This window comes from Trichocoleus desertorum AS-A10, from assembly GCF_039962155.1.
Lineage (GTDB): Bacteria > Cyanobacteriota > Cyanobacteriia > FACHB-46 > FACHB-46 > Trichocoleus.
Map to the genome: position 1 here is coordinate 1 of NZ_JAMPKN010000015.1, position 57,671 is coordinate 57,671.

The window sequence follows — 57,671 nt, forward strand, 5'->3', positions numbered from 1 at the left end:
ATGCACCCCTCTACAATCCTACTTCTGGAGGGGGTCTGGGGGACGCAGCCGTCCCTCAGCGGGGGTTTGGGGGCAGGTGCCCCCAAAGGTTCGGCATCTAACTCAAAAAAGGATTACCAGAGACCCGGAACACCAGCGCTACCGTCATCAGTTGTCCCACCTGTAGTAGGGCTAGACTGCTCAGCATCTTGAGTGACACCAGGAGAAGTTTGGCTTGGCTGAGTAGTAGTAGAGCGCTGAATTTGAGTTTCGCTCTCGGTAGTACGCCGAATCGTGGTGCCAGACTCGCCTGTGGTCTCTGCACCGGAACCACTAGGAGATTGCATTTGCTCCATTGTGGAACCACCTGTAGGCTCATCGGTGGGAGTTGCTTCCTGGGTATTCACCGAACCGCCAGTTGAGTTATTAGATTCACCTGTGGTCTCTGTACTAGAACCACCAGGAGATTGCATTTGCTCCATTGTGGAGCCACCTGTAGGCTCATCAGTGGGAGTTGCTTCCTGGGTATTCACCGAGCCGCCAGTTGAACCACCAGTAGATTGACCCACAGAAGGAGCGCTGCGATTGTAGGGAGCCTCGTTAAAAATACTAGGGCTAGGGTTAACTTGGGCAGCAGCAGGGAAACCCACTAAAGCAGTCGCACCAACCACACCTGTCAGAATTGCGAGAGTTTTGCTCAAATACTTGTGTCCGTTCATCTGTATCTCCTCTACCTTTGTACTAAAAAGTGAATTAGGACTTAATTGCTTTTGAATGGATGTTTTGGTTTTCTGGTGCCAATGCAGCTCATGGCGACCCCAATATTTACGAAGTGTAAATAGCTTGTGACGACTGTTTGTCTCCCTTCAGACTGATGTTGCTCTATCTCAAGGTTGAGCTTGTTGACAAGAGGTCGAAAACCCGTTAGCTTTTGGCAGAAAATCAAGAAAACTTGACCTAAGCTTCCTACCGCTTTAGGGCGTAACTTTGACAGGCGTACCTAGGCTTACTTTTTGAAAAATTTCCTCGACATCTTGGTTGTACATGCGTACACAACCATGCGAAGCCGCCTGACCGACTGATTTTGGATTAGGGGTACCGTGGAAACCAATCCAATTCTTACCGTTTGTCCAAAAGCCAATCCAGTGCCGACCTAAAGGGTTCTCCGGATCTCCTCCCTTCACTGCTTCACCCGTAAAAGGATGAATCCAAATCGGATTTCGCAGCTTTTGCTGTACTCGCCAGGTTCCAAGGGGAGTTTCCCAACCAGGCTTTCCGACCGCGATCGCATAACTTTTAACGGCAACATCTCCTTGGTAGAGTGTCACTCGTCGTTTACTGCGGCTGATTTCTAAACGGATGGGTTGCTCAACCGAGGGATTGGTTGGAATAGGGCTTGGTGTTAAGGCTGGTGTTGATGGTGAGGTTGGGCTTAAGGCTGGTGTTGGCGTTGATGTTTTTGGTATTGGGGCTGGTTTTAGGTTTGAGGCTGGTAGAGGGGAAGTTATGACATCAGCAGCTTGAGATATTTGAGGGATAGAGATAGGGGCGAGTAAGCTCAACAGCAACGACAAGCTACCTGGACGGGTTAAGTACTTCAACATTGTGCAAAACAAAAGTGGCAGAGAGTTTCCAGCGATTTTTCTGTAATATTTTTCTATAAGTAATGAGATCAGCGATCGCAACCTTTCTGACTGAATCTCTGAGGTACGGTTAAGTACTGCTGTAGATAGAAGCAGGCTGGAAAGTAAATCCGCATCCCTCACAAGCAAGAAATCCCCAGCCTTGCCTCCTGCTTGACTGGGGATTTCTTTTGATTTAAAAGATTTAGAAATTAGCCGCGCGATCGCTCTATCATAATCACTGAAATCTCTTTTCTCTCTTTTTTATGCCTAGGATGGCAACACAATTTTTGGTGATTATTCAGGATTGAGCGATACTTCCAACAAGTGGAAGGGAGGATGGTCAGGATTGGCTTTCTTCAAGAGAGGGAGAGAGACGTTGTAGACCGGAATATTGCTACTGGTGTGCCCCTGCAAATGACCGTTGTGGGCGTGACCATGAAAAGCCGCTGTGACTGAGTAACGAGTTAGAGGCTCCTCCAAACGACTAGAACCTAAGAAGGGAAAGATTTCCGGTGGTTCTCCCTCGACAGTCTCTTGAATCGGGGCGTAGTGCAGAATGGCAACTCGGTGGGGCGTTTCTAAGCGAGCTAAGGCAGCTTCCAGCTTCAATGCTTCATCCACTGCTTCATGCACAAACCGCTTGATACTTGCTTCTCCCCAAGCTCCTAAGGCTTTAGAGCCAAAGCCGCCACCAAACCCTTTTACCCCAGCAAAACCAACTCCTTCAATCTCGCAGGCTTCCCCATCTAGGACTTTAACGCCAGCCTGTTCCAAGATCTCCCTGACTTCATCTTGCTGGCCTGACTCATAGTCATGATTGCCAAATACGGCGATCGCGGGGATTCTAGCTCCGGTCAATTCCTTAACCAAAACGTGAGCTTCCTCAGGCAGGCCGTAATCCGTCAAGTCACCACATAGCAATAGGATGTCTGCCTGCTCACTGGCTTGGGCAAATAGTGGGTACAACTCTCCCTGAGAGGTTTTGGTGCAGTGAATATCTCCTACGGCGGCTATCCGCACAGTCTGTTTTGCGACAGTATTTTCTGCGATCGCCATCCGTTCCTCTCACTTCAAATCTCTACAGCTTCTGCCCCCGATTATGTCGTGGGTCAGCCAGAGTTACCTATTTCTTCAGGCGCATTTTTCGAGTTGCCAGGAGTGATATCACAGGATTCCGTAGGAGATCATTTCGCTCTCCGGATTGAGGTCATTATTTCGTACTTACGTCAGGGTAGAAAATACTACTGAAATCGCCTAGAGTTTTACCTTATTTATGTTTAGGTATGTAGGTGGTAGCTATTTATAATTTCTATTTCTAGAGAACCACAATGCCGTCCCACGCCCTGCACCTAGCTGACCTCGATCCGCATGTCCGCGACTTTTACTGTCGTTCGCTCCGAGTCTTGCAACAAGCTCAAGTGCCCTTTTTAATTGGCGGCGCTTATGCTTTTGAGCGCTATACAGGCATCGCGCGACCGACGAAAGATTTAGATTTGTTTGTGCATCCGCGAGATGTGCAGCGAACTTTTGAGGTGTTTGGAGCGGCGGGATACGAAACAGAACTGTCAGTACGTCATTGGTTAGGCAAAGCCTTCTGTGGTGATAACTTCGTGGACCTGATCTTCAGCTCCGCCAATGGCTGTGCGCCAGTCGATGACGCTTGGTTTGAGCATGCCATCACCGAAGAAGTGTTGGGAATGACGGTACAAATTTGTCCCATTGAGGAAACGATCTGGTCTAAGGCTTATGTAATGGCCCGCGATCGCTTTGATGATGCGGATATTGCCCATCTATTGCTAGCTTGTGGCGATGAAATCAACTGGTCACGCTTGTTGTCTCGGTTTGGTGACCATTGGCGAGTGCTGTTTAGTCACTTAGTTCTATTCGGGTTTATTTATCCCGGAGAGCGATCGCGAGTGCCAGAGGGAGTGATGAATCAGCTCACCCAGCAGTTGCAGCAAGAAACGAACGCCGCACCAATCTCGACTAAGCTATGTCAGGGAACACTATTAGCCCCGTTGCAATATCGACCTGATGTTGAAGAATGGGGCTATAAAGATGCTCGGCTTCATCCTCCCAGCAATCTCTCTCAAGCTGATGTTGAGCAATGGACAGAGCATTTAATTCAAGAGAAAGAAGCTTAGCTTGCTTAATGCAGCCTAATGCAGCAGTTGTGCCTGGATCTGGGCGACAGCAGCCTCAGTTAACTCAATACATTGCTGATCCCGACTGTGAGCTTCAGACCGGAAAAAGACTAGGACAACTTGCAACTGCTCGATGAGCACAGGCAAACCTAAGCCTGCCTTGGCACCGAAAGCTTTGGCAATTTGATGCCGCAAAAAGTAGGATTCCGACTCGGCAGAAACATCTACCATCCACTCTGGAGTTTGCGAAGCCCAAACTCGTCCGGGTAAGCCTTCTGCAGCATGCAAGACAAACTTTTGGCTACAGGCGTGAAAAGACTCCCAATCCAGTTTGCGATCGCGGCTCAACCGAGTCTGAGTTTGCCATGTTGAACTGATCTGGAGCACTTTGTCATCGATCGCTATCCAAGCCTCGCCATACTCCCAGTTCATCGTTTCACAAGCCGTTTCGAGCATTGCCGCCAGAACAGAATCAAACTCTGATGAATTAGCCCTTGGAGAAGTAGCCAATAGGGGTGGACAAGCTTCGAGAACGGGTTTTGGCTCGGTCATGGATTAAGGTTTCGCCTCAAGGGTTGAATCAGGACTGCCGACCTAGGGACTGAATTCTAATGAGACATCTGTGCTGCCTTATTGTCAGAAATTAACTCAAGATTTTCGGTAGCGAGGCCGACTGTTTGAGAGCAGGTTAGATTAGCGATAGTATTGCTTGCGTGGCTGCGATGCTTAAATCTAGGGTTTTGAAATCATTCTGGCCTGGTAATCTCTAGGACACTGGGCCTGATTTTGATTAACCTTGAGAAAATAAGCGATCGCCCACCCCGACTCACAGACAAGGACGAGACCAATGAAGCGCCAAAATCAAGACATTTTTGCCCTGGTACCGCGTGGCGGTATTGCCCTCTCTATCCTCCTACTGTCTGTTGGTGTCGCCAATGCTCAACCCACACGCTCCAAAACGTTACTTCCCCTGGGCTCCAGCGTAATTGCTCAGCAGTTGGGTATCCCACAGTCGGGCGAACTCATGGCGCAGGTGCCGTCCAACGAAGTCGTCGCAGAGCAGGTGCAGGCGGAAGTCAACCGCACTTTGGGACGTGCCCTGACCTTATTTAATGTCTTGTTGACTGTGCTGATTGTGCTGCTAGGAACCGCGATCGCCACACTCTGGTTTCTGCGCCGCGCTGTGATTAACGAAATTGCTATCCGTGCCAAGGAGCAGATCGAAGAACTGGGCACGCTGGAAGTCCAAGTCACCAAAGCCACGGAAGATGCTAGAGATGTCTTAGATGCGGCAGAAGCGATCGCTGAGCGAGTCGAGCATGAAACTAAGAATTTGCAAAAGCGCATGGCTCAAGAGAAAGGGAATCTTGCCGATCTCGCCACCGATTTGACTGAAACTAAATCGCAACTACTAAACGAGCTACAAGCTCAACTGCAAACCGCGAAGCAACGATTAGCTGAATTTGAGTCAGACTTTACGACGCATATTGCCGAGCTGCAATCGGGCAGTCAAGAACGCCAAGCTCGCACTCTAGAGACTTTTGCCACCGCAGAACGCGATTTTGCGGGCCAACTCACCCAACTGCAAGCGATCGCCCAACAGCACAAAGACGCGATAGTGGCTGATTTAGAAGCCGTCAAAGCCGAATTTACACCCCAAGTCACCGAGCTGCATACGGTAGCCCAGCACCAGCAAGCAGAAGTGCTAGAAAAATTGCACCAATCTGAGCAACACTTCGTTGGGCAACAAGCAGAGGTGCTAGAAAAATTGCATCAGTCGGAGCAGCAGTTCAGTGGGCAATTGGCACAGTTTGTCGCCACCGCTCAACAACGCCGAGATCTGACGCTGCAAGACCTGGAAACAGTCAAAACCGAACTTACTCCGCAACTCACCGAGCTACACGCCATTGCTCAACGGCAACAAGAACAAGTTTTGCAGGACTTGCAGCGATCGGCCCAAGGCTTTACGGCTCAGCTCACCGACTTGAAAAACACAGTCCACCAGCAAAAAGAGCAAGGCTTGGGCAATCTAGAAACCGTCCGAGCTGACTTTGCCTCCCACTTGGCACAATTGCAGACGGCGGCGCAGCAACAGCAAGAGCAAGTGCTACAAAAACTCCAACAGTGGCAGCAAGACTTTGCCATGCAGCTCACCGATTTACAGGTCAGCTTGCAGCAGCAGCGTGACCAAGGCGTAGGCGACTTAGAAACCGTCCGGGCTGACTTTGCGGCGCAATTGGCACAGTTGCAAACTGGGGCACAGCAACACAAAGACACGATTCTGCAAGACCTGGAGCAGCTCAAATCTGGATTTGGACCTCACTTGGCGGAACTCGAAGCCGCCACCCGCCACGAGCAGGAACAAGTGTTGCAACAATTGCAGCGATCGCAACAGGACTTTGCCGCGCAATTGGCAGCACTCCAAGCCGCAGTGCAACAACAAAAAGATCAAGGCTTAGGTGACTTAGACCGTGTCCGCTCGGACTTTGCGGCTGATTTAGCCCAACTGCAAGCCAGTGCCCAGCAGCACAAAGAAACGGTATTCCAAAGTCTGGAGCAACAGAAAACCGATTTTGCCCCGCGTCTGGAACTGCTCTACACCAATGCCCAACGGCAGCAGGAGCAACTGCTACAACAACTTCAAAAGTCGCAGCAGGACTTCGCCAATCAACTGGCAGGGCTGCAAACTGCGGTGCAACAACAGAAAGATCAAGGCTTAGGCAATCTAGAGCAAGTGCGGGCCGACTTTGCTGCGCGGTTGGCTCAGTTACAGCAAGACGCTCAGACCCAAGCCCAACAAAAGAGTGTCCAAATTTTGGGCAACTTGGACCGAGCCGAAACCGAATTTGCCACCCAGTTAGCACGGCTCCAGACTGATACAGGCAGTCATAAAGAGGCTACCGTCCAGAATCTAGAGCAGTTAAAGTCAGAATTTGCCGCCCGCCTAACCGAATTACAAACCGGGGCGCAGGCTCAGAAAAACCAAATCTTGCAGCAACTCGCAGAGATCTCGCCGCAACAGATCGCGGAAGGTTTCATGTCAGATATGCAGCAAAAACTGCAAAGCCTGAGCGAACAGATCGCCACTGTGACAGCCGCGCAATCGCAACTCCAAACCCTGCGTGACCAAATTACCGCTTTAGAATCTGCGACTCAGCCGCAATTACAGGCTTTCCGCGAGCAAATTACAACCCAAATTACGACGGTACAATCCGAAATCCAACCCCAGTTACAAACTCTAGCTGAGCAACTCAGCACACTCCAGACCAACCGTCCAGAGCTATTCTTGCGGCCTGATGAATTTGTCGAGCAAGGCAATCGCGCCTTTGAAGCTGAGCGGTATGAAGAAGCGATCGCTGCCTTTGATAAAGTCTTGGAACTCAATCCTAACCATACAGGTGCAATTTACCAGCGCGGTCTAGCTCTGAAGGAATTGCAGCAGTACGATGCCGCCTTTGCCGCCTTTGAGAAAGTGGTGCAAACGGAACCCAACAACTACAAAGCCTGGTTGAGCCGTGGCCTAACCCTGGGCCGCTTGAAGCGCTACGAAAATGCGATCGCCTCCTTTGACCATGCCTTGGAGCTAAAGCCTGACTATCACGAAGCTTGGGTCAACCGGGGTGTGGCGCTGGGCACCTTGCAGCAACCCAAAGAAGCATTCAAGTCCTTCGACAAAGCGGTGCAGTACCAACCAGATGATGCCGTGGCCTGGATGAACCGGGGCTTGGCGCTGTTGGAAGTGCAACAGTACGAGGAAGCGATCGCCTCGTTCGATAAGGTGATTGAGCTGAAACCAGAGTCCCCCAAAGCTTGGGATAAGCGCGGTTATGCCCTAGTGCAGCTCGGTCGTGACCCCGAAGCTCTAGAAAGCCTAGACAAAGCTCTGAACCTGCAACCCGACTATGCCAGTGCGGTCTACAACAAAGCCAACTGCTACGCGCTGCAAGGGGAGGTAGACCCAGCCCTCAAACATTTGCAACGCGCGATCGAGCTTGATCCGAAGTACCGGGAAGAAGCCAAGACCGATATCGCCTTCGATCGCCTCTGGGAAGATGAATGGTTCCGCCAGTTGATTGAGGCTTAGATATGACTCAGCAATTACAAAGCCTCAACACAAGTGCCACCACCACAGAAATCGGCGGCACTGTGCAGCAGTACCTGTGGAATTATCAAGGTCAAGAATTTGCGATCGCCTACGAAACCCTAGGGCAAGGCGCTCCTGTTTTACTACTGCCTGCATTCAGCACCGTCTCCACGCGGGCAGAAATGGCGGGATTAGCCAAACGCTTAGCTTCCGAGTTTCGAGTTACGGCGATCGATTGGCTGGGGTTTGGGGAATCGGCTCGTCCGCCAATTAACTATGAACCTGCTGTTTATCACCAGTTGCTTCAAGATTTTGTTGGGGCAGTATTTCAGCAACCTGTTGCAGTTGTAGCCGCAGGACATACCGCAGGCTACGCGATGAAGTTAGCCCAGCAGGCGGGGGTCTTGTCTCGTGTAGCCCTAGTCGCCCCTACTTGGCGTGGTCCGCTCCCGACGATGGGCGTGCAGCCCAAAGGCGCAGGTGTGGTGAGAGGAACAGTGCGATCGCCCCTCTTGGGTCAAGCCTTGTACAAGCTCAACACCATCCCGTCTTTTTTGGCGTTGATGTATCGCCGTCACGTCTATGCTGACCCCGCCAACGTCACCCCAGATTTGGTCGATCGCCGTTGGCACAGCACTCAGCAACCCGGAGCCCGTTTCGCCCCTGCCGCCTTTGTCACCGGAGCCTTAGACCCCGTCCGCGATCGCGCTGACTTCTTGGCTTGGTGTCAACCTCTGCCCATACCGTTGATGGTGGTAATTGGGGAGCAAGCGCCGCCTAAATCCAAAGCAGAAATGGAAGCGATCGCCGCCCTACCTGGAGTCCAAACCCAAAAACTAACAGGCTCGCTGGGTTTGCATGAGGAATATCCTGCTCCACTTGCCGAAGCAATTTTGCCGTTTTTGCGATCGCCTGATTGATACCAAAAGCAATCGTTATTTGGACGAAAAGCCTCCAGCAATGGATGGGCTTGGCGACTATAATCAGATTTTGTTCTTGACCTGTTGAGCTAGCTGTGGCGAACAGGTGCACCTAACCCATCGTTAGCTTGGCCGTTACTGATTAACCTATGTCTTCTGAGCAGTCCCGACCCGAAAATCAAGCCAATTCTACCCTAGAAGAAATTCGTGCCAACCGCCTGCAAAAGGTGGAGCAACTGAAACAAGCGGGACTGACTCCCTATGCCTACCGTTGGGAAGTTACCCATCATGCTGCCGACCTCCAAGCCAAATTTGCTGACTTGCCTGATGGCGCGGAAGATCCATTAGAAGTCGCGATCGCCGGACGAATTTTGGCGCGGCGGGTGTTTGGCAAGCTAGCCTTCTTCGCCTTGCAAGACGAAACTGGCACCATCCAGCTTTATTTAGACAAAAAGAAAATTCAGGCAGGCATGCCAGAAACGCCGGATGCCTTCAACTTGCTGAAGCAACTCACCGATGTAGGCGACATCATTGGCGTGCGCGGCAACATTAAGCGGACCGAAAAAGGTGAGCTGTCTATCTATGTGAGCGAATACGCCATTCTTACCAAGTCACTCTTACCGTTGCCTGACAAGTGGCACGGTTTGACTGATATTGCTAAACGCTATCGCCAGCGCTACGTAGACTTGATCGTTAACCCAGAGGTACGCGAAACCTTTCGGCGACGGGCGTTGATTACCGCGGCCATGCGGCGTTATTTGGATCAACAAGGCTTTATTGAAATCGAAACTCCGGTGCTGCAAAGTGAGGCGGGCGGTGCAGAGGCGCGGCCTTTCGTCACCTACCACAACACTTTGGAGATGGATCTGTACCTGCGGATCGCCACTGAGTTGCACCTGAAGCGGCTGATCGTGGGTGGCTTTGAGAAGGTGTTTGAGCTGGGTCGCGTGTTCCGTAATGAAGGGATTTCCACACGGCACAACCCCGAATTCACTACCATCGAGATTTACCAAGCCTACGTTGACTACAACGACATGATGGCGCTGACCGAGGCGTTAATCACCTATGCGGCTCAGTCGGCCTTGGGTACGCTCCAGATTACCTACCAAGGCGAGGCGATCGATCTGACTCCACCTTGGCGACGGGCCACGATGCACGAGTTAGTACAAGAGAAAACAGGCATTGATTTCAGTCAATTCCAAACCTTAGACGAAGCTAAAGCAGCAGCACGTCAAGCCAAGATTGGCGGAGTTGATGAGTGTGAATCCATTGGGCACATCCTCAACGAAGCTTTTGAGCAAAAAGTGGAAGCGACGTTGATTCAACCAACGTTTGTGCTCGACTACCCCGTAGAGATTTCACCGCTCGCCAAGCCGCATCGCTCCAAGCCCGGATTAGTTGAGCGCTTTGAGTTGTTTATTGTGGGGCGAGAAACAGGCAATAGCTTCTCGGAGTTAACTGATCCGATCGATCAACGGCAAAGGCTGGAAGCGCAAGCGGCCCGTAAAGCAGCAGGCGATCTGGAAGCCAATGATGTGGATGAAGACTTCTTGACGGCGCTGGAGTATGGCATGCCCCCCACGGGTGGTTTAGGAATCGGTATCGATCGCCTAGTGATGCTACTCACTGATAGCCCCAGCATTCGAGACGCGATCGCTTTTCCACTCCTGAAGCCCGAAAGCAGCCTGATTGAAGGGCACAAGTACGATGCTAAGACTCAAACGCTAGAGATCGTTCTGCGTGGCCTTGCTTACAAGTACCAGGATGTACCCGAAGTAGTGTATCAAGGCTTGGAGACCGCCACCTCTAAGGGGCAATACTTTAACGAGCAGATCAAGCCCAAATACACCTGCGAAAAAGTAGGTTAGCCGAAGATACCTAACCCCCAGCCCCTTCCCTACTAGGGAAGGGGAGCTAAAGTTAAAGTCCCGCTCCAGTGGGGAGAGGGATTAATTCGAGACTTCTGCCAGCTCGATCACGCGGCCTTCCCAGTCTTTGACTAAGAAGTTCAGGGGTTTTTCGCGGCGAATTTTGTGCTTAATGCCTCGCGTTTGCACTCGCATCAGCACTTGCTCTAAGCAGTCGCGATCGAAGCAGACGTGCCGTTGGCGATCTTTCTGGCCCAGGCTGGCTCCAGAGATCACATGCACCTGGGTGTTTTTCTTGAGTTGGTACCAGAGGCCATCGGTGCCATTGAAATTGCGAGTCGCAGTCGCCGGTCCCCCTAAACCTGGAGACATATAGAGTGGGTCAACGCTGGTTGCGCCCAGACTTTGCTCATAGTTGTAGTAGTAGTGCAATGGCACCTCAGCAGCAGCCAAGCCCAGCACTCCTTCATAGAACTGACGACCGGACTCCAAGTCGGACACCATTATGGTGTGCACTTTTGGGGCACTGGTAAGAAACATCCACATCGCTCCCGCATAAGCTGCCAAGAGCAAAACCATAATTCCTTGCGTTGACAAGAGGCTGTCTAACGGCAGGGCTGGGAAAAAAGCTCCCAAAGTTAGAGGCTGAGACAGGAAGGGCATCACACTCAATGCTAGAACCATGAATTAAGTGAGGGACTTAAGCCAGTTGAACAGAATTCTAGAGATGGTGGCTGACACACATCGCTAGTGATCTTAGTCTATCAAGGCTAAACCTACCTCATCCAAACTTCAAGAAAGGCTCACTTGTGGCGGATTGGGAATTGAACACCAACTCTTGCTTAATCGCCACGGCCTCGTTTTCAGAAAAAGAGTTTTAATTGGGGAAAAGCGTAGATTATAGTAAGAGTCAATTCCGATTAGAGACTCAGCCAGTCAGTGACTGAAAATCGTGCAAATTCCTACGTTTCCTGAAAGCAATCATCCGATTGTCCAATCGCTCTTTCATCATAGCGATCAGGAGTTGTTGACGCTGTTTCAGCGCCATCCTGATTCGGGGCGATATTTTACGGCTATTTTTTGTCGCTACAGCCCAATTGTTTACACTTTAATTCGGCACTCAGCGCGATCGCCCGTGCAGGCTGACTACCTCTTTGCCATTACTTGGCGGCACGTCTTTCATGAGCTAGGTGGGTTAGATTTGCGATCGAGCCAGCTCTCGAATATTGAGAACCTGACGTTGCAAAATTGGCTGATTAATATGACAGCCTTTTGCATCAACCAAGCGGAATTACCTCCGGTGGAATCGGTGCATTACTCTTTGCAAGGCGCTTCACCGCCGCTGTGGTGCTACGTGGAGCAGGCGTTAGACCAGTTGCCTCCAGTGCTGCGGCTGATGATTTTGATGGCTCAAACCTTTCACTGGAGCGAAACTCGGATTTCGGCTTACTTGCAGGCGGAGGGGGAAGCAATTTCGCCCGCAGAAGTTAAGGTGCGGTTGCAAGAAGGCTACAAACTCCTAGAAGAGGCTCTCCCAGAAGATATTTGTGAAATTTATTTAGGTGGGAATACTAGGGATCGGACCGATGGGTTCGACTTTAGTTCGATCACGTTGGAACCTAGTGTTGAATAAAAACCGTTCGTCGAATTTAGCTGAATCGAGTCAGCTTTACGGCGCTGGGTGCCTGTGATTCCATCAAGCTTGGTTGTGAGGAAATTGTCATGAGTCGCCGTTTATTAGCAGTCGTCCTTGCGTCCGCATCACTGTTGACCGCTACAGGTACAATTTGCCTGTTCAACTTGAGTGGAGCTAACGCTGCCAGCTTAAATGAACAGTTAAATATTCCTGTCAATAACGGCACTCAAGGTGAGCTGAGAGATGAAGCCGATCGCTTAGTTCGCCTGGGCGGACAGTACGAACAACAAGGCTCACTCGAAAAAGCGATCGCCTCTTGGCAACAAGCGGTGAAGCTCTACCAACGCATTGGCGATGTCTCAGCCACTGGCCTGACCTACGACTTTATTGGCCTGACCTATGCTCAACTCGGCAGAATCCGGGAAGCAGAAGATGCCCTGCGCCGACGTTTAGCGATCGCTCGTGACAACCGCGACTTTAGAGGCCAAATTTACGGCCTGAATAATGTCGGGACCGTTTTGCTGCGTCGTGGAGCTCCCCAAGCCGCTGCCAGTAGCTTTAACGAAGCCCTAACGATCGCGCAGAATATCAATAGCCTGGAAGGTCAAGGCTTGTCTTTGAGCAACCTAGGGTTGGCAGCCGTAGCAACCGGAAACTATAACCAAGGAATTAAACAACTAGAATCAGCTCTGACCTACCGACGACAGGCAGGCGATCCTAGTGGCGAGGCCAGCACTTATAACAATTTGGGCGATGCTTACCGAGGAGCGCAACGGTATCAAGATGCAGCCAATGCCTATGGTGTGGCCCTACGGTTGGCTCGCACTAGTCGCGATCGCCCCAATCACCTTCGGGCCATTGATGGCTTAGTCGCGTCCTATCGCCCTTTGGGCAATTACACCCGTGCCTTAGAGGTACTCGATCAACGCTTAGCGTTAACCCAAGAGCAGAGCAACCTGCGTCAACAGCTCACAACATTGCGATCGCTAGCCGAGATTTATCAAGCCTCAGGCAACCGGGAAACGGCCCGCAATTTTTATCAAAGAGCGATCGTAGTGGCACGGGCGCTAGAAGATACCAGAAGCGAATCCTTGCTCCTCGATCAACTCCGCCGTCTTTAGCGCTCCCCCAAGTTCCTAGTGGGCGATTCTCCTTGAGGGATGCTTCGCGATCGCCTGCTGAGGAGAAACCCCGGTGATTTAACAGTGCATGGCCTTGTTAGCTTATGTCTTCCGTAATGAAGTACTAGCGGTTTTATAATTACGAGATGCAAAAGCTTACGATAACCCGACCTGACGACTGGCATCTGCATCTCCGCGACGGTGCCGCGCTGAAAGCGGTTCTGCCCCATACAGTGCGTCAGTTTGCCCGTGCGATCATTATGCCGAACCTGAAGCCTCCAGTGCGCTCCGTGGCTGCTGCTGCTGCCTATCGCGATCGCATCCTTGCCGCTATTCCGACTGGTAGACAGTTTGAGCCGCTGATGACACTTTATCTCACTGACAACACCAGCCCTGAAGAAATTATCGCGGCCAAAGCCTCCCAGTTTGTCAAAGCGGTCAAGTACTACCCAGCGGGCGCGACGACCAATTCAGACTTCGGTGTGACGGACATTGGTAAGTGCGATCGCGTTTTTGAGGCGATGCAGCAGGTAGACATGCCTTTACTCCTGCATGGGGAAGTAACCGATCAAGATGTTGATATGTTCGATCGCGAGAGAGTGTTCGTCGAGCAACATTTGATCCCCCTCAAGCAGCGATTTCCTAACTTGCGCGTGGTGCTTGAGCACGTTACCACCTCAGATGCTGTGCAGTATGTCCTGTCTGCCGACAATGTCGCTGCAACGATCACGCCACAACATCTTTTATTTAACCGCAATATCCTATTTCAAGGTGGTATTCGCCCCCATTTCTATTGCCTGCCAGTTTTAAAGCGGGAGGAGCATCGCTTGGCACTTTTGCAAGCGGCAACCTCTGGTAATCCTAAGTTTTTTCTTGGCACCGATAGCGCCCCTCATCCCCGCGACAGCAAAGAAAGTTCCTGTGGCTGCGCGGGTTGCTATTCGGCGCTGCACGCGATGGAGCTGTACGCAGAAGCGTTTGAAAGTGTTGATGCCCTGGATAAGCTTGAAGCGTTCGCCAGCTTCTATGGGCCAGATTTTTATCAACTTCCGCGCAATAGCGAACAGGTTACTTTGACCAGAACAACCTGGCGTGTTCCCGACGAGGTTCCATTCACTGAATCTGGACTCGTGCCTTTACGGGCAGGTCAAGAGATGACGTGGCAAATGGTGTGACAGAAGCATGATTCCTACTTCTCGACCAACTTTCCGCCGTCTCTAAACCTTTTCTCAAGTTCCTAGAAGTGAGCGATTCTCCTTAAGGGATGCTTCGCCGATCGCCTGCTCGTGAAGAAACTCTGCGATCGCTTCCATTCCCCGCAACGAAATAGCTTGGTTGTATTCAAAGCCCCTCTTAAACTAGAGACCCCAAAACCTGCATGATGTCCTGATTAAACCCGTGGTTGGTCTACCAGGAGATGTGGTGCAAATTCATAACAGACGCTCATCAACGGCAACGTTATCACGGAATCCTATGTGAAGAACCAGCCTACAACTAGGGAACTGTTACAGGTCCATAGCACTCGTAATTTCTTCTTGGAACAATCGTAACTAATGACAGCCATCTTTGGGTTTTGTCCCAGAGCAAATATTGTTGGTCGTGCGGTTCTACAAATCCATTCTCTTACGCACTTTCAAAGTTTATTTAATGTTCCGATTCACTCGCCCCTAGAAAACCTTCGTTCTCAACAAAGCGGCTGAATATGGTCGGTGTGCAAGCGGATTGTTAGCTGGTAAATTCAGAATCCAATCGGAGATTAAAGGGTGTTCTGAAATTTTAAGGGTAAAGAAAAGGGATACCCAGATAAATCAAAGTAGTGCCAAATAATATCTCGCCTCGGATCATGATTTAGATAGCTACCTGTTCTTCTCTCTGTTTTCTCTGTAGAGATCGTTTTGATGCCAACAAGGCTAATGGCGTACCATTTATTATTGACTTTAAAGAGATTGATTCTACCTAGTGGTACTTCATACCAAGCTTTTGCTGAAATGAGTTTTCCTTCTAATGTGACCGAGACGTTACCACCAGGGAAACCTCCGTGTGAGATGAGATCCCGGTGCGTTTCACAATCAGAAAGATTGACGCTTAGCAAGTAGCATATTTCTTGAAAAGTAGAATAACTGAGAATATAATTCCTTTCGACTGGCATTTGTAGAAGTATAGCCGCCTCCCCTTTCAAATCCCCCCAAACTCTAGCTTTGACCTCTGTGTTATACCCTTCACCACCAAATGTTTCTGGATAAGCCGTAACTAAAGAGCCAGGACTTCCGTATGCACATTTAACATTAGCGATTCGACTACCTTCAAGGTAATAGTGCATCAATCCTTTAATAGTCATCTGTGTTGTGGAGGATGACCGATCGAACTGTAATGTCAATGTTCCAAGATAGTCGCCATGCTGAGGAGGTGCTAAAGATTGTGTGTCTACTATTGATAGTAATTGTGTGGGCAGAGTATTTACATCTTGCGAAAAGCTATTTTGAATTGGGACTGGAATTGAAACCTTTTGTTGTTCCTGCCAGTTTTTGTCGAGTGAATCAAGAAAGTTTTTTGGGAAAGACCAGTAGAATATATAATTTTGATAATCTACTACAACTAAAAAAGTCGGATTTTTCTGAAGTAACCAATAATTTAGAGTTGTTACTGAGATCTGAACTCTAATTTCATCACCTTTAATTTCTACCTCTTCCTTACCTTTGCATTGAACATTGAACATCTTTCCAGTTGGATGGTCTTCCTGCATTAACTCACAAATAAAATCGATGCCAAGATCGCGTTCTTGAGGTATGGGAATAACATTGCAGAATTGACTAAAAACGGAATTGAGAAGTTCAGCAGCACTTATGCCAATCTTTTGAGACTTTGTTCGTTTGGGTAGTCTAGTCATTACAGAGCTTGAAGCTTTCTCCCAAGCTTAACTCAGCCACTATGGAGTAAAGTTAAACGAGGGTAATGCCCCCTTGTGGAAGTAGATAACGCCAGTTAACTATTAATAGACTGAAACTCTCTGTCTAAAATTCCATAGTGGGTGAATAAGCAGGATGATTCAGCATAAAGCAAGTGCTCAATCTAGACATGACAGGCATTGATGCCGTTCAAGCTAATAACCATCTATCACACCACTTCAATTACAGGCAAGTATTACTCCCCTTCCCTCCTGCGGGAAAGCAAGCTAGGTAGGGAAGGGGCTAGGAGGTAGGTATCAAAAGAATTAGTTCACTAGAACTTGGCCGTTATTTTGAATACGGATGGCTTCTTGGTCGCTACCGAGTCGAGTGGTCTCATCCAGAGCAAAGCCGATCGAGCCTGCTTGGGCACCAGCGATCGGGGCGATCTGTACTAAGCCTCGGTCAGGACGAAGGGTGGTGATCGTCACAGGTACGGGTAAGTCTTGCAGCATAACTTCAGCGCCACCTGCAAGCGATCGCGGCTGCGTATGACCAATCACTTCATAAGTAACGGTAGTACCCGTGTTGTTTCTCAACATCACATTAACTCTGCTGTTGAGCGGAAGCACGGTGGCGATCGCATTTCCGAGGCTTTCGGGGAGAGGGGGTTGAGCAGGAGCTGTTGTGCCGGCTCTGCCAGAGGACGTTCCAGGTAAAGTGGTGGATGGGTTAATTCGATATAACTGGTTACTAGTGTTGCCTATAGCGTTACCAGTGGCGTTAGTAACATTGCCTGTCGTGCTGCCAGTGGCATTGGCACTTTGGGTAAAAGCATTAGCTTGACAACCGGAGGGAACCAGCCGAGTGCTGTTGTAGGGTTCTTCGTAATAGATGCGAGGGCAAGGATTCACCGATGAGCGGGTTTGAGCCGTGACTTGATTGATTAGCGGCAAACTTACTAATAAGCCTCCCACAACCACCCCCACGGCTCCTAGGGAGAGTTTTTTGACGGGATTAAGTTGAATCATAGTTTTCTCCTACAAGCCATCGAGCTAAAGATTGAATTTAAAGCTGTTTAAGTCAGCAATTGATGAGCCAATTTCTTTGATCATGGAAGGCATATTGTCGATTGATCAGCTATCTATTGGCTGATCAATCGACTTCAAAGTAGGTAAAAAAAAGATCGCCCTCCCTAAATTGAGAGCGATCGCAGACAAAATATTAACTCTGAAGAATCAGGCTGAAGTTTGCTTAAGCGTGATCCCACATTTGGCGAATTTTGCCAGGCAAGAACTCGGCGATCTCTTTGATCCGATCTTCCGAAAGCTCATCTTTGGCTGCGGAAAAGACTGCTTTAAGAACGGTGTCTACATCAGTTTCCTGCGGGATGCCTGCTTCTTGGCGAATCCGGAACAGAAAGGTATCTTCTTTGATGATCAGGGGAGGACGAACTCGACTGAGGAAGCGCACCAAAGGATTTGTGTCGATCCACAAGTCAGCTACTTCATTTTGCAGTGCTTTCTCGTCTGTTGGCTCCATTGGTTCATGCAGTTCTTCAGCCACGCGATCGACCGCTTCATTGGTCATCATGTCGCGCATGGTGCGGAACACGACTTCAGTAATGTCTCTGGCGTCGTATAGGTCAGTCAAATTGGCCTTGACCATGACCCGCTCTAGGAAAGGCGAGTCTTTGTCAGCGATCGGAACTGCCGGGCCACTCTCCAGTGCTTTCGGTGGGTCTGCGTTCATTTCGTCCAACATTTGCCGACCTTTTTCGGTCAACTCTGCTTTCTTGAAGGAAATGAGATGAGGTAGAGGACCGTCAGCAGCCCCGAAGCTGTTAGCAATTCTGAAATCGAACTCTTTAGGAGCAACTGCATCAGGAACATCTTCCTGGTTGCCGTAGGCGTTGCCGGTAAACTCAGCGTTAATGTACTGCCGTTGGTTTAAATAATCTAAGTGACCGAGCACATCTTTCGGGGTGATCTTTAAACCCGCAAAGTCCGTCTCGGAGAAATTTACTTCGTCGGGACCAGGGCCGCGATCGCACTCATCAATTTTTTTCAACATGATGTAAACTACATCATCTCGGATGTCAATTGGCATAAAATTCTTCCATACTTCAATAGGGTTCAACGGCTGAAGCATTGATCTCTATTGATTTAGGCTTGTTAAACCCAGTTTTTATCAAAGCAGACTCAGAAAAAGCTCTGAACGACCCTGCCAAGAATTTCATCAGATTGAATTGCTACAGCCATCGCTATTGAAATTAGTAGGAGAAGGACAACTCTTTCATCTGCCACAGGAAACATTCACTAGGAGGAAATCTGCTAACCTGACGCAGAGCCGCTCCTAAAACAATTAATGTTAATTGATGGCTCTAATTCGTTTCCTTCTCAAGAGAGAGGAAGATCCTCCAAAAAGAGGAAGCTTTGAAGTTAAAGGTTATGTAGGACTATCGTTTAAGTCATGAATAGCTTATGGCAGGGGTTGCAGTAAGATTCGGTTCAGGTTAGTCCTTTGTGATTTTGACTTGTGCAACATGTTGCTGAAGGGCAGCCTAAGCTCTAAATTATCGGGTCACTCTTTGAGCCTAGGGAAATTATTCTAACGATATTATTGCGATCGCCACGCATAAGCCGTAGTAGTCTACGCTACTTTCGTAGCCTAGCAGTACCTTATTGAGTCTTTAAGAAGGTACCTCACCAGCGAAATTAATGTCGTGCAATTGCATATTAGATAGTGCAATTGTTATCAAGATGCAAGAGTACCCTGAAGGGTACTGCGGTGCCTTAACTAACTTTTCCAGAATAGGAGGTAGTTCAGTCAATATTCTCTTACGTGAAGCAGGAATTTACTATGACTAGAAGAGTTGCAGGCGTTGTTGTGATTGACGGCACTGATGATGAGAGCTGGCCATTCAGTGATGAACGTGGACATCTAGAGCAGGGGGTTGATGTCATTTTGGATGAGGGTCAGCCAGCAGGAATCGTTCAGGTGCCTCACTTACGCTGGGGCGGTGAGTGCCGAGTTGAAGTCGAGCTACGGGCTCAGGTAGTTCAAAAAAATGCGGTTCAAGTCACGGGAACCGCCAAATTATTTGAAGGAACTTCCGAGAATACAGATGACTTGGAAGACCAGCAGCAAGTGAATTTCACCGTTCCCAAAGGTGGCACTCCCACACGTCGTCAGATTAACTTGAGGAGTAGTGGGATTGGGGGTGGCGATCATGCTGAGATCTACCTAACTCTCACTAACTCAATTTATGAAACTCCCGACTAAAAACGAAGAAAAAGGACAAATTTTCGAAGAGTCTGCACTTTTAGAATACCTGCGTGAAAGTGCCAATTGAGACCTTCAGTAACTGAGCATCATTTAATCCGAACGAATCGTGATGTAAAGTTTGAGAAACGATCGCTCTTCTGAATTAGCGGAGGAGCGATCGTTTTTATTTGGATCGCTTTTATTTGAACGGAGGTTAAATCCTATGAGCAAGTGAGCTACTTTGCCTGTTGCAATTTCGCAGCACGAGTTTAAGCTATGACCGCTGTTTCTAAAGGAGTAGGAGCAGCCGTAGGCAGATTTCTTAAGCCAACCCAAACCTTGTATTCACTTCTCATGCAGGTAATACAAACTTGAGCACCGTGTTCCGACAAACCTAATGCTAAGCCAAAAGCTTTTTGCCTATCTTCAGCCTTATAGGTCGTGCAGAGACGGTACAGCTCGTTGCCAGAGAACATCCCCTCACGAATCTCATTGTGATGCCAAAACTTAAAGGGATGTACTAGCTCATGGGACAAGACTAAAGGCAACATGAAACCCTAACCAAGCTTCAAACTATCATCTTCTTTGATAGAGCAAGACTGGTGAGTATACATCTATACAAAGAGGGAGTTACTGAGAAGCCCTCGTATGCTCTTGTCTAAAATAGCACTAGCCACAGGGAATACTCGGTACTACCTTAGCGGCGATCGCAGCCTAGGGAATGAGAGCGATAGAAAGCGATAGAATACGAAATCTCTTGACTCTGGCTTGTTTTAGTAGAGGGTAAGGTTGGCTAGATAGAGCTTGCAGTAGTTTGCCTTCCCCTTAACTAAACCCGTGTGCTTGACTCATGATCTTTTTCAACTTAGTTCTTTGGATATCGGCGATCGCACTGTTAGGGCTGAGTTTAGTAACTGCTTGGTGGTACAAGTTTTGGCTACTTGAGATTTTAGGGACGGGGTACTTGTGGTTTGCTGGAGCCACTCTGTTGCTATGGATCAGTGTGCTGCTGATCAAACCCTTACGACCCAAGCGGGGGCTACAAATTGTGCTAGCGATCGCGCTGATTTTCTATGCTCAATTTACACTAAGCTGGTATATCCCTAGGCTCCGGGACATGAAGCCAGGCGGGGCACCTGTAACTGTCATGACTTATAACGTTAACTACCAGTTATGGAATACCACAGCTACCGAAAAATTGATCAGAGCTTATCCTGCGGATATTTTTACCTTAGTTGAACCGACTAAAGAGCAAGCGACCGAGCTATGGAATGAAGTTAAAGATCTATATCCTCACTACTACCGAGCCACAGGTGGCAACCTCAGCTTGTTTAGCCGCTATCCCATTCAGGCTGCAAAGACAGACAACCTCCAATCGCCCCATCAAAGCCTCTTTGCCACTCTAGAAATTTCGGGTAAAACCATTCAAGTCGTTGCGGTTCGACCACCTGCGCCTCAAAATAAAAACTATTTTAATCGTCGTAACCAAGTTCTACGAACCTTGGCAGCTTATACGCGACAACAGAAAACACCATTGATTGTGATGGGAGATTTCAATACAACGGCGTGGTCATTTTATTTGCATGAGTTTACTCAGCGATCGGGACTGCGTAATGCTTCTGTGGGGCATGGTCTGCATCCCACTTGGTATTATGCCACCTCTGGAAAGGCGGCTCCCTCAGCCCACAAGTTTTTCCAATTCATCAAGATTCCTCTTGACCATATCTTTATCAGCCCTAGCATACGAGTTGATCAGGTGATGACAGCACCTCCCGGCATTTCGGATCATCGTCCCCTGATTACTAAACTCAGGGTTTGAGTCAAATGACTAGGAGGGCTGGTAGGAACAGAATGTATGCTACTTTCCGGGCCACCAGTGATATCGCACGGGTGATTGCCCGATTAAAGGTTCGCAGCCAATCTGATTGTTGTTTGGATCAAGTCTATAGGGATCAGGCGACAGTACCCGGAAATTGCGATGCGGTATGTCATTACAAGTCAAGCTTGATAATTTTGGTGAAAGACAGATATCAGGATATGCAGGACTACAATCAGCTTGTGATTGGCTCTGAGCACACAACTGAGTCAGATTAACAATCTGCCCCGCTTCTGTCTGGGCGTAGCATGTTAAAGAAGCCAAGTTTGCGGGTTCTAGAGGATATTCGGTATTCTCAAAGAGAGAGCGACCAGAAGCAGCTTCAGGGCAGGCTAGGAGCGCGATCGCGTATAAGCTAGTAGCCAAGCTTAAATATTTCAGCATTGTATCTACCTAGTTTTAAGGCAGCGTCATATAGTTTTTCAAGAAGTTACGAGCTGATTCTGTATCGAGTCGATAAGTGACATTCGTAGCTCGGCAGACGGAGTCTCCAGAGACGGTTATCGCAGCGACAACATTTGTAGCACCTAGGAAATTAGGTCCACCGGAGTCGCCAAAACAAGCACCACCATCCCCTGTAGCGGGATTTTGTGACATGCGTAGTACCGTGGGGTTAATGGCACTAAAGCTGGAAGTAGAAACCATGCGCAAATTGCTGCCACCAAAGCTTGGTTGCCCACCACCTACTTGCCGTTCTAAAGATCCATAGCCTACTGCCGTAAATTTTTTGTCCTTTAAACCATTTTTAGCAGCCTCTTGGTCAAAGAAACCTGCTGTCGGTAATTGAGCAGGGGTGATTCCAGTAACTGGTTGATCTAGCTCAATGACGGCGATATCCCCTGTATCCGATTGGCTTTTGTTGTAACCCGGATTCATACGCATTTTTCCTGGAAAGCGAGTGGCACCTTCCGTCAGATCGGAGTCAAAGGAGACAAATGCTTGAGTGATGCCACGAGACTCAGCTGCTTCAATACAGTGCGCTGCGGTTAAAAAAATCTTGGGAGAAATGAGCGTTCCTGAGCAAATTGCACGGAGTCCCTTTCCTGCATCTACCATCATGGCACCTACATTCGGATGTCCGTTGCCATCTGGTTCACCGTAGGTGATTGCTTGGGCTGGGGCGATCGCAAACAATAGAATTCCTAAAGTCTTGGCACAGGCAAGCATGTTTTTCTGCACAGGATTTCCTCAAAATCTATTAATTGAAAAATGCTCTTTGGCTTTGTAGCCATAGGATGCTGGGCTTGTTGATGGCATCCGTCTCATTGCGTTTATTATCAAGGTGCTAGTTGAGCGATCGCCTCCTCCAACTGCATGAGGGATTTTTCATCCTGTAAGGTTAATTACTTCTGGGTTACATGACGCTTTAGAGTAATAGAGGGAAACAGGCTAATTTCTCTTTCCTGAGGAGGCAGTAGCTTTAGCACCAGATATGGCGGTTTTGCATAGACTCTTGGATTTTATTGACAACAATGTTGTGATCGGTGATGTCATTCCCAGCTATTGGTATGAGGGGCGTTGTCCTCAAAGTGCTACTTGGTTGAGATTACCTCGTACCTCCTTGGCAGAGGCGATCGCTTGTGGTCTGATGCAACAGCTAGCCAAGGATACGGTTTACTCGCATGAGGGCAAAATGTATGGGGTGCTATTGGTAGAACTGCCATCTAGAGAACAGCGAGTTCTGAAAGCTTTTTCTGGGTTGCTGAACGGTCAAGGTCAAGTTGAAGGATGGGTGCCTCCGATTTCTGGGCGTGATCAAGTAGCAATGGTAGAAGTTCAGACAGTGAGGGAGCTAGATACCCTGAAACAGGAAATCATCACTCTGCAAGAATTGCCAGAACGGAGACAGTACCAACAGTTATGTCAGGAGTGGGAACGACGCTTCGAGAGGATGAGCGATCGCCATCAAAAACACAAACAACAACGGAAAGAGAAACGCCAAATTCTCTCAGAGACGCTGATTGGCAAAGATCTCGCGATCGCGCTGCAACAACTCGATGAAGCCAGTCGCCAAGATGGGATAGAACGACGACAACTTAAAAGAGAAAGAGATGTGGCGTTGCGATCGCTGCAACAGGAAGTGTCAACAGCAGACATCAAAATAGGAGAACTCAAACAACAGCGCAAAGCTCTATCTCATCAACTGCAAGCCCAAATGCAGCAGGCTTATTATTTGACCAATTTTGCTGGGCAATCTCTCTCGTTAGAACAGTTGGTGTTGGGGTCTGCTCCGATGGGAACCGGAGACTGCTGTGCGCCTAAGTTACTGCATTATGCAGCCACTCACAATCTCAAGCCTCTAGCGATGGCGGAGTTTTGGTGGGGGCCGGCGTCGGTTGGCGGAGATAAAGTTCAGGGAGAGTTCTACGGTGCTTGCACAGAGCGGTGTCAGCCATTAATGGGATTTCTTCTTGCCGGATCTACTATAAGCCCCCCTAGCCTTTCAATAGTGGAGGGAACAAAACAGCTAATTTTCTCCAGCATTGGGGGGCTAGGGGGGCCGAATGCAGGAAGTTTAACTATTCTCTACGAAGATCAGGGGCTAATTGTTGTTGATAAACCTGCGGGACTGCTCTCTGTACCCGGACGCTATCGCGATCGCCAGGATAGTGTGCTCAGTCGCTTACGGTATCTCCTGCCAGATGGTGCGGCCCTTTTGCCTGTGCATCGGTTGGATCAAGACACTTCAGGCATTTTGGTGTTGGCTCGCGATCCAGAAACACATCGACAATTAAGCCAGCAGTTTCAAGCGCGGCAAGTGCAGAAGGTTTATGAGGCAGTCTTGGCGGGTTTCGTTGCCAGGGAGCAGGGTGTGATTGAGCTGCCGTTGTGGGGAGATCCTAGCGATCGCCCTTATCAAAAGGTAGATTGGCAGCAGGGTAAACCGAGCATCACCCGTTTTCGCGTTATAGGGAGAGAAGGAGATCATACTCGTCTAGAGTTTTTTCCAGTGACAGGACGAACCCATCAGCTGAGAGTCCATGCGGCTGATTTGCAAGGATTGGGGATACCAATATTGGGCGATCGCCTGTATGGATGTAACGCAGATTCTATTCGGTTACATCTCCACGCCAGAAAGCTCCGCTTCCAGCATCCCCAATCTGGTAAAACGCTACATCTAAAATCTGAAACTCCTTTTTAGAGGGTTTGTCGTTGTTCGCAGAGTCGCTGATGAGCCGCAGTGAAATCGTCGATTGTGATTTGAATGCGGGTGGGGTCAGTAAGACCTTGCTTGCGGTAGCGGCGAATGGCTTCTAGAGCAGCTTGGTTGCTTAACAAAGTGAGGTCAGCGCCATTCCAACCCTCGGTTTGGGTAGCCCAGTGCGCTAGATCTACTTCACCTAAGGGGCGATCGCTATTGTGAACTTGCAAGATTGCTAAACGGCTGACTTGATCAGGCAAATCAACTTTTAGCTGTAGGTCTAGTCGCCCTGATCTCAATAAAGCAGGGTCTAGAGCTTCTGGGCGATTCGTGGCTCCTATCAGCAGAACATTGGGGCATTCGTGCAGACCGTCTAATTCTGTGAGCAGTTGACCAACGACGCGATCGCTGACGCCTGAATCTCCAAAACTGCCTCTGGCTGGGGCTAGTGTGTCAATCTCATCAATAAAGACCACACAGGGAGCGGCTTGTCGGGCTTTGGTGAACAGTTCCCGCACTGCTTGTTCGGAAGCACCGACCCACTTGCTCAGCAGTTCCGGGCCGTTAACTGCAATAAAGTTAGCACGGGCTTGAGAGGCCACTGCTTTAGCCAGCATGGTCTTACCTGTGCCTGGAGGCCCCCAGAGCAGGATACCGCGTGGCGCTTTGGCTTTGGTGCGTTGGTAGAGTTCGGGATAGAGCAGTGCTCCCTCAACCGATTCTTGTAGGGTTTGCTTCAGGCTCTCCAGCCCACCGATCGCATCCCAGGAGACATTGGGTGCTTCTACCTCCACCGATCGCAAGACCGCTGGCTTGATCTCCTTAATCGCCTGGAGAAAATCTGCTTGGGATACCGTCAAGTTTGCAGAAATAGGACCATCCAAAGCAGGTGCATGTCGCCGCAGGGCAGTATAAGCAGCCTTTTGGCATAACGCTTTCAGGTCTGCGCCCACCATTCCTACAGAGAGATCCGCGATCGCCACCAAATCTACGGACCGCTCTAGCGGCATGGTCTGACTTAAGATCCTGAGAATCTCTAACCGTCCCACTCGGTTGGGCACGCGGAATTGCACTTCTCGGTCAAAGCGTCCTGGACGGCGTAGGGCAGGATCAAGATGATCGGGGCGATTGGTAGCAGCGAGAACAATCACGCCCTTACTCTTGGCAAAACCATCCATCAAGCTCAGCAGTTGGGCAACTACCCGCTTTTCCACCTCTCCTTCTACCTTGGCGCGATCGGGAGCGAGGGTGTCAATCTCGTCAATGAAGATGATGCAGGGGGCCGATCGAGCGGCTTTCAAGAAAATGCTTCGCAGGCGCGCCTCGGCTTCCCCGTAATACTTGCCCATCACTTCCGGGCCGACGATGGCGATGTAGTTCACCTCTAGCTCTTGGGCCAAGGCGCGGGCTGTCAGCGTTTTGCCCGTACCGGGAGGTCCAGCTAGCAGCACTCCCTTAGGTGGCTCCAATCCCAATGAAGTCAGCAAATCTGGACGTTTCAGCGGTAGCTCAACTAACTCTCGCAGCTCTCTAATCACCTCAGACAACCCGCCCACGCCTGCCAGAGAGACAGGGGCAACGCTATCGGCTGGGGGAGGTGTGATGATAACTTCGTCCATCGTCGAGGATGGCGGAGGTGAAGTAGGTCTGGACTGGACTCGACTCGCAGAAGTAGAGTTTTGCTGCTCAGCCGGGGCTTCTCTGCTACTTTCCGAGGGGGGGCTTTTGGTAGAGCTACGCCGCACCTCTGCCTGGAACTCTTCTGGCTCAGCTCTGCCTTCCAGCGTTCTGACAATCTCTAACAGACCCTCAAATCCTTGATCTAAGAGGTCTTCAAATTCTTTGAGTAGGTCATCCATAAATTTTTGTCCGCATCGCGGGCGGGGGCTGGCTGGAAAGTGACTGGAGAGAGTGGGCAATTGCTTCCCACCCGCTTGGTGTTCTCAGGGGTGCTTCCAGTATAGACATCCCAGTTCAGAGCCGATTGACGAGTGTGTAGGGGTCGTTACACTCAAGCGTGGTGCCCTAAACTCAGCGACCTGAACACTTGATAAAGCAGGGTGAGAACAATGGGAATGAGGATGGGGATGGCGACCAGCAACCCTTGTTTGCCAAAGCGGATTTCTTGGCCATCGGCTTTGAGCACAGCCACAACAGCCACAATGCCCATGATTACCCAGACAAAACCAAACACAATAAAGAAGGTGAATGGGATATCCTGCATACTCTGCTCCTATGTTTTTTGGCTCACTTCTCTAGCGATTTACTTCTAGGCTAGCTTTGAGACCAAGGTTTGCCCTCCTCCCGTCGATACGCTAGCTTCGCTCATAGATTTTCTGGCCTAGAGGGGCGATTGCCTGAGCTCAAATTTGGGAGAGAACTAGTAGAAAATCCGTCGAATGGTGATTCAGGATTAATCTAAATCAGCAGAAAATTTTCAAAGGCATCATTCAACAAAAACTGCCTGAAGCAATAGTCAAGGAGTTCTATTGGCGCGCTCACCAGACTTTCGAGAACCCTCATTGCCGCACCCGCTCCAGCGAGTCTTGGGCAGTTTAAGTGCTTACCGCTGGACTGCGATCGGTGCTTTGTTCAGCACCCTACTCCTGACCGCTGCCTATACGGTGACACCTCAACTATTTCGTTGGGGCATTGATGCAGGGATTGCTCAGAGAAATTTGCGGATAGTTCTCTATAGTGCGGGCTGGATGGTGGTGGCCGCGATCGCCAGAGGTTTATTTAACTTTGGTCAAAGCTTTTGGGCGGAGGCAGCGTCTCAAGGTGTGGCCTACGATCTGCGGAATAAAATTTTTAGTAAGATTCAAAACCTCAGCTTCAGCTATCACGACCAATCGCAAACCTCGCAACTACTGACTCGCGTCACCAGCGATATTGAGCAAATCCGCACGTTTTTAAGCACGAGCTTGATGCAGGTCATTAGTGCGATCGTGACATTGGTGAGCGTCGCTGTAATTTTGCTGCTCATGAATTGGCGATTAGCACTGATTACGCTGACTGTGGTGCCGATGGCAGGATGGCTGATGGCCCAATTCCTCAGCAAAACGAGTAGTTTGTTTGGGCAGGTGCAACAGCAACTCGGTGATTTGAATGCAGTATTGCAGGAGAACTTGTTTGGTGTGCGAGTGGTGAAAGCGTTTGTGCGCGAGTCTACCGAAACGGCACGCTACACAACGCTGAATGACGCTTTGGTCAAGACCAATATGAAGACCATTCGCGCCATTCACGACACGTTTCCTTTTATCTTTTTGTTAAGTAATTTAGTCACCGTAGTTGTCGTGGGCTACGGCGGTGCAGCGGTGATTGGCGGGCGCTTCTCGATTGGAGAACTAGTCGCATTCAACTCCTATTTGCTCCTGATTCTGCAACCGATTTTGTTGATTGGTTTTGCCGCTCCTGCGATCGCCCAAGCTGCTGCCTCGGCAGAACGAGTATATGAGGTGGTGGATGCCAGAATTGAGATTCGCGATCGCCCTTATGCCAGCTTGTTTGATAGTTGTGTGGGCAGAATCACATTTGAGCATGTTTTCTTCCGTTATCCCGGAGCTACAACCGAAGCCCTAAAAGGTGTTTCCTTTGAAACCAAACCCAAAGAACTGATTGCAATTTTGGGCATGACGGGTTCTGGCAAAAGCACCATCATGAATCTGTTACCGCGTTTCTATGATGTCACCTCTGGCTCAATCCGGATTGATGGTCGGGATGTGCGAGATTTTACGCTGGAGAGTCTGCGATCGCACATTGGCATTGTCTTCCAAGAAACCACACTATTCTCTGGCACTCTCTACAAAAACATTGCCTATGCCAAACCAGATGCAACTCTAGAAGAAGTGATTGAGGTGGCAAAAACCGCCCAAATGCACGACTTTATCACCAGCCTGCCGGATGGTTACGAAACCATTGTGGGAGAACGTGGCGTAGGCTTATCGGGAGGACAAAAACAACGGATTGCGATCGCGCGAACTCTCCTGACTGACTACAAAATCCTCATCCTAGATGACAGCACCTCTGCCGTCGATGCCAAAACTGCCGCCCAGATCCAAACGGAACTCGACAACCTGATGCGACAAAAAGCTTGCACAACTTTTGTGATCGCCCAACGCATTAGTACCGTTCAGAATGCCGATCGAATTTTGCTCATGGATAAAGGCAGATTAGTGGCACAAGGAACTCATGAGGAGCTGATGTTCAATAGTCCCCTCTACGGAGCAATTTTAGAGTCTCAGGTTAAACAAAAGGAGAGAGTATGACAAGTGCAGGGCCAATTGTCGCAGCGGAGCAAAAGGCGAGCCGTCAGCTCTCAACCTTGCAGCGCTTTCTGCAATATCTTCGACCTTATAAAAAAGAGGTTCCGATCGCTCTCCTTTTAGTAGCGATCGGCGCTGCAACTCAGTCTATTGGCCCGTTCCTCATTGGTTGGTCGATCGACAACCTCATCATCCAAGGAAATTTATCAGGATTGCTGTTGATGCTAGCATTGCTAGCGTTAATTTATATCCTGGGCATCACAGCGATCCGAGGTCAGATCTTGCGGGTAGGCTGGATTATGCAGCGATTGCTGGGTCAACTTCGCCAAGATATTTTCACCAAGATTCAGAGTCTCCCGATCAGCTTTTTCGATCGCAGTGAAGCGGGCGATTTGATGAGCCGTCTGCTAAATGATGTGAACACCGTGAATCAGGCATTTGGCCAGACGATCGCGCAAATGCTGGGCAACATATTCAGCTTGTTCGGCATCATTATTGCCATGTTCTCGATCAACTTCAAGCTAGGGTTATTGAGCAATTTGGCAGTGCCCCTGATGATCTTTACCACTAGCTTTTTTGCGCGCTGGGCCAGAGCTAGGTTCCGCGTCACCCGTCAGACCATTGGCGATCTCTCTGCCAAGTTAGAAGAAGGCATCACCAGTGTCCGAGAAGCCCAAGCCTTTAACCGTGTAGAGCTGAATATTGCAGAGTTTGATTTGGTAAATGCGGCCAACCGAGATGCCAATGTCCAGGCGGTCGCGATTACTGCGGCGTTTCTCCCCTCCATCGATTTTCTCAATACATTGGCGACGGCTGCGGTATTGGCCTATGGCGGTTACTTAGCAGTAACTGGAGCTGCCACTGTGGGAGTCGTTACGGCTTTCTTGCTGTATGTGCAACAGTTCTTTCGCCCTATTCAAATTCTCAGCCAATTCTACACCCAAGCGCAATCAGCTCTCGCGGGTTTGGAGCGGATCTTTTTGCTACTCGATGAACCCTCCCAACTCCAAGACGCTCCTGACGCTACAGAAATGCCATCGATTCAGGGAGAAGTGGCTTTTGAAAATGTCGCCTTCGGTTATAGCCCCAATCAATTAGTGCTAAAGGAAGTCAATCTCTGTGCCAAACCAGGCCAAATGATTGCTTTGGTGGGGCCAACGGGAGCCGGGAAGAGTACAATTATTAACTTGATTTTGCGCTTCTATGATGTGACGGGTGGGGCAGTCAAAATTGATGGAGTAGATGTTCGCAGTGTTACCCAAGCAAGCCTGCGTCGTCAGATTGGCATCGTTTTGCAAGACAATATTCTCTTCAGTGGCACTGTGGCAGAGAACATTGCTTTTGGTTCTCCTCATGCGACTCAAGCAGATATTGAAGCTGCTGCTCAACTCGCGAATGTGCATGAGTTTGTCATCTCCCTACCCCAGGGATACTCAACCCAATTAGGAGAGCGAGGAGCACCCCTCAGCCAAGGACAACGGCAACTAGTCAGTATTGCTCGCGCTGTCTTGATCAACCCTCGAATTCTCATTCTTGATGAAGCTACTAGCAGCATCGACACTCGCACTGAAGCTTTAGTCCAAGACGCGATCGCCCGTCTCCTAAAGGGTCGTACCAGTTTTGTGATCGCCCATCGCCTCAGCACTGTCACCCAAGCCGATCAAGTTTTAGTGATTCAGCAGGGACAAATTGTGGAATCTGGCACTCATGCCGAACTAATCGCTCAACAAGGTATCTACGCTAACCTCTACGCCCTCCAACTCGGTGCACCCGCAGCAGCCTGATTAATGCTGATCAATGTATTGATCTAAGCTGCATAATTTAAGTAGCGACCAGGAACGGTGCTGCCATGACGATTGATATCAACCGCATTGATGCCATTCAAGACTACGACGAGGCGATCGCGGTCTTAGAAGCATTTGTTGCAGAGCTGACCAGAGAATTTGCTAGGTCTAGGGTGTGGTAACAAACCAATCAATCAGCTTACGAGCAATGCTTGGCTTGGACGGAACTGGAGGCAAGTTGCGTTTATGAAACCAAGCGGCATCAGTTAACTCTTCTGGTTGCACGACGATCTCGCCACTGACGTAGGTAGCCGTGAAGCCAATCATCAAGGAGTTGGGGAAGGGCCAAGGCTGCGATCCAAAATAATGGATATCCTTGATCTCAATGCCCACTTCTTCTCGTACTTCACGCGCTACAGTCTCTTCCAATGACTCTCCTGGTTCTACAAATCCAGCTAGCACACTGTACATGTTGGATGGAAAGCGATGAGCCCGCGCCAGGAGTACTTCATCGCCACGCGAGATCAGGACAATCACGGCGGGAGAGAGACGCGGGTAATTCGTTAAACTGCATTTAGGGCAACGCTTTACTCGTTCGGTAGGTAGTTGAGTCGTGGGAGTACCACAGCAACCACAATACTGATGGGTGCGATCCCACTCCATGATCTGGATTGCCCGACTGCTCACGCCATATAGCTCTTCGCCTAAAGCACCATATAGCTCGCGGAGCCCTCGCACAGCCATATTCTCTGGGATTGCTGTCTCTTGGGGAAGTTCTGCGGAGTAGCAAGGCTCACCATCTAGGGTGCCGAGAAACTGAGTCCGCACAGGCACTAAGCCGATCGCCGCCAAGTTGATCAGGTGGGGGATTATGGTGTGAGTACCATTGATCTGAACCAGTAATTTGTTACCCAGAAACGCAAACCACCAAGCAGGGCTAGATTGAACTTCGGGGGCAGCAGTGCCAGGGATAAACGTTCGATGCATGACAGGAGCACATCACGGCCTCTATCCTATCATTGCGATCGCGATGACCTAGCACTCTGAACTAACACGCTACTATGAACTACTATGAATTGGATGAATCAGGCTGTCGTTGCACCACCGCAGTTACAATGCCAATCCCGAACGCTGCGAGGAGAGCAAAACCTAAAAGTAATTGGCTATCCTCGAAGATACCTGCGCCCGCTGCCACCCAAAGCGGTTTAGCGACGAGAATGCTGACGACTAAAGCCAGCAAATAGCTGTGCCAGCGCACTTGAGTCAGGCCAACGCCATAGGCAGCAAAATCAAATAAGCCAGTCATAAGAAAACCCGTCATCAGGAAAAAGTTGCGCTCTAAATGGCGTTGAGCCAGGCGATCCACTTTCTCCATAAATTGCTGCCCGACAAATCGCTCCACCAAGCTGCGTCCATAACAACGGGCAATGTAGAAATTGAAGGTACAAGAAGCTAAATCTGCTAAGGCCACAATCAGCAGCCCTTCAGCAAAGCCAAACAGGCCGCCTGCCAAAATGGCGTAGGCCGTTCCCGGCAGCACTGGCAGGATGATGCTAGTAAAGCGCAGCGCAAATACGATTGCAGGTGCCCAAACTCCAAATTGATCCACCTGCTGACGAATTCGCTCAATTCCCACTTGGTTGAGTAGGCCGATCGCTAAAACAATCAGAACTCCAATTAGCACCCAGCGCAGTAGGTTGATCCATTTGTTCATACAGCGTTCCCTTCTCAGACTTTACATGGTGGCATAAAAGCACCCTAGCTCGGACTGAAAGCGCGATCGCTAAGATGAGCCGCTCGGAGGATTTATGAGAAAGGGGAAGCCGCCTATGTTGATTTGTGACATCTGCAACAGAAAGTTGATGCGACATCGGAAATCATGTTAATTATAAAGAAAATCTTAAGGGGTGGAGGATGCAATGATGACTCCTAAAATGATGCGTCAGCTCTGGAGCTTGGTGGACACGACACAAGTCAGCACTCTGCTGCAATTTGATGATTCTGCCTTGGCGCAGTTACTCCTCAAGCAGCTCACCGCAGAGCAGCCCATTGATGCTCAAACCGCCCGCAGCCTCAATACTTACATCCAAGCGAAGTTGCCTTTAATTCGTGATACCGCTGAAAGCCGCCTCTGTGCTCGGTAAAGTCATTCATTGGCGTTTGCGACAACAGCATTGACTATCCAGCCTTTTTGCGGACTTCATTTAAATAAATATAATATTTATGCATTCCTGGTTCGGCGTCGCTTTGGTAGCGTATTTGATCGGAGCCGCGATCGAAGGAATTACTACTGCCAACCAGCTCTCCCATTTGGTTCCAGAACTCTTAAAAGGCACACAAGAGAAGCCCGCAGAGCATCCTGAAACACCTGTAGAAGTTTTACAAGTTTTTTTAGTCATTACCGCTGTCAGTGTGGGTGGAGCCTTTTTCTGGCCCTGTCGCTTGTTACACCGCTCTATCAAAGAACAACATCACAGCTAGGCCCGCCCATACTGGATTGGAGTAGAAACATGCTGGGCTAGAAACAGTAAGGCTCAACTCAAGATTTACCCAAAACATAGGGCAGAAAAGCCCGCCGAACTTCCGAAGCTCCCCGTAAACTTGGCTCGATGGTGGCGGTGAACCATGAGGGGTCACCCGTCAAAAAGTGAGCATGGACGTCTACTAACTGCCCATAACGCGTCGCAATTTCTTGGATAGCTGTGTTGATGCGTCGAAGATTAGTGCGGGCGATCGCCGGATCAACTCCTGAAAAGTTGCGCTGATCATCTCCTAGAGTGGGGTCGTACACATTACCTAACAAAATCGGACGAATCGGCAACTGTTGCACAAAGGTGTTAAGGTCATTAGCAAATGTGGTGATCCCTGGACCTGAATCACGAATTAGTCCTCCTAGCAAATCATTGCCACCAATGGTAATCAACGCGATCGCCTGACCTTCAACCTGTAATCCCTGCACTTGAGATGGTAGCCATCTGACGGTTGCCCCATCCTGCGCCCGATGCTCTAGGCGAGCTGTTCCTTGTGACTGCAAATCCTGACCTTGGAATTCGGGAAACAGGCGATCGTCATTACGCACTAGCAGTTGCCCTGGATGCACTCCGTACTCGTTGTACCGCCCACAATCTAAAATCGAATCGCCAAAGGTGTAGAGAGTTACCATTGCTTGCTCACGCCTAACACAACCAAGAAGAGCCAGAACTCCTGCCTCTCCAGCGATCGCCCGGATAAACTGTCGTCGCGTCGATCGAAATGGAGCCATCATACTCTCCTCCAGCCTGACATTAACATGGGAGGTAAAAGAGGAGATTGATCAGAAGATAGATTTATCCGCGTCACGCCCAATTATTACTACACTGGATGATTAGAGAAGCAAGCATCTATCTACGAGGATCACACTATTGCAATCACAACGGCGATCGCAGACTATGGCAAGTTTTTGTTAGAACAGAGTAGCAGGCTCATTTTTAGGTTCCATGACTGCCACAGGCATCAACCCTTATCTAGCTGGCAACTTTGCCCCGATCCGTAGCGAAATTACTGTCGAAGACCTCCCTGTGTTGGGAGAAATTCCGGCTGATCTCAGCGGCATGTTTGTCCGCAACGGCCCCAACCCGCAATTTCCGCCCCTCGGTCGCTACCATTGGTTCGATGGAGACGGCATGTTGCACGGGGTACAGATTCAAAATGGTAAAGCCAGCTACCGCAACCGCTACGTCCGCACGATGGGATATGAAGCCGAGCGAGCAGCAGGCAAAGCCTTGTGGGGCGGCATGTTGGAACCCACACCTCCGAATAATCCCTACGGACCTGTCAAAAACGTTGCGAATACTGCCTTGGTTTGGCATCGCGATCGCCTACTCGCCACTTGGGAAGGAGGTGCACCCCACGCCGTTACGGTACCTGAGCTAGACACCATTGGCCCCCATACCTACCAGGGCAAACTCACCTCTGCCGTCACCGCTCACCCCAAAGTAGACCCCGTAACAGGCGAAATGCTGTTCTTTGGCTACTCTCTCTTCCAGCCGCCCTATTTGAAATACAGTGTTGTTTCTCCTGAAGGGGAACTGGTTCGGACCGTTCCGATTGACTTGCCTGTGGGTGTGATGATGCATGACTTTGCCATCACTGAGCACTACACGATTTTTCTTGATCTACCAATGGAGTTTCGTTTAGAACGGATGCAACAGGGACAACCTCCCTTGGTATTTCGACGCGATCGCCCTAGTCGCTTTGGCATCCTGCCCCGTCATGGAGACAACAGTTCTATTCGTTGGTTTGAAGCTCCCAGCTGCTATATCTTCCACACGCTCAACGCTTATGAATCCGGCGATGAAGTGATTTTACTGGCCTGTCGGATGAGCGAGTTAGATGTCTTCGGTGCTGCTGCTGATTCACCTATGCATGACGAGAGCGACCTTTCTCAAGATGATTCTGGTGCTCCTTTTCTGTATCGTTGGCGCTTCAACCTGAAAACAGGTGACGTTCATGAGGAGAAAGTGAGCGATCGCCCTGGCGAATTTCCTCGTATCAACGAGCAGTATACAGGCCGCTCAAACCGCTATGGTTATTTAGCTAAGAGCGCTCGCAGTTCTATTCCGCGGTTCGATGGTTTCATTAAATATGATTTCACGACTGGAGCGACCCAAGTTCATGAATTTGGCAGAGGACGTTATGGCGGAGAAGGTGTCTTTGTACCCCGACCCAATGCAACGGCTGAGGATGATGGCTGGCTGATGACCTATGTGCATGACCAGACCACAGACACCTCTGAATTAGTGATGATTAACGCTCAGGATTTCGCTGGAGAAACTGTTGCCCGTATCCCTCTACCGCAGCGAGTTCCCTACGGGTTTCATGGCATTTGGGTTCCATAAACTCGTTAGCTCTGGCTTTATTCAGGCTGCGATCGCCATGAGGATGACATTGACTGAAAGTTAGACCTAAAATGAGGTATCACTTCAATCAAAGTTGATTTAACAGGATTTAATGCAAAAAGTATCATCTCCGCCCTCCACTTTAATCGCTGCTGGTTTTCATGCCCTTTCCGATCCGCTGCGTCTCCAGGTTTTGGATTTGCTCAGAAGTCAAGAGCTTTGCGTTTGCGATCTCTGTGAGGCTTTGGCAGTCAGCCAATCCAAGCTATCTTTTCATTTGAAAACGTTGAAGGAGGCGCAGCTTGTCCAAGCACGGCAGGAGGGACGCTGGATTTATTACAGTCTCAACTTGCCTCAGTTCGTAGTTTTAGAACAATACCTATCCGAGTTTCGTCGTTTCAGCCCGATCTTACCTGCTCGCAGTTGTCGAGATAACGCTTAACTCCTATCGAACTTACTTTGAGCCATATCGTTGCAAGTCTATCAGTAACAAAACCTGCTTGACATATCAATTTTTATTGAAATAATGGATGTAGTCTCGGTATTAAGTTGGGCATGCGGGCAGCAAAGACTTTGTCAAAGCCAAGGCAATGGAAAACGAAGCACTTGACGTTTCTGGCCTGTCGGCGGGAAGCGATCGCGGAAGCGGTGGGGACATTTATCCTGGTGTTTGCGGGCACCGGAGCTGTCATGGTGAACCAGATCAGTGATGGTGCTGTGACTCACCTGGGTATTAGCTTTGTCTTTGGTGCGGTTGTCGCTGCCTTGATCTATACGCTGGGACACATTAGTGGAGCGCACTTTAACCCCGCCGTCACCCTAGCATTCTGGGCCAGTGGCTTCTTCCCCCGCGAGCATGTCATAGCTTATATCTTGGCTCAGTCTTTCGGTGCCGTAGTTGCTTCTACCACGCTACTAGCTTCCTTGGGACCAGCGGCTAACTTAGGGGCAACACTCCCCTTAAACGACAATTGGCTGCAATCGTTGGTACTGGAAACGATTTTGACCTTTATTCTCATGTTCGTGATTCTGGGGTCTGGTCTCGATCGCCGCGCTCCTATTGGTTTTGCAGGAGTAGCTATTGGACTAACGGTGGGACTAGAAGCCGCTTTTATGGGGCCGATTACAGGAGCCAGCATGAACCCAGTGCGATCGCTTGGCCCCGCTTTGGTCGCAGGTCTATGGCAACATCATTGGCTGTATTGGGTGGCTCCCATCCTAGGCGCACAATTGGCTGTCTTAATCTACCGTCAGTTGTCTAACAACTTTCAAGACATCATTCGAGACATTACCTAGTGCTTCACTCCATTAGATTTGTGGTGTTGGGCGGGCGAAGCCCGCCCAACACCAACCAGCAAAATTAATGTGGTGACTTCCTAAAAACACTATTGAATTGGAGCAACTTGCGATGAAACGTGTGATGTTTGTGTGCAAAAAGAACTCTGCCCGTTCTCAAATGGCTGAAGGCTTTGCCAAAAATTTAGGTCAGGGAGTCCTAGAAGTGACGAGTTCAGGGTTAGAGGCCAGCCAAGTACGGCCAGAGGCGATCGCAACAATGCAAGAGATTGGAATTGATATTAGCAAGCAAACTTCTGATGCTTTAAGTGACTTCAATCCAAATAATTTTGATGTGGTGATCTCCCTCTGTGGTTGTGGTGTGAACTTGCCGCCTGAATGGGTAACAAGGGAAGTCTTTGAAGATTGGCAACTAGATGACCCCGCCGAGCAACCAGAAATCTTTCCGAGAGTCCGAGATGAAATTAAAGAGCGAGTAACTCGGCTAGTTGCATCTCTGAAAGAATCAGCGGCAGCTGTTTAGATAATGATCCGCCCAGGTTTCTCTCTGTTTAAAGTAACTACATCTCTATGACATCCTTTGACCATCCCCCTAGAATTTTGTTCTTATATGGCTCCTTAAGAGAGCGATCCTATAGCCGCTTGTTGGTAGAAGAAGCGGCTCGGATTATTCAGGAGTTTGGGGCGGAGGTAAAGTTTTTCGATCCGCGAGAACTCCCGATTTACGGCAGCGTCCCGGATACCCACCCCAAAGTTCAGGAATTGCGAGAGTTGAGCCAGTGGTCGGAAGGCCAAGTCTGGTCTAGCCCAGAGATGCATGGTCAGATTACGGGCATTCTGAAAAACCAAATTGACTGGATTCCCCTCAGTATTGGAGCCGTTCGCCCCACCCAAGGGAGAACGCTGGCGGTGATGCAGGTGAGTGGTGGGTCTCAGTCTTTCAACGCTGTCAATACGATGCGGCTGCTCGGTCGCTGGATGCGAATGTTTACCATTCCCAATCAGTCTTCGGTTGCCAAAGCTTACCAAGAGTTCAACGAAGACGGCACGATGAAAGATTCGCCCTACCGCGATCGCGTGGTGGATGTGATGGAAGAACTTTATAAGTTCACTCTACTACTACGACATCAGGTAGATTACCTCACCGATCGCTACAGTGAGCGTAAGGAAAAGGCTGCTAAACAGGTCGCTGAAGTGGCGAACCAAGCCTTAGAAGCGACTCGTTAGGATAAGTTGCGTCGGTATAGCCACCGCGATCTCTCAGCAAATTTCTAGTTGAATCAAACTCTATAAATCTCGTAAAGCCTTCTGCCATCTTGCTTGGGCAGGCTTAGGTGGTCTTGAGGCTCTCGTCAAATTTCTGAGAGCCTCATTTTGTTGTGTAACAACTTAGATTCTTTATTAATAAATGTTGCAGCTCTTTGATCCCATTGCTAGCTTGTGAAAGTTCTGTTTCTCACCGAGGTTCCTCTCGTATTTCAAGACTTGCCGAGAAGATAACTTTAGGGAGTTATTTGGTTCGGTATCAGCTCACAACAAAACCTCAATTTTGGAGGCTTTGGTTATGGATATTCAAGGAAAAACAGCCCTCGTGACTGGGGCTTCTCGCGGGATTGGCCGCGCGATCGCTTTGGAGCTAGCTCAGCAAGGGATCAAACGATTGCTCTTAGTGGCCCGCGATCAACAACGGTTAGCAGCGATCGCCACAGAGATTGAAGCGCTGGATGTAGAAGTTGTAACTTTGGCTCTAGATTTATCTCAACCTGTAGCAGTCAGTATTGCGATCGCTCAAGCTTGGCGCGATTACGGCCCAATTCATCTGCTGGTCAACTGTGCTGGCATTGCTCATCAGGTGCCTTTTTTGCAGTCGAAGCTGTCAAATGTCCAAGACGAGATTGCGGTCAATCTAGTGGGGATGTACACCATTACTCGTCTCGTTGCCCGACGCATGGCAGCCCAGCGACAAGGACAAATCGTGAATGTTTCTAGCTTGATGGGCAAGGTCGCAGCCCCCACGATGGCCACCTATTCCGCCACCAAGTTTGCAATTTTAGGATTCACTCAAGCTTTAAGGGGTGAGTTAATGGCTTACAACGTTCAGGTAGCAGCCTTGTTACCCTCTTTGACCGAAACAGATATGGTCCGAGACCTCCACTGGTTCCGCTGGGCTGTTCCCATGACTCCCCAGCAAGTAGCGCAGTCATTGGTGGCTGGGCTTCGCAAGGAATCTGCTGAGATTTTAGTCGGATGGCAAGGTCATTTAGTCGCCTGGTGCCAACGGATTGTGCCTGGGTTATTAGAGAGGATTCTCCTGATCTCGGCTCCCCTGCCGCGCCAGAGATATCCCATGCAGCATATCCCTGCTACAGGTAGTCCAGCAGAACTCTAATCTCCAAGCTAGCCCTAAGTGCTAGGAAATGTATCCTAATGCTTGGGGCTAGCGATGCTCTAGACAGCAGCTTCGTACAAGGCAAAAGTCTTGGCTGGAATCTTGGCTAACTCATTAATTCCTAGCTTTTCTGGCAGAGTTGAACCAGATCCTAACCATTTGGGTTCAGAGCTATCGAGAATTTTTTGCCAGTTTTGGCTATGCGGATCTGCCTCAAAGCTGGCAGCGCGATCGCCAAAGTTGATCACATAAAAAACTTGGCTCCCCTCTGCATAGCGACGCATCAGGATCAACTTATCGGTTTCGCGGCTAGAAACTTCTAAGCAATGTTTATCAAGCTGCTTCAGCGCAGGATGGGTACGGCGTAAGGTGATTAGATGCTGATGGAACTCCCACAGCACCTGATGTTTTCCGCCATATTGCTGTTCCCAGTTCAGCTTGCTTTTTTGAAAGGGTTCTGGAGACTGAGGATCGTAAGGATCTCCCGCCATTCCTACTTTTTCAAACTCTTCCTCCTTCGATCGCTGCACCATCTGAATCAGTTCTGGGTCAGAATGGCTGATGAAATAGAAGAAGGGTGACTCTTCTCCATATTCTTCGCCCATAAACAACATTGGCAGATAAGGAGAAAGCAAAATTGTCCCTGCTGCTAACTTCAGACCCTCAAAGGAAGTGAGTTTTGGCAGCCTTTCAGCCAATATTCGATTGCCTACCTGATCGTGGCTTTGGATATAGACAATAAACTTCTCAGCAGGTTCAGCCGCCGATGAATTGCCGTGACGACGCTTACGGTGGGGTGCATACTGCCCAGAGTAAACAAAGCCTTCCCGCAAAGATTTCTCTAAATCCTGGCATCGGCCAAAATCCTGGTAATAGTGCTGCTGCTCCCCCGTTAATAGGGTATGTAGGGAATGATGAAAATCATCACACCACTGAGCATCGATCGCGTAACCACCTTGTGATTTAGGACGAATAGTTCGTACATCATTCAGATCACTCTCGGCAATCAAGAAGAGATTTCTTCCCTGCTGTTGAGAGAGAACTTCCACGCGATCGCTCAATTCATCCAAGAAGTGTTTAGCACCGAGATCAAAAATGCCTTGAACAGCATCTAAGCGCAAGCCATCAATGTGAAATGTCTCCAACCAATACAAAGCATTGTCGAGGAAGTAATCAGTGACACCATCGCTGTAAGCGCCGTCAAAGTTGAGGGCTTCTCCCCAATCTCCGCCATATTTCTTCGTGAAGTAAGGGCCGAAGTCACCCAAGTAGTTTCCCTCTGGCCCCACATGGTTATAAACTACATCCAATATCACGGCTAATCCTGCTTGATGGCAGGCATCGACTAAGCGCTTAAAACCCTCTGGCCCACCGTAGGAATTTTGCACTGCGTAGGGATATACGCCGTCATAACCCCAATTTCGCTCACCAGGAAATTGCGCCACGGGCATGATCTCGATTGCGGTAATTCCTAGTTCCTTTAATCGAGGGAGAGACGCGATCGCGGCTTCAAAAGTACCTTCAGGCGTGAAGGTGCCGACATGTAGCTCATAGATGATCAAGTCTGCTTGGGCGATCCCTGTCCAACCTCCATCGGTCCAAGTGAAGGCAGACTGATCGACCACCACTGATGGGCCATGCACGCCTTCAGGTTGAAAATAGGAGGCTGGATCAGGGCGATCGAGTTCACCATCTAAATGGTAGAGGTAGCGCGTACCCGGCGTAACCCCCTCCGCGATCGCTTGCCAATAGCCATATTCCAGCGCTTGCATCGGCAGAATTTGCTCGTCGGGAGACAAGATTTTTACGGCAGCTTGGTCGCGCAATGGTGCCCAAACGGTAAACTGACACCGAGCGTCATCTAAGTAATGAGCGCCTACTTTCACAATGTATGACTTCCTGTATTGATGTTTTTGCTTATGATTCGCGTCCAGAGGACCAAGTATCGCGCCACTTCACGGTGCCTTCGCTGGCAATGACCCAACGACGCGAGACGATGTTTTCCCGGATGGGTGACTGACCTTCGCGTAGCAAAACATATTTGTAATTAATCAGCTTGCCAGCACTTTCATCAAACGGAATTTCGCCAAACCAAGTGTTGGTGTTGATGTACTCCAAGGGATAAGCTTTCGCAATATCCCAGTTACCCAGTTCTGGGCAGTCACCAATTACGGCAATTCGCTCACCCAGCTTGGTTTGTACACCGTTGAGTTGCGCCCGCACAATGGTTTGTCCCTTCACTCGCTCGCCCACATGACTCAATACAATGACATCACGAGGTTCTAGTTCTAAGTTGATCAGTTTGCCATCTACTACTTCAAACTTGCGTCGAGTCAGAATGCAGGTATGTTCACCATCGGGTAAATCAGTGATGACCTCTGGCACTTGGCTGGCTTCACCCCGATTCATCGCTACGAAACAAACAGAGTCACGGTAACGCCGGATATAGCAATAAACATTAGGTGTGAGATATCTTTGCCACTGGCCCCCCATCGACACCGCAGGGTTGAGGCGACGCAAACCAGACAGCAAACGGATATCCCGATATAGCGGTGTATCGGTATCCCACTGGCTCATCATAGGACGGTTGTAAGGGTCATCACCACCATTGGTATCATCATGTAGATACTGCTCAGTGCCGTAGTAGATGCAAGGAATTCCCCGACAGGTCATGATTAAGGCGATCGCCACTCTCACCAGCTCTGGATCAGAGTTGAGGCTTTGGAAGCGCGGCATGTCATGATTATCGATAAAGGTAATCAGCTCATTCGCACCCTTATAGCGATGATCAAGGTCAAAAATAGCTTGAATCTCTTGAAACCCTAGATCTGATCCCTGTGCCAAGGTGGAGCGAATGGCTAGACAGAGGCCAAAGTCCAGCATGGTCATGCCAGATTCGTTGGCAAACTCAACCGAGCGATCGCTGAAGGGGCTGCTAAAGATCCACTCACCAAAAATGAACACATCTGGTTTATGGCTGAGGATATCCGCGTTGAACTCCTGCCAAAACCAGATCGGCATGTGCTTGACCGTATCTACTCGCAGCGCATCTACGCCGCGATCGAGCCACTGCTTAATCGCTGATTTGATGTAGTTACGGTATTGGATATTGTTTTCATTAAAGGTAGCCAAACCAGATAACTCACAGTTTTGCACCTGCCATTCATCTTCCCAATTGGTCACCTCGCCATAGTGGTGATACCAATTATCTTTGTCATCGTTGAAATCAGCAATTTTTACTCCATCGTCATACAGTTCTCCTTTCTTGCCGCTGAAGTCAGGGTTGCTGTGGTTACAGACAATATCGAGCACTAACTTCATTCGGCGCTTGTGCATCTCCTCAATCAAGCGATCGAAGGTAGTATTTCTCGTCTCCTGCGTGTTGTTTAGGGAAGGGTCTTCGCCCTCCGCAATAAAACGAGGGTTGATGCGCTTAAAGTCTTTAGTCCAGTAACCGTGGATTGCTGCTTGGGCTACAAACAGTTCTTCTACCTGCTCAAATAACGGTGTGAGCCAAATTGCCGTCACACCTAGATTTTTCAGATAATCGAGTTTATCAATTACACCCTGAAGATCTCCGCCCCAGTACTTGCCCCAATCTTGCCGTTCTGGATCGTATAGTTCGGCATTGGGACCCTCGCTGTTGTCAGGATCGCCATCATGAAAGCGATCGACCACGATGAAGTAAATCGTTTCTTGGCGGAACTCAATATCCCTGGTGTAGAGAAACTCTAAATCAATTTCACTATCGGGTTTAGGAGCCGCTACTACCAGCGATTCAACTTTCTCCTGAGCATCTGTAACCTCATACTGTTCGGTAGAGAGTTGAGAGGGAGGCGTTGTGACCATAAGATTTTTTATACTTTTATAGATTTTTAATGGACTTTAGCATCACTAGTCTGTAGAGAATGTAACGAATCAAGTCTCTATTTGTATATCTACCTATGGGTAGGCGATAGATAGAGCTTCTATTAGTAGCGAGCACTGCTAAGCAATTTTTGGCTCCCTTATTCTTAGTAGCTCTTAAGGTGGACGTTCACCTAAATCAGAGACAGCTATCCTTCTGAGCATGGCTTGACAAGCTCTCTTTTTTGAATGACCCAGGACAGTTATGGTTACGGTAAATCTCATTCAACTACAAAAGCATCTGAAAGGAGTTGACTATTCTGTTACTAAGGAAGTTACTAAGGAAGACCTAGTAGGCGATCTTGAGTAGGCAACCTCGCATGAACGATATTCAGCGAGTTGGTGACTTGGAGATTGTCCAAGACTTGGAGTTTCAGCGCCGCGCTTGGGCGATACAACGTCTTAGCTGGATTGGGTGGGGGCTAATTGCGGTAGGAGCACTAGCGGGCTTATTCGGCTCAGGTCCCCTTAGTCGAGGTAATGTTAGCAGTCCAAGCGATTCGCTACAGTTGGAGTACGACCGTTTCGGACGCTTCCACGCCCCAGCCAAGCTGAAAATCATCTTGGGAGCAGGCAGTGAGCAGAACGGTAAGGTGAAGGTCTGGTTGAGCCGCTCTTATTTGGAGTCAACCGAAGTCCAACAGGTGACTCCGCAGCCAGAGTGGGTGGAAGCAAGCCCCGATCGCCTGACTTATGTTTTTCGCACGACTGCTCTCGATCGCCCTACAGCCGTGACATTTTACTTACAGCCAGATCAAGTAGGTCTGCAAACTGGTCAGGTTGGAGTCGTTACAGGACCAACCCTTAGATTTAATCAATTAATATATCCCTAAATAATGAACTCGGTGCTACGGGCTGTTGTGCTCTACGTTATTTTGATGCTGCTCTTTCGCCTCAGTGGGAAGCGTTCTCTGGCCCAGATTACAACTTTTGATTTTGTGCTGGTATTAATTGTAGGAGAGGCCACGCAGCAAGCACTCTTGGGCGAAGATTTCTCTCTCACTAACGCCTTCTTAGTAATCTTGACTTTGGTTGGTCTGGATACCGTTATGTCTTTCTGGAAGCAGCGATCGCCTCAAGTTGAGAAATGGATTGATGGGGTTCCTGTCATCATCGTTGCGGAAGGAAAGCTATTACAGGACCGGATGAAGCAGGCACGAGTAGATGTCGATGACATCCTAGCAGCCGCGCGAGAATTGCATGGATTAGAGCGCATGGATCAAATTAAATATGCCGTTTTAGAACGGAGTGGGGGAATTTCAATTATTCCTAAACCCTAATTTTATAGACTTGGAGATGCTACCGAACTGGAAACAGAGAGGGGTTTGGGGGTCATGCCTAGACGCTGCAACATCTGCTCATCATGGTTATGGTCTGGGTTGGGAGTCGTCAGCAAAACTGGTCCTGTAAAGATGGAGTTGGCACCTGCAAAGAAGCAAAGTGCTTGCAACTCATCGCTCATTTGTAAGCGTCCTGCCGAGAGACGCACCATTGCTTGAGGAAACAGAATCCGAGTCGTGGCGATCGTTCTAACTAACTCGATTGAATCTACAGGTGTGGTGTCTTCAAGCGGAGTCCCAGACACCGGAACTAAACAGTTAATCGGGATAGATTCTGGAGTGGGTTCTAGGCCACAAAGCGCCTCTAACAATTCCAGGCGATCGCTCACAGATTCACCCATACCCAGGATGCCGCCGCAGCACACAGAAATCCCCGCTTCACTTACCGCCCGAATCGTCTCTAATCGGTCCTGATAAGTGCGAGTGGTAATTACTTGCGAATAATAGGAAGGGGAAGTATCCAAATTGTGATTGTACGCAGTCAAACCTGCTGCTTTAAGTTGTTGCGCTTGGTGTGGCTTCAGCATGCCTAAGGTGCAACAAACTTCTATATCCAAGTCGGCAACTTGGCGGACCATCTCTAATACGCGATCGAACAAGGGGCCATCTTTCACTTCTCGCCAAGCAGCCCCCATGCAAAATCGAGTAGCACCATTTGCCTTAGCTACGCGAGCTTCGGCTAATACTTCCTCAACATTCAGCAGGGCTTGAGGTTTGAGATCAGTTTGGTTGTGGACGCTCTGGGAGCAGTAAGCACAATCTTCTGGGCACAAACCAGTTTTGATATTGCTGAGCGTGCATAGTTGAACTGCATGCGGATCGTGATGCTCTCGGTGAACCCGTTGGGCTTCAAAGAGGAGATCTGGTAACGGCTGTTGGTAAATCTGGGTAATCCGATCAAGAGTTGCAGACATGGCACACGTCGTAGCGAGATAGTTTCAGAGAGTTGAAGTAATTCACACCCCTAGTAGAGATTATCAGTCTCGATCCAATTTGAGCTACTGAGTGTTGGAGCAGGTTAAATCAGTTCGCCGTAGGAGTAGCCACTCAAAGTTAATTTTAGTTAAAAATATCAACCCTAATCTACATGATATTACGCAGAAACCAGGTAGTCAGCTAAAATGCAATCACATTATTTTTGTTTGAGCACAGAAAATATACTGAGATGCACCTGCCCACTAGCGACTGATGGAAGCAATGACAAGCTGATGTTGACCTCGATTCAACTGCTATTGGCGAGCGGTACTTAAAAACCACAGCTCAACCCTCAATTCAGGTTGACAGGATACTTTTTACCGTGAACAAACCCAATAAATTGACATTAAGGATTGGAACTTAGCTAGAAATTCTAATCAGGTAGAGCAGTGTGAGGTTTAACCAGAGGCATGAGTTAACTTTCAGGTTTTCAATAACTTGATTTAAGTAGGTCGCCGTGAAAACTAAGGTTTTGACAGTTTTAAGCGCAACAGTAGCATCAATCAAATCAGGTCCAGGCTGGAACTTAGTTGATTGCCCAGAGCCTAGCTCCAACCCTCGCTCGCCAGCGAATCTGGCTGCTAGCAGTTCTACAGGTTCAGCGCTACTCGTGCGATCGCAGAAAACGGCACAGCCTACTTGCTATGAACTTGAGAAACAATGGTTGTTAGTCCAGAAATATAACGTCTGGCAACCGCGCTGCGTCAGTGGGACCTTTCCTAATCAGCAAGAGTTAAGGATGCGTCCGGCGGCTGAACAGAACTTACAAGTAGAGACAACTAGCTCTCTAACTTACCATCCCGCCTTTGACTGGCAGCTAACAGCATGGCCAACCGATAGCCATACCAGCTTGTCGGATACAGATAGCCTAACGCCTTGTTTGGTTTTAGATCAGGCTGGACAGTACAGAATTCGGTTTGTCGTTGCCGCTCCTGAGAACCATCCGCAGTTCGCCCCTACTACTGAAAGAGCTGATCCAGTCATTGTTGGTGATTTCACGATCACAGCTTTCGACGAAGGGATTACCGCAAGTGCGATCGCGCTTGCCAACTTTACAGTCAATGGCACTCCCACACAAACGGCTCAGGAACCATATTTATTTCTGGTAGCCGTCTATGCGGGGTTAGCTTGTTTATGAGTGATAGGTGGCGTTACCGCTCTTGGCCAAGCTTGGGGACTTCGTTCTGAGCATCTAGAGGAGTATTGCTGCGAGCAAGCCGCCACTTAGAACCATAGTGCTTGGAATAAACCTGGGTAAACTCCGCCCCAAACAACAGAATTTGAGCTGAGTAATAAACCCAAACTAAAACCACTACGAAAGAACCCGCTGCCCCGTAGGGAGAGGCAACACCACTATTGCCTAGATAAAGGCCGAGCAGCCACTTACCTACAGTAAACAGTAAAGAAGTGACAATGGCACCATGCCACACATCACCCCAAGGTACTCTGACATCTGGTAGCACTCGGTAAATCAAGCCAAAGAGGAGAGTGATAACCCCGAAGGAAATCACAAAATTGACGAGTTGCCAAAGAATGGCGAGGCCAGGGATCAAATGGCCGAAAAAGTTGCCAATCCCCGCCAGCGCCGCACTCGCCACCAAAGAAACTAGTAGCAAAAAGCCAATCACCAGCACCATAGCAAAAGAAGTGGCACGGGCTTTCACCATACCTTTAACACCTTCCTTAGAAGGCGGAATTTCCCAAATTGTATTCAGCGCATCTTGTAGCTGGGCAAAAACGCCGGAAGCTCCCAAAAGCAGTGTCACTACACTGATTACCGTGGCAACGATGCCAGAGGAAGGGTGGGAGGCACTCTGGATCATGGTTTGAATGGCCTCAGCACCTTGTCGGCCAACTAGACCTTGAATTTGTTCGTCTAATTGGTTGCGAGCAGCCTCAGGACCGAAAACGAAGCCCGCGATCGCAATCACAATGACGAGCAAGGGCGCGAGAGAAAACACCGTGTAATAGGCCAACGCTGCCGCCAACAAGGGCACTTTATCCGCTTGCCATTCAGTTACCGTATCTTTTAGCAGCGTCCAAACTGCCTTGAGGTTCATCGATGTAACTCCTAAAATTTATTCGCTTTGGTTTCTACTTAGATTTCTTAGATTTCTAAATATTTAACTGCGATCGCAGTTAATAATAGTTATTGGTAAGCAATTAAATAAGGCAAGGGCGCAACGTTGCGCCCCTGGGAAAGTTATCTGATGCTTAGTCAGGCTTGCGATGCCAATTGCCGTCATCGCCCTTCTCGTAGTCTCGCTTCACAGCTGCCCAAGCCACCCGGAAAGCCCGCTCTTCCTCGCCTTCGTATTCGTCAAAAGCGTGGTTAAACGCTGCTAGAAAGATTTCCTGGGCATGGTGAGGCAGGTGATGCTTAACTGCATCGGGTAACTCCTTCACTTCGGTGTAGGGCATAAAATCCCTCCTACATTTCACAAAGTAGATTAAAGTGAGCGCCTCATGTCCCTACGAAAGGAATACTACCGCCAAATCCGTTCGCCGTTTTCGTCTACCCGCGCTTGGCGAATCACATCAGAAATTTCTTCAGCATCCTTCACATGATGCAGGGGCTTTTGCGTCCCATCGGGTTCATCCACCACAAAGTAGGTAGGAACGACAATGTGATCCCCAGTGATGTCTGGCGCATCTACTGCAACTTGCTGCGCTTTTTCTTGCAGACTCTTAGAATCATCAATGCGATCGCCAGGGTTAGCCGTTAGATTACCCTTACCTACGCGATCCATTTCCTCTTTCTGCTCTCGCTTTTGCTGCGGATCGACTTCCTCAGGAGTCATCGGTTGATTGATACCTGAAGGATCGGGATAAGATGCAGAATCTTTATTCATATTAAAAATTCCAAAATTTCAAAACTGCAATTAAATGCCTATCCGTAGATTAAAAAAATAGCAGCGCGATCGCCTCCAACCAACGGGATAGCTTATCTGAGTAACAGGGAAGAGATTAGAGGAGGGATGAGGGATGAAGGATGAATGAGCAGGAATGAGGAAGTAGAAGCCAGAGAATAAAAGAGAACGTAGGCCATAGACGAGTCTAAGGTCTCGAAACACTCATATCAAAACTCGTTTGGAGGGGGTCTGGGGGGCGCAACCGTCCCTCAGCGGGGGTTTGGGGGCGAGTGCCCCCAAGGCTCGGATTTAGTTAAACCAAAGCATCAACTAAACATCTCAACTACAAATCCCGCCCTAACCTTGTCGCAAAATTCCAAACACAGACGTATAACCGTGTAGAAACGTGCTGCCACCAATCGGCCCAATTTCCCCATTACAAAAGAAACCACTCAAAGGTATATTGCCAAAATAGCGGCTGAATAAATGCGAGTCGAAATTGGCTTCCCCATAAAGCCCCTCACCTCGACCCAAACAAGAAAACATTAAAGCCGCCTCAGAAGTTGGGCTGTCGGAATTTTGTTGGCAATAACGCTCCAGCAAATTGCGGAGATCGTCCGCCGAAGCTTCAGCATCGCGTAAATGAAACCGAATCCGTTGACCAGGCCGTACCCGATCGCCGATCGCGATCGCTCCTACCCTTGGATCAACCCCCAGCACTTGCCGGATCAAAAAATCCCCCTGCTCCAGCGTTTGCTTAAAGGCATTGCGAGCCACCCCCACAAACAACGAATGCTGTGCTAGCGATCGATCCTCTTCGCTCATCTCTTGAATCAGCTCTTGCAGCACCGTTAGTGGAGTACGACCTTGACCATTGCTTGCCCCTAGATCCTCCTCGGTTTGAGCTTCCAGCCCCAGTAAGATATTGCGCTCCCCTTCCGTCACTCGGTAGGTAGGGCCGATGGGCCGACAGCCTTGAGCTACAATCGTTTCCACCACAATTTTGCCGCTAAGGGCGACTCCTACAATGCCCTCTCGTAGGAGTTCATAATTGCAAAACAGACCGTTGTTACCGCCCATCGCATTGGCACTGGCAAGACCGCCAACCTTGATCGAGCCAGGGTAAGCAAAATCTAGCCCCTGCAACAAGTCATTGAGCTTAGAAGACATCGGGTCAACCAACAGAATGAAATGAGGCTGATCCTCTGGCGAAACCCCGATCACTTTTACCCAAGCATCCGGCGAACTATCTAGATCCGGCAATTCCTCCGCCGTCACATGAAAAGCCTGGATTTTTACCTCTGGCAGATAAGCCAAACTCAAGCTCAGAGCAGGCTCCATCTCCACTTCTTGAGCCTCCCCACTGGAATCAACTCCAATAATGCCACCCCCACTACAACCGATGAGGGTAGGCACCGACAAACGTTCCTTCAGGAGAGGCATCAGGCGGGAATATTCGCTGGCAAAGGCGGCTGAGATGAACAAAATGCCAAAATTCGCTGCAACGCCTAAGCTCTCCTGCGCCCGTTCCACCACTTCCTCAATCGCCGCCTCCAAAGAAGAACGAGTTGACAAGGCATTTGCCCATTTCATCCGATCGGCTGTGGGTGCTTCTACCATGACAATTTCCCCTTCTCCAGTGCAGCATCCTTTCCAAAGTTTAGACCGCCACGAGTAGAGGCGATCGCACCTATTTAGCAGGTGTTGGCATCAGGGCTTCACCTAATCCCTGTCAACTAGGATACAGGTCTAAGAACGACGAATATTCAGACAACACCAATCCTGCCGCCGCCACAACGTCGCCACAATCCAATCATTTTGCTCCAGCGTATCGGCGATCGGCTTCACTTGATCCAGCAAAATACCGCTGAGAATCCCCCAAGTAGTCGCTTTAGCCAAAGCCGCCATATCAGGGATCATATCCAAGATGACCTCAGCCAGAATATTACACGTAAAGCCATCCACAGGCCCCTGAGTCATTTGAATCAAGCGATCGAGACTGCCCGTTTCAACCAACAGTCGGTCCGGATCAACCTGATTTAGCTCCACATTTTCGTGAACCGAGCGAACCGCTAGCGGATCAATGTCAACCGCGTAAGCTTTCCGCGCTCCCAACAACACTGCACCGACCGAAAGAATGCCAGAGCCACAACCAATATCCGCCACAACCACATCTGTCGCCCCTGGCCCCATCCGCATCTCTAATGCTTCCAGGCAAAGCTGAGTCGTTGGGTGCGCCCCTGTTCCAAACGCCACCCCAGGATCTAAACGTAGAAGCAAACGATCCTCCAGAGTTGCCTCATCCGGTAGTGGCAGCCAGGCTGGATAGATTAAGAAGCGATCGCCAATCTTCTGTGGTTGCCAGTGCTGCTTCCAGCTACTAGACCAATCCTCCTCATCAATAATTTCCCATTGCACCGCCGGAACAGGCATCCCTACAGCCAGCGCATCTTGACGCAGCAACAAAGCCAACGCCGCCAAATCCAATAGATGCGCCTGTTCCTGGGGCAAATACGCCTTTACCAAACAAGCATGGCCTCTAATTTCACTAGACGTACCTTTACAGCCAAAATCCTCTAGCCGCCAAAAAGCTAAATCGTCCAGCGCCGGATCGCAAAGAACCTGAATTTCCCACCAGCTATTTGCCAAGATTGCCGCCCCAGATCAAAGTTATGCTCAATCAACCCATCCACTCGGAAGTATTGTACGCGCCAAAGCAACTGTAACAATCTCCGTCAACTATCTTCTCAAAAGATCGAGATTGACGCAGAAAGAATCTCTACAGCCACAAATTTTTCAGAGCCATATTTCAGATCTATAACTGATATCATCCACATCACCGACTTCAAATTCCACCATCTCGAAACACCTATAACCAGACTCGTCTGGAGGGGGTCTGGGGGACGCAGCCGTCCCTCAGCGGGAGTTTGAGGGCAGGTGCCCTCAAGGCTCGGATTCTACTCAGGTTCAAACATAAAAAAGGCAGTGAGAACCAAAATTGATCCCCACTGCCCCATCTAAATCACTAAACGTCTAAGCGATCGCTTTACAGCGTAACGAAACCTACAACGTCACCGTATAAGCATCCCGAATCCCTGGTACCTTCAGGATCTCAGCCAAAATCCCATCTGGTAGTGGATCATCAATACTTAGCACCATCACCGCATCACCGCGCACAATCTTGCGGCCTACCTGCATACTCGCGATGTTGACATTGAAACTGCCCAAGAGAGAGCCAATCTTGCCAATAATCCCTGGCATATCGCGGTGCAACGTAAACAGCATGTAACGGTTAGGTGGCACGTTGACTGGAAACTCGTCTACATTCGTAATCCGAATTTCATCACCGCCCAATAGCGCCCCTGTCACCGAATGCTCACCCAGCGATCCCTTAGCAGAGACCACCAAAGAGCCTGTATAGTCCTTCACCGACGCATCACGAGTTTCCACCACCCGAATGCCGCGTTCCTTGGCCTCAATGCTGGCATTTACATAGTTAACTCGCTCTTGCAACGCATGGGAGAGTAAACCCTTCAGCGCCGCAATCACAATGGGTTGCGTATCACTGCTAGCAACCTCGCCTTGCAAACGGATATTCAGGCTTTCCACCCGACCGCCAGCCAACTGAGCCACCAAATTGCCTAAGGTTTCAGCTAGTTGCAAATAAGGACGCAGTTTCTCTAGAACTTCGGGACGCAAACCGGGGATGTTGACTGCAGACCGAGCGGGCAGACCTAGAAGCACATCGCGGATTTGCTCAGCTACATCGATCGCCACGTTGACTTGGGCTTCTTCCGTGGAAGCACCCAAGTGGGGAGTCAGAATCAAATCTTTGCCTGCCGATCGCAGAGAGGATTCGCCCAAAGGCTCAGCTTCAAATACGTCTATGGCTGCACCCGCAATTTTGCCAGTTTTAACGGCCTCCACCAGAGCGTCTTCATCAATGATGCCGCCACGGGCACAGTTGACGATGCGGGCGGTGGGCTTCATTTTTGCCAACGACTCTGCATTGATCAAGTGAGTCGTTTCTGGGGTTTTAGGTAAATGCAGCGTAATGTAATCCGCTTCGCGCAGCAACAAATCGAGTTCTACGAGGCGGCAACCTAGCTGTTCCGCCCGTTCCGTAGAAACGAAAGGATCGTAAGCGAGCAGTTTCATGCCCATCGCTCTAGCAACAGTGGCAACATGTGCCCCAATTTTGCCTAAGCCCACAATCCCCAAGGTTTTCTTGTAGACTTCTACGCCTACGTAGGTCTTACGGTCCCATTGACCGCTTTTGATCGATTGATTGGCATCAGGGATGTAGCGAGACAGAGACAGCATCATTGCTAGCGTGTGCTCTGCCGCTGCGATCGTGTTGCCTTCGGGCGAGTTGACCACCAAAATCCCGCGACGGGTGGCAGCAGGCACATCCACGTTATCTACGCCAACGCCAGCGCGACCAATAATCTTGAGTTGCGTGCCAGCCTCAATAATTTCTTGCGTGACCCGCGTACCAGAGCGGATCATTAAGGCATCGTACTCCGGGATAATCCGGATCAGTTCTTCAGGAGGCAACCCAGTTTTGACATCAACTTGGGCTACCTGGGAGAGAATATCAATTCCAACTTGGTCGATGGGATCGGAGACGAGAACCTTTGACATGGTAGGCAGATTTAACGCGAAAGGGAGAACTTGCCCCACTGAACAAGTCAGCAGCAATTGAGCGGCAGCGTTGTAACGGCTTACTATAAAGACGATTTGCCACAATAGGCCATTGTAGAACTAAAGCGTCTCACCGCTGCTGATCCCCAAAAAGTTTTTTGATCTTGATCAATACTCCTGAGAGAGATTTCCCAGAAATAGGGTGATAGAACTCTTCTGGCTTCCGACTTCCGGCTCCTGACTTCTCTACGTTCTGCTATTACTAGATCCGGTGATGAAATTTTCAACCAAGTTATGAACTACCTTGTTGCTGTACTGAGCGATCGCATTCAAGCTGAAGCAGCTTACTCAGCTTTAGAAAAAGAAGGACTCAAGCCTAATCAAGTGGCGATTTTGGGCAAAGGGTATCAGAGTGCCGACGAGTACGGCTTGTTAGACCCCAACGCAGACGCTCGCAAGCAAGCCATGCTAATGATTCTGTGGTTGGCTCCCTTTGGGTTTGCAGCAGGTTATGTCTTTAACTTCATTACAGGCATCGAATTATTTAGTTGGGCTGGGAGCTTGGGTAACCATCTGATCGGTGGCGTCCTAGGTGCCATTTCTGGAGCAATGGGCGGGGCGGTGATCGGAGGCGGAGGAGGTTTGCTGATCGGGGGTGGCGATACCTTGCCTTACCGCGATCGCCTCGATGCTGGAAAGTATTTAGTGGTCGTGCGCGGCTCTAGCGCTTTACTCAACCGGGCCACTCGCACTCTCCGCAACTTCCCCACTGAGAATCTGCAAGCTTATACCGAGCCAGGCGTGGAATGAGGAGCATCGAATCCAGCTTTTTATAGATTGCTTCCGTCCTATGAGCGCGTTAGCCTACCACTAGACTGCTGAGATTGATTTGCAAGCTGAAAGCTGGATCAGCTTGTTGTCAAAGTTTGTCGTCAAAAAGAAGCTGGTAAAAGCGAGGCTAAAAGTACATGAGCTTTGACTATGACTTGTTGATCATGGGCGGTGGGTCAGCAGGACTTGCAGCCTCAAAACGAGCCGCAGCTTATGGAGCGCGGGTGGCGATCGCAGAGCAAAGCGCCATGGGAGGAACCTGCGTCAACCGGGGTTGCGTGCCCAAAAAGCTAATGGTCTACGCGGCTGATTTTCCGCAGTTGTTTCATGATGCGGTCGGGTACGGCTGGCAAGCAGTCCAACCCCAGTTCGAGTGGTCGAAGCTGATGCAAGCGATCCGGCAAGAACTGCAACACATCCAACAGTCGCACCAACAAGCGCTAGCCAAGGCAGGGGTAGAGATACTTACAGGTCGCGCCACTTTTGTAGACCCCCACACGTTGGCAGTTGGCGATCGCCAAGTTACGGCAGACAAAATTCTGATTGCGGTGGGGGGCAGACCCACCAAGCCCAACTTTCCGGGAGCCGAGCACGCTCTCACTTCTGATGAGATGTTTCAACTGTCGCAGTTGCCTCAGCAGATTGCCATTATTGGGGGTGGCTACATTGGCGTAGAGTTTGCCAGCATGCTGCGAAATTTCGGCTCAGAAGTCACTTTGGTTGATAATGCTGAGCAAGTCTTGTCTGGATTTGACTCAGATCTGCGTAACGAAGTGCAAGCAGGGTTGATTCATCGTGGCATTAAGTTTTGCGGCAATAGCACCGCCAAAGAAATTACGTCGGAAGCCGCAGGGCTGTGTCTGCAACTTGCAGGCGATTGTTCTGAATCGCTGACAGTAGATACAGTGCTGTGTGCTGTAGGACGCACGCCAAACACGAAAGACTTAGGTTTAGAACAAGTAGGGATTGCCACAGACCCTAAGGGCGCGATCGCGGTGGATGAATATAGCCGCACGCATCAACCTAATATTTTTGCTGTGGGGGATTGCACTAATCGCCTAGCCCTCACTCCCGTCGCCAAGATGGAAGCGATCGCCTTTGTGGAGACTGAATTTGGCGGGCAACCCCAACCAGTTAACTATGATTGTGTGCCGACAGCGGTATTTGCACGTCCAGAGGCGGCATCGGTGGGCTTAACTGAAACGAAAGCCCGGGAGCAGTTTGGGGATGAGGTGCGTTGTGAGTCCAGCCGATTTCCACCCTTATATGTCAGTTTGACGGGGCGACCGGAAAAAAGTTTGGTGAAACTAGTTCTAGATAGTCGCTCCGATCGCGTCTTAGGAGCGCATATGGTGGGTGAGGCGGCTGCCGAAATTATTCAAACTTTGGCGATCGCGATCAGAATGGGAGCAACCAAACGGGATTTTGACCAGGCGATCGGTATCCATCCCTCCAGCGCGGAAGAGTTTCTCACCCTTTGATTTTTCCCTTTAATTTTTGAACTGGTCAAAAAAAGTCCCCAGATTAGAAACCAGGGACTCATAGGAGTACGGAGCACTGAGTTACACTTGCCCTCGGACATCAAGCCCTTAAGACTTCAAGCCAGGAGGGAACTGTTGTTACTTAACTTAACGTTGCCATCTTGTTTCCCCCTCTATCAAGGGAAAGGGCCTGCTGTTAAAGCGTTATGTGGGTAAGAACACAAGTTGCTAGACCTAGCTAAAGGAGAGATGCTAGGCCATCAGACGATTCAACCGTAGAGGGAGTGCAGATTGAGTTGTGACTTGCATTATCCAATGTAAGTCATCAATAGGAGGCGACCATGACAGGAATAGAATACGGTCTGGTCATCGTACTGCTACTAGCCGTATTTCCGTTTTCAATGGCTCAGATGGGCGTTGCTTTAGACCAGGAAGATATTGAGAGCTTCTTTGCCTGGACTTGCATTGCATCTTCGATCGCGGGCTTACCTGCTGTAGCAATGTTATTGGCTTGAGGGAGGCAGCGATGCTGACTTGCCTCTATTTACTAAGTTGGTTTCTCTTTTTGGGCGTTGCTTCTTGGTGGAGCCGACAATCTCGCGCGAACAGCTCCAACCGCTAGGCACAAGAGTTGCGACCTACGGTTTGCTGTACAGCGATCGCTCTGGATCGTTCTGCCATTTTGCCAAGGTCGAGATTGTTTTGCTCGTCAATCAGATTCTCACGCTGCAACAGCTCAAAGATAATGTGCGAGAGCATCGTCTCCACTTGTGCGGCTTGCGCACTCAGCCAGTCATGAGTTGAAGCGTCCTGAGGCGAGGTCTGAATGCACTCGTGCGTGTAGCGATGAAATTCTTTCACTTCTTTTAATAAATGAACTAAGTAGCTAGGGCATTGGCAAGCAATGACATCGGCTGCTTCACAAATAGCGAGTAACTGCTCATCAGAAAATTGCTGTGACACTTGGATGGTTTGGCTGGGCTGAGTCATGGTGGCAAGTAACAGGGATAGTATTTCAGGAACGAACCGAATTGTGGCGAAATCTATCGATGAGGAATCATCGGGCTTGCCAAAGCTGAATGAGACGTGAAGCTGAGACAAAAAGCTTGCCTGTGGAGCTACGGCAGCTAGTAAATCTAATTAAAAGACTGAAAAAATTAAATATACCAGTCTTAAATAATTGATGAAATTGGCGCATTGTCAGATGTCTGGCGCTCAAATGGTCCTTCCACATATCAATTGAATTTGATATTAGAAACCAAAAGAATCTAAATAAGCGGTTGGTAAATTTTAAGATTTAAATGAAGGAAAATTAAATGTAGGCTAGTAGCTCAAATATGCCCAACTACCCAAAGAGCTAGAGGATTTATTAATGAGCTTGCATCAATGCTTGTTACTAGATTTAAGTTTTGCTAAAGATTTCGCTCAGGTCAAAACCTAACCTAATATATCAGTTTTCAAGCTTGATTTACACGAGCTGCACCATCAACTTTTTAGTAATCTAAGCTACTAAGGAAGCTAGCGATTCTAGCTTTTACCTTACTTCTACCCTTAGGCGGACTTTAGTGTAACGTAACTATGTAGCTATCTATACAAGGATGTATTTAAGCTATATTTTGCAGGGGTTCTAGCATTTTCTGCGCTTTAGCAATTGCCCTAGATTTAAAGTTTTTTGTAATTTATGCGACATAAGATTCCCCCTAGCTTACGGTAAAGCCCAAATGTTTAAAGATTTTGCAAAACAACTTATTGCAACACCGTAAACTTTTGAATAATTCATCTTCTATTCTTAAGGTAACTAACGTAGATTTAAGTACTTTTGCAGTAGCTTTTGCCTACAGTTGCACTTTTTTATAATTTAGCCCTAGTCCTGACTCAATTCGCCTTCATGACAGCCCAACCGCCTCCTCTCGGTAAAGACTTGGACCTCAACAACGTGACGCTAGAAAAGTTGCTGCGCCACATGACCGGAATGAACGGGCGGCTGAGTCGTCTTTATGAAGCCGCTAATGTCTCTCCTGCCATCCCTATAGAGCTAGTGCCTACTGCTTTCAAGGAAGTAGGCATGGCTTCAGAGGAATTACAAGTTGCCATTGAAGAGTTGCAGCGGCAAAACAATGAGTTGGTAAACCTACAACAGCAACTCGTTCAAGAGCGCGATCGCTACCGAGAACTGTTTGAGCTAGCTCCCGATGCTTACTTAATCACCGCGGCAGACGGCGTCATTCGCGAAGCCAATCGCGCAGCAGCTTCCTTGCTCAACGTGGCCCAACGTTTTCTCGTTGGCAAACCATTTCTGAGCTTTGTTCCCCTAGAACATCGGCTTCTGTGGCAGCGAAAAATTTTGCAATTGCAGTCAATGGAGCGATCGCAAGACTGGGAATTACCCCTCCAGCCCCGCGAGGATAGCTGTGTCACAGTCAAAGCCACTGTTTCTGTTGTGCCCAATACTGGACCCAGCACAGAGGGCGAACCTTATTGCCT

53 protein-coding genes (1 of these 53 running past the window's edge) are annotated in these 57,671 nt (G+C 49.2%); 27 read left to right on the forward strand and 26 right to left on the reverse strand.

All coding sequences use genetic code 11. From position 1 onward, the window contains the following. Positions 1 to 113: 113 nt before the first annotated feature. The 3 genes from NDA01_RS18645 to NDA01_RS18655 all read right to left on the reverse strand — a co-directional run bounded on the left by NDA01_RS18645 (position 114) and on the right by NDA01_RS18655 (position 2,660). Positions 114 to 698, reverse strand: a complete 585-nt coding sequence (locus tag NDA01_RS18645; RefSeq protein ID WP_348229125.1) for a hypothetical protein — start codon at positions 696 to 698, stop codon at positions 114 to 116. A 255-nt stretch (positions 699 to 953) separates the two neighbouring features. Then, a complete protein-coding gene (locus NDA01_RS18650; protein WP_348229126.1) occupies positions 954 to 1,583 on the reverse strand; it encodes a L,D-transpeptidase family protein in 630 nt (209 codons plus the stop codon). Positions 1,584 to 1,898: 315 nt separating this feature from the next. Continuing rightward, complete coding sequence (locus tag NDA01_RS18655) at positions 1,899 to 2,660, reverse strand: metallophosphoesterase family protein (RefSeq protein WP_190554816.1); 762 nt, start codon at positions 2,658 to 2,660, stop codon at positions 1,899 to 1,901. Between the two features lie 272 nt (positions 2,661 to 2,932). Here NDA01_RS18655 and NDA01_RS18660 point away from each other — a divergent pair, with 272 nt between their 5' ends. Further along, positions 2,933 to 3,748: a nucleotidyltransferase family protein gene (locus tag NDA01_RS18660; RefSeq protein ID WP_190441720.1), complete on the forward strand. Its 816-nt coding sequence runs from the start codon at positions 2,933 to 2,935 to the stop codon at positions 3,746 to 3,748. 15 nt (positions 3,749 to 3,763) lie between these two features. Here NDA01_RS18660 and NDA01_RS18665 read toward each other — a convergent pair whose 3' ends face one another. Then, the gene (locus NDA01_RS18665; protein ID WP_348229127.1) at positions 3,764 to 4,300 is read right to left on the reverse strand and encodes a GAF domain-containing protein; all 537 of its coding nucleotides are present in this window, start codon (positions 4,298 to 4,300) and stop codon (positions 3,764 to 3,766) included. Between the two features lie 295 nt (positions 4,301 to 4,595). On the opposite strand from NDA01_RS18665, the gene NDA01_RS18670 reads away from it, so the two are divergent. The 3 genes from NDA01_RS18670 to lysS all read left to right on the forward strand — a co-directional run bounded on the left by NDA01_RS18670 (position 4,596) and on the right by lysS (position 10,620). Next, the gene (locus tag NDA01_RS18670; RefSeq protein ID WP_348229128.1) at positions 4,596 to 7,832 is read left to right on the forward strand and encodes a tetratricopeptide repeat protein; all 3,237 of its coding nucleotides are present in this window, start codon (positions 4,596 to 4,598) and stop codon (positions 7,830 to 7,832) included. Positions 7,833 to 7,834: 2 nt separating this feature from the next. Continuing rightward, on the forward strand, positions 7,835 to 8,752 hold the full coding sequence (locus tag NDA01_RS18675) for an alpha/beta fold hydrolase (protein WP_348229129.1): 918 nt from the start codon (positions 7,835 to 7,837) through the stop codon (positions 8,750 to 8,752). Between the two features lie 149 nt (positions 8,753 to 8,901). Continuing rightward, entirely contained in the window at positions 8,902 to 10,620 is a 1,719-nt protein-coding gene (lysS, locus tag NDA01_RS18680) for a lysine--tRNA ligase (protein ID WP_348229130.1), read from the forward strand. A gap of 81 nt (positions 10,621 to 10,701) precedes the next feature. Here lysS and NDA01_RS18685 read toward each other — a convergent pair whose 3' ends face one another. Further along, positions 10,702 to 11,283, reverse strand: a complete 582-nt coding sequence (locus tag NDA01_RS18685) for a VOC family protein (RefSeq protein WP_199299281.1) — start codon at positions 11,281 to 11,283, stop codon at positions 10,702 to 10,704. Positions 11,284 to 11,572: 289 nt separating this feature from the next. On the opposite strand from NDA01_RS18685, the gene NDA01_RS18690 reads away from it, so the two are divergent. The 3 genes from NDA01_RS18690 to pyrC all read left to right on the forward strand — a co-directional run bounded on the left by NDA01_RS18690 (position 11,573) and on the right by pyrC (position 14,552). Continuing rightward, positions 11,573 to 12,253 carry an RNA polymerase sigma factor gene (locus NDA01_RS18690; protein ID WP_190554822.1) on the forward strand — a complete coding sequence of 227 codons (681 nt, stop codon included), beginning with the start codon at positions 11,573 to 11,575 and terminating at the stop codon, positions 12,251 to 12,253. Positions 12,254 to 12,342: 89 nt separating this feature from the next. Continuing rightward, complete coding sequence (locus tag NDA01_RS18695; protein ID WP_348229131.1) at positions 12,343 to 13,377, forward strand: tetratricopeptide repeat protein; 1,035 nt, start codon at positions 12,343 to 12,345, stop codon at positions 13,375 to 13,377. 146 nt (positions 13,378 to 13,523) lie between these two features. After that, positions 13,524 to 14,552, forward strand: a complete 1,029-nt coding sequence (gene pyrC / locus NDA01_RS18700; protein WP_348229132.1) for a dihydroorotase — start codon at positions 13,524 to 13,526, stop codon at positions 14,550 to 14,552. Between the two features lie 581 nt (positions 14,553 to 15,133). Here the strand turns inward: pyrC and NDA01_RS18705 are convergent. From NDA01_RS18705 to NDA01_RS18715, 3 genes are all read right to left on the reverse strand, one after another. Further along, on the reverse strand, positions 15,134 to 16,264 hold the full coding sequence (locus NDA01_RS18705; RefSeq protein WP_348229133.1) for a DUF4365 domain-containing protein: 1,131 nt from the start codon (positions 16,262 to 16,264) through the stop codon (positions 15,134 to 15,136). Positions 16,265 to 16,588: 324 nt separating this feature from the next. Further along, on the reverse strand, positions 16,589 to 17,293 hold the full coding sequence (locus tag NDA01_RS18710; protein ID WP_348229134.1) for a hypothetical protein: 705 nt from the start codon (positions 17,291 to 17,293) through the stop codon (positions 16,589 to 16,591). A gap of 223 nt (positions 17,294 to 17,516) precedes the next feature. Continuing rightward, positions 17,517 to 18,371 carry a DUF2267 domain-containing protein gene (locus NDA01_RS18715; RefSeq protein WP_190441733.1) on the reverse strand — a complete coding sequence of 285 codons (855 nt, stop codon included), beginning with the start codon at positions 18,369 to 18,371 and terminating at the stop codon, positions 17,517 to 17,519. Between the two features lie 753 nt (positions 18,372 to 19,124). Between NDA01_RS18715 and NDA01_RS18720 the strand changes: the two genes are divergently transcribed. Next, the gene (locus NDA01_RS18720; protein WP_190441734.1) at positions 19,125 to 19,547 is read left to right on the forward strand and encodes a hypothetical protein; all 423 of its coding nucleotides are present in this window, start codon (positions 19,125 to 19,127) and stop codon (positions 19,545 to 19,547) included. Positions 19,548 to 19,798: 251 nt separating this feature from the next. Here the strand turns inward: NDA01_RS18720 and NDA01_RS18725 are convergent, their stop codons facing one another. Continuing rightward, on the reverse strand, positions 19,799 to 20,080 hold the full coding sequence (locus tag NDA01_RS18725; protein WP_190557166.1) for a hypothetical protein: 282 nt from the start codon (positions 20,078 to 20,080) through the stop codon (positions 19,799 to 19,801). A gap of 299 nt (positions 20,081 to 20,379) precedes the next feature. Between NDA01_RS18725 and NDA01_RS18730 the strand changes: the two genes are divergently transcribed. Continuing rightward, positions 20,380 to 21,348, forward strand: a complete 969-nt coding sequence (locus tag NDA01_RS18730; RefSeq protein WP_348229135.1) for an endonuclease/exonuclease/phosphatase family protein — start codon at positions 20,380 to 20,382, stop codon at positions 21,346 to 21,348. 39 nt (positions 21,349 to 21,387) lie between these two features. Here NDA01_RS18730 and NDA01_RS18735 read toward each other — a convergent pair whose 3' ends face one another. Beyond that, positions 21,388 to 21,789, reverse strand: a complete 402-nt coding sequence (locus NDA01_RS18735; RefSeq protein WP_348229136.1) for a hypothetical protein — start codon at positions 21,787 to 21,789, stop codon at positions 21,388 to 21,390. 15 nt (positions 21,790 to 21,804) lie between these two features. Next, entirely contained in the window at positions 21,805 to 22,584 is a 780-nt protein-coding gene (locus tag NDA01_RS18740; protein WP_348229137.1) for a S1 family peptidase, read from the reverse strand. A 253-nt stretch (positions 22,585 to 22,837) separates the two neighbouring features. On the opposite strand from NDA01_RS18740, the gene NDA01_RS18745 reads away from it, so the two are divergent. Next, entirely contained in the window at positions 22,838 to 24,547 is a 1,710-nt protein-coding gene (locus NDA01_RS18745) for an RluA family pseudouridine synthase (RefSeq protein ID WP_348229138.1), read from the forward strand. Here NDA01_RS18745 and NDA01_RS18750 read toward each other — a convergent pair. Both NDA01_RS18750 and NDA01_RS18755 read right to left on the reverse strand, forming a co-directional pair. After that, positions 24,544 to 26,406, reverse strand: a complete 1,863-nt coding sequence (locus NDA01_RS18750) for an AAA family ATPase (protein ID WP_348229139.1) — start codon at positions 26,404 to 26,406, stop codon at positions 24,544 to 24,546. The two genes, NDA01_RS18745 and NDA01_RS18750, sit on opposite strands and share 4 nt — an antisense overlap. Positions 26,407 to 26,558: 152 nt before the next feature. Next, complete coding sequence (locus NDA01_RS18755; RefSeq protein ID WP_190553979.1) at positions 26,559 to 26,771, reverse strand: hypothetical protein; 213 nt, start codon at positions 26,769 to 26,771, stop codon at positions 26,559 to 26,561. Between the two features lie 265 nt (positions 26,772 to 27,036). Between NDA01_RS18755 and NDA01_RS18760 the strand changes: the two genes are divergently transcribed. After that, positions 27,037 to 28,815, forward strand: a complete 1,779-nt coding sequence (locus NDA01_RS18760; protein ID WP_348229140.1) for an ABC transporter ATP-binding protein — start codon at positions 27,037 to 27,039, stop codon at positions 28,813 to 28,815. Beyond that, on the forward strand, positions 28,812 to 30,596 hold the full coding sequence (locus NDA01_RS18765; protein WP_348229141.1) for an ABC transporter ATP-binding protein: 1,785 nt from the start codon (positions 28,812 to 28,814) through the stop codon (positions 30,594 to 30,596). Before NDA01_RS18760 ends, NDA01_RS18765 begins: the two co-directional genes overlap by 4 nt. A 168-nt stretch (positions 30,597 to 30,764) precedes the next feature. Here the strand turns inward: NDA01_RS18765 and nudC are convergent, their stop codons facing one another. Both nudC and NDA01_RS18775 read right to left on the reverse strand, forming a co-directional pair. Beyond that, positions 30,765 to 31,583 (reverse strand): NAD(+) diphosphatase, encoded by an 819-nt coding sequence (gene nudC / locus NDA01_RS18770; RefSeq protein ID WP_348229142.1) that lies wholly within the window; start codon positions 31,581 to 31,583, stop codon positions 30,765 to 30,767. Between the two features lie 82 nt (positions 31,584 to 31,665). Continuing rightward, positions 31,666 to 32,310 (reverse strand): TVP38/TMEM64 family protein, encoded by a 645-nt coding sequence (locus tag NDA01_RS18775; protein WP_348229143.1) that lies wholly within the window; start codon positions 32,308 to 32,310, stop codon positions 31,666 to 31,668. Positions 32,311 to 32,515: 205 nt separating this feature from the next. Here NDA01_RS18775 and NDA01_RS18780 point away from each other — a divergent pair, with 205 nt between their 5' ends. After that, positions 32,516 to 32,740 carry a hypothetical protein gene (locus tag NDA01_RS18780; RefSeq protein ID WP_190441759.1) on the forward strand — a complete coding sequence of 75 codons (225 nt, stop codon included), beginning with the start codon at positions 32,516 to 32,518 and terminating at the stop codon, positions 32,738 to 32,740. A 79-nt stretch (positions 32,741 to 32,819) separates the two neighbouring features. Beyond that, positions 32,820 to 33,077, forward strand: a complete 258-nt coding sequence (locus NDA01_RS18785) for a hypothetical protein (protein ID WP_348229144.1) — start codon at positions 32,820 to 32,822, stop codon at positions 33,075 to 33,077. A 58-nt stretch (positions 33,078 to 33,135) separates the two neighbouring features. Here NDA01_RS18785 and NDA01_RS18790 read toward each other — a convergent pair whose 3' ends face one another. Next, complete coding sequence (locus NDA01_RS18790; protein WP_348229145.1) at positions 33,136 to 33,861, reverse strand: SGNH/GDSL hydrolase family protein; 726 nt, start codon at positions 33,859 to 33,861, stop codon at positions 33,136 to 33,138. A gap of 211 nt (positions 33,862 to 34,072) precedes the next feature. Here NDA01_RS18790 and NDA01_RS18795 point away from each other — a divergent pair, with 211 nt between their 5' ends. The 6 genes from NDA01_RS18795 to NDA01_RS18820 all read left to right on the forward strand — a co-directional run bounded on the left by NDA01_RS18795 (position 34,073) and on the right by NDA01_RS18820 (position 39,158). Next, complete coding sequence (locus NDA01_RS18795) at positions 34,073 to 35,473, forward strand: carotenoid oxygenase family protein (protein ID WP_348229146.1); 1,401 nt, start codon at positions 34,073 to 34,075, stop codon at positions 35,471 to 35,473. Positions 35,474 to 35,585: 112 nt separating this feature from the next. Then, positions 35,586 to 35,915 carry an ArsR/SmtB family transcription factor gene (locus tag NDA01_RS18800; protein WP_190557145.1) on the forward strand — a complete coding sequence of 110 codons (330 nt, stop codon included), beginning with the start codon at positions 35,586 to 35,588 and terminating at the stop codon, positions 35,913 to 35,915. 113 nt (positions 35,916 to 36,028) lie between these two features. Next, complete coding sequence (locus NDA01_RS18805; protein WP_348229147.1) at positions 36,029 to 36,769, forward strand: MIP/aquaporin family protein; 741 nt, start codon at positions 36,029 to 36,031, stop codon at positions 36,767 to 36,769. 112 nt (positions 36,770 to 36,881) lie between these two features. Next, positions 36,882 to 37,292: an arsenate reductase, glutathione/glutaredoxin type gene (arsC, locus tag NDA01_RS18810; RefSeq protein WP_348229148.1), complete on the forward strand. Its 411-nt coding sequence runs from the start codon at positions 36,882 to 36,884 to the stop codon at positions 37,290 to 37,292. Positions 37,293 to 37,339: 47 nt separating this feature from the next. Then, complete coding sequence (arsH, locus tag NDA01_RS18815) at positions 37,340 to 37,996, forward strand: arsenical resistance protein ArsH (protein ID WP_348229149.1); 657 nt, start codon at positions 37,340 to 37,342, stop codon at positions 37,994 to 37,996. Between the two features lie 337 nt (positions 37,997 to 38,333). Continuing rightward, positions 38,334 to 39,158 carry an SDR family NAD(P)-dependent oxidoreductase gene (locus tag NDA01_RS18820; protein WP_348229150.1) on the forward strand — a complete coding sequence of 275 codons (825 nt, stop codon included), beginning with the start codon at positions 38,334 to 38,336 and terminating at the stop codon, positions 39,156 to 39,158. Positions 39,159 to 39,217: 59 nt separating this feature from the next. Here NDA01_RS18820 and treZ read toward each other — a convergent pair whose 3' ends face one another. After that, entirely contained in the window at positions 39,218 to 41,044 is a 1,827-nt protein-coding gene (gene treZ / locus NDA01_RS18825) for a malto-oligosyltrehalose trehalohydrolase (RefSeq protein WP_348229151.1), read from the reverse strand. A gap of 31 nt (positions 41,045 to 41,075) precedes the next feature. After that, complete coding sequence (locus tag NDA01_RS18830; protein ID WP_348229152.1) at positions 41,076 to 43,007, reverse strand: alpha-amylase family glycosyl hydrolase; 1,932 nt, start codon at positions 43,005 to 43,007, stop codon at positions 41,076 to 41,078. Positions 43,008 to 43,384: 377 nt separating this feature from the next. On the opposite strand from NDA01_RS18830, the gene NDA01_RS18835 reads away from it, so the two are divergent. Both NDA01_RS18835 and NDA01_RS18840 read left to right on the forward strand, forming a co-directional pair. Beyond that, positions 43,385 to 43,897, forward strand: a complete 513-nt coding sequence (locus NDA01_RS18835; protein WP_190441782.1) for a hypothetical protein — start codon at positions 43,385 to 43,387, stop codon at positions 43,895 to 43,897. Positions 43,898 to 43,900: 3 nt separating this feature from the next. Next, a complete protein-coding gene (locus NDA01_RS18840) occupies positions 43,901 to 44,344 on the forward strand; it encodes a DUF421 domain-containing protein (protein ID WP_348229153.1) in 444 nt (147 codons plus the stop codon). 2 nt (positions 44,345 to 44,346) lie between these two features. Here the strand turns inward: NDA01_RS18840 and bioB are convergent, their stop codons facing one another. Continuing rightward, the gene (bioB, locus tag NDA01_RS18845) at positions 44,347 to 45,318 is read right to left on the reverse strand and encodes a biotin synthase BioB (protein ID WP_348229154.1); all 972 of its coding nucleotides are present in this window, start codon (positions 45,316 to 45,318) and stop codon (positions 44,347 to 44,349) included. A gap of 518 nt (positions 45,319 to 45,836) precedes the next feature. On the opposite strand from bioB, the gene NDA01_RS18850 reads away from it, so the two are divergent. Beyond that, positions 45,837 to 46,517 (forward strand): hypothetical protein, encoded by a 681-nt coding sequence (locus NDA01_RS18850; protein WP_348229155.1) that lies wholly within the window; start codon positions 45,837 to 45,839, stop codon positions 46,515 to 46,517. A 13-nt stretch (positions 46,518 to 46,530) separates the two neighbouring features. On the opposite strand, the gene NDA01_RS18855 is transcribed toward NDA01_RS18850, so the two are convergent. From NDA01_RS18855 to serA, 6 genes are all read right to left on the reverse strand, one after another. Further along, on the reverse strand, positions 46,531 to 47,439 hold the full coding sequence (locus tag NDA01_RS18855) for a YihY/virulence factor BrkB family protein (RefSeq protein ID WP_348229156.1): 909 nt from the start codon (positions 47,437 to 47,439) through the stop codon (positions 46,531 to 46,533). A gap of 154 nt (positions 47,440 to 47,593) precedes the next feature. Then, positions 47,594 to 47,800, reverse strand: coding sequence for a ChaB family protein (locus tag NDA01_RS18860; protein WP_190441789.1), 207 nt, complete (start codon positions 47,798 to 47,800; stop codon positions 47,594 to 47,596). Positions 47,801 to 47,865: 65 nt separating this feature from the next. Continuing rightward, entirely contained in the window at positions 47,866 to 48,231 is a 366-nt protein-coding gene (locus tag NDA01_RS18865; protein ID WP_190441792.1) for a hypothetical protein, read from the reverse strand. Between the two features lie 357 nt (positions 48,232 to 48,588). Then, on the reverse strand, positions 48,589 to 49,851 hold the full coding sequence (locus NDA01_RS18870) for an FIST signal transduction protein (RefSeq protein ID WP_348229157.1): 1,263 nt from the start codon (positions 49,849 to 49,851) through the stop codon (positions 48,589 to 48,591). A 129-nt stretch (positions 49,852 to 49,980) separates the two neighbouring features. Continuing rightward, entirely contained in the window at positions 49,981 to 50,880 is a 900-nt protein-coding gene (gene prmA, locus NDA01_RS18875; protein WP_190441794.1) for a 50S ribosomal protein L11 methyltransferase, read from the reverse strand. A 414-nt stretch (positions 50,881 to 51,294) separates the two neighbouring features. Beyond that, positions 51,295 to 52,875 carry a phosphoglycerate dehydrogenase gene (serA, locus tag NDA01_RS18880; RefSeq protein WP_190553957.1) on the reverse strand — a complete coding sequence of 527 codons (1,581 nt, stop codon included), beginning with the start codon at positions 52,873 to 52,875 and terminating at the stop codon, positions 51,295 to 51,297. Positions 52,876 to 53,169: 294 nt separating this feature from the next. On the opposite strand from serA, the gene NDA01_RS18885 reads away from it, so the two are divergent. The 3 genes from NDA01_RS18885 to NDA01_RS18895 all read left to right on the forward strand — a co-directional run bounded on the left by NDA01_RS18885 (position 53,170) and on the right by NDA01_RS18895 (position 55,702). Then, a complete protein-coding gene (locus NDA01_RS18885; RefSeq protein WP_190441798.1) occupies positions 53,170 to 53,685 on the forward strand; it encodes a hypothetical protein in 516 nt (171 codons plus the stop codon). A gap of 158 nt (positions 53,686 to 53,843) precedes the next feature. Then, on the forward strand, positions 53,844 to 55,187 hold the full coding sequence (gene gorA, locus NDA01_RS18890; RefSeq protein ID WP_348229158.1) for a glutathione-disulfide reductase: 1,344 nt from the start codon (positions 53,844 to 53,846) through the stop codon (positions 55,185 to 55,187). A 341-nt stretch (positions 55,188 to 55,528) separates the two neighbouring features. Then, positions 55,529 to 55,702, forward strand: coding sequence for a hypothetical protein (locus NDA01_RS18895; RefSeq protein WP_190441802.1), 174 nt, complete (start codon positions 55,529 to 55,531; stop codon positions 55,700 to 55,702). A gap of 103 nt (positions 55,703 to 55,805) precedes the next feature. Here NDA01_RS18895 and NDA01_RS18900 read toward each other — a convergent pair whose 3' ends face one another. Beyond that, complete coding sequence (locus NDA01_RS18900) at positions 55,806 to 56,177, reverse strand: hypothetical protein (protein WP_190553955.1); 372 nt, start codon at positions 56,175 to 56,177, stop codon at positions 55,806 to 55,808. A gap of 898 nt (positions 56,178 to 57,075) precedes the next feature. Here NDA01_RS18900 and NDA01_RS18905 point away from each other — a divergent pair. Further along, positions 57,076 to 57,671, forward strand: the beginning of a protein-coding gene (locus NDA01_RS18905; RefSeq protein ID WP_348229159.1) for a helix-turn-helix domain-containing protein. Its footprint extends 634 nt past the window's final position; 596 of the gene's 1,230 nt are visible here — the first part of the coding sequence; the start codon lies at positions 57,076 to 57,078; its stop codon lies beyond the right edge, outside the window.

Coding starts and splice junctions, on each gene's coding strand:
- NDA01_RS18715 (WP_190441733.1), bottom strand. CDS start 18,371: ATGCCAATTGACATCCGAGATGATGTAGTTTACATCATGTTGAAAAAA.
- NDA01_RS18805 (WP_348229147.1), top strand. CDS start 36,029: ATGCGGGCAGCAAAGACTTTGTCAAAGCCAAGGCAATGGAAAACGAAG.
- NDA01_RS18860 (WP_190441789.1), bottom strand. CDS start 47,800: ATGCCCTACACCGAAGTGAAGGAGTTACCCGATGCAGTTAAGCATCAC.
- NDA01_RS18900 (WP_190553955.1), bottom strand. CDS start 56,177: ATGACTCAGCCCAGCCAAACCATCCAAGTGTCACAGCAATTTTCTGAT.
- NDA01_RS18840 (WP_348229153.1), top strand. CDS start 43,901: ATGAACTCGGTGCTACGGGCTGTTGTGCTCTACGTTATTTTGATGCTG.
- NDA01_RS18755 (WP_190553979.1), bottom strand. CDS start 26,771: ATGCAGGATATCCCATTCACCTTCTTTATTGTGTTTGGTTTTGTCTGG.
- NDA01_RS18855 (WP_348229156.1), bottom strand. CDS start 47,439: ATGAACCTCAAGGCAGTTTGGACGCTGCTAAAAGATACGGTAACTGAA.
- NDA01_RS18705 (WP_348229133.1), bottom strand. CDS start 16,264: ATGACTAGACTACCCAAACGAACAAAGTCTCAAAAGATTGGCATAAGT.
- NDA01_RS18785 (WP_348229144.1), top strand. CDS start 32,820: ATGCATTCCTGGTTCGGCGTCGCTTTGGTAGCGTATTTGATCGGAGCC.
- NDA01_RS18790 (WP_348229145.1), bottom strand. CDS start 33,861: ATGATGGCTCCATTTCGATCGACGCGACGACAGTTTATCCGGGCGATC.
- bioB (WP_348229154.1), bottom strand. CDS start 45,318: ATGTCTGCAACTCTTGATCGGATTACCCAGATTTACCAACAGCCGTTA.
- pyrC (WP_348229132.1), top strand. CDS start 13,524: ATGCAAAAGCTTACGATAACCCGACCTGACGACTGGCATCTGCATCTC.
- NDA01_RS18695 (WP_348229131.1), top strand. CDS start 12,343: ATGAGTCGCCGTTTATTAGCAGTCGTCCTTGCGTCCGCATCACTGTTG.
- NDA01_RS18765 (WP_348229141.1), top strand. CDS start 28,812: ATGACAAGTGCAGGGCCAATTGTCGCAGCGGAGCAAAAGGCGAGCCGT.
- NDA01_RS18820 (WP_348229150.1), top strand. CDS start 38,334: ATGGATATTCAAGGAAAAACAGCCCTCGTGACTGGGGCTTCTCGCGGG.
- serA (WP_190553957.1), bottom strand. CDS start 52,875: ATGTCAAAGGTTCTCGTCTCCGATCCCATCGACCAAGTTGGAATTGAT.
- NDA01_RS18710 (WP_348229134.1), bottom strand. CDS start 17,293: ATGATTCAACTTAATCCCGTCAAAAAACTCTCCCTAGGAGCCGTGGGG.
- NDA01_RS18670 (WP_348229128.1), top strand. CDS start 4,596: ATGAAGCGCCAAAATCAAGACATTTTTGCCCTGGTACCGCGTGGCGGT.
- NDA01_RS18895 (WP_190441802.1), top strand. CDS start 55,529: ATGACAGGAATAGAATACGGTCTGGTCATCGTACTGCTACTAGCCGTA.
- arsC (WP_348229148.1), top strand. CDS start 36,882: ATGAAACGTGTGATGTTTGTGTGCAAAAAGAACTCTGCCCGTTCTCAA.
- gorA (WP_348229158.1), top strand. CDS start 53,844: ATGAGCTTTGACTATGACTTGTTGATCATGGGCGGTGGGTCAGCAGGA.
- nudC (WP_348229142.1), bottom strand. CDS start 31,583: ATGCATCGAACGTTTATCCCTGGCACTGCTGCCCCCGAAGTTCAATCT.
- NDA01_RS18730 (WP_348229135.1), top strand. CDS start 20,380: ATGATCTTTTTCAACTTAGTTCTTTGGATATCGGCGATCGCACTGTTA.
- NDA01_RS18660 (WP_190441720.1), top strand. CDS start 2,933: ATGCCGTCCCACGCCCTGCACCTAGCTGACCTCGATCCGCATGTCCGC.
- NDA01_RS18655 (WP_190554816.1), bottom strand. CDS start 2,660: ATGGCGATCGCAGAAAATACTGTCGCAAAACAGACTGTGCGGATAGCC.
- lysS (WP_348229130.1), top strand. CDS start 8,902: ATGTCTTCTGAGCAGTCCCGACCCGAAAATCAAGCCAATTCTACCCTA.
- NDA01_RS18885 (WP_190441798.1), top strand. CDS start 53,170: ATGAACTACCTTGTTGCTGTACTGAGCGATCGCATTCAAGCTGAAGCA.
- NDA01_RS18780 (WP_190441759.1), top strand. CDS start 32,516: ATGATGACTCCTAAAATGATGCGTCAGCTCTGGAGCTTGGTGGACACG.
- NDA01_RS18830 (WP_348229152.1), bottom strand. CDS start 43,007: ATGGTCACAACGCCTCCCTCTCAACTCTCTACCGAACAGTATGAGGTT.
- NDA01_RS18675 (WP_348229129.1), top strand. CDS start 7,835: ATGACTCAGCAATTACAAAGCCTCAACACAAGTGCCACCACCACAGAA.
- NDA01_RS18665 (WP_348229127.1), bottom strand. CDS start 4,300: ATGACCGAGCCAAAACCCGTTCTCGAAGCTTGTCCACCCCTATTGGCT.
- NDA01_RS18745 (WP_348229138.1), top strand. CDS start 22,838: ATGGCGGTTTTGCATAGACTCTTGGATTTTATTGACAACAATGTTGTG.
- NDA01_RS18645 (WP_348229125.1), bottom strand. CDS start 698: ATGAACGGACACAAGTATTTGAGCAAAACTCTCGCAATTCTGACAGGT.
- NDA01_RS18650 (WP_348229126.1), bottom strand. CDS start 1,583: ATGTTGAAGTACTTAACCCGTCCAGGTAGCTTGTCGTTGCTGTTGAGC.
- NDA01_RS18720 (WP_190441734.1), top strand. CDS start 19,125: ATGACTAGAAGAGTTGCAGGCGTTGTTGTGATTGACGGCACTGATGAT.
- NDA01_RS18835 (WP_190441782.1), top strand. CDS start 43,385: ATGAACGATATTCAGCGAGTTGGTGACTTGGAGATTGTCCAAGACTTG.
- NDA01_RS18870 (WP_348229157.1), bottom strand. CDS start 49,851: ATGGTAGAAGCACCCACAGCCGATCGGATGAAATGGGCAAATGCCTTG.
- NDA01_RS18775 (WP_348229143.1), bottom strand. CDS start 32,310: ATGAACAAATGGATCAACCTACTGCGCTGGGTGCTAATTGGAGTTCTG.
- NDA01_RS18795 (WP_348229146.1), top strand. CDS start 34,073: ATGACTGCCACAGGCATCAACCCTTATCTAGCTGGCAACTTTGCCCCG.
- NDA01_RS18750 (WP_348229139.1), bottom strand. CDS start 26,406: ATGGATGACCTACTCAAAGAATTTGAAGACCTCTTAGATCAAGGATTT.
- NDA01_RS18735 (WP_348229136.1), bottom strand. CDS start 21,789: ATGCTGAAATATTTAAGCTTGGCTACTAGCTTATACGCGATCGCGCTC.
- NDA01_RS18865 (WP_190441792.1), bottom strand. CDS start 48,231: ATGAATAAAGATTCTGCATCTTATCCCGATCCTTCAGGTATCAATCAA.
- NDA01_RS18685 (WP_199299281.1), bottom strand. CDS start 11,283: ATGCCCTTCCTGTCTCAGCCTCTAACTTTGGGAGCTTTTTTCCCAGCC.
- NDA01_RS18800 (WP_190557145.1), top strand. CDS start 35,586: ATGCAAAAAGTATCATCTCCGCCCTCCACTTTAATCGCTGCTGGTTTT.
- NDA01_RS18725 (WP_190557166.1), bottom strand. CDS start 20,080: ATGTTGCCTTTAGTCTTGTCCCATGAGCTAGTACATCCCTTTAAGTTT.
- arsH (WP_348229149.1), top strand. CDS start 37,340: ATGACATCCTTTGACCATCCCCCTAGAATTTTGTTCTTATATGGCTCC.